Raw genomic sequence first — 52,975 nt, forward strand, 5'->3', positions numbered from 1 at the left:
GCCACCTCGTCCAGCAGCAGCGGGCTGAGCTCGTTGCCAAGGAAAATGTTGGCGACGACGTCGAGGTTCTCGCAGAGCGCGAGGTCCTGGAACACCGTGGCGATGCCGAGCGTCAGCGCCGCGCGCGGGTCGGGCAGCGTCACCGCCCTGCCGCGGAAATTGATCGTTCCCGAGCTCGGCTGATGCACGCCCGCGAGGATCTTGACCAGCGTCGACTTTCCGGCGCCGTTGTCGCCGACCAGCGCGACGACCTCGCCGGCATGGACATCGAAATCGATATCGGTCAGCGCCGAAACGGCGCCGAAATTCTTCGATATGCCGCGCAGGCTGAGCACCAGCTCGCCGACGGAAGCCGACCTTTCAGAACTCTCGCTCATGCGCCGCCTTTCGTGACTGTCGTTCCCTGGACATCCGGCCGCCGACGGGCGGCCGGATGTCCTATGATCAGTTGGTGATGCCGAGCTTCTTGCAACCCTCGGCATAGCGGTCGACGCACAGCTCGGCGGCCGTGTTGATCTTCTTGTCGATGATCTCGGCCTTGAGATTCTCCTGCGTCACCACCGCCGGCGTGAACAGCTGCGAGGGCGTGTCGTAAAGCGTCATCTCGGCCTTCGGCGTCTCGCCCGACAACAGCTTGACGGCAACGTTGGCCGCGGCCGCGGCAACAATCTCGCTCGGCTTGGAGATGGTGTTGTACTGGTCGCCCGCGATGATCAGCTGCAGCGCCGCGGTCGTCGCGTCGTTGCCGGTCACCGGCGGAACCGGATCGACGCCGGCCGCCTTGAAGGCGGCAATCGCGCCGCCGCCAGTGCCGTCATTGGCAGCGACGACGCCGAGAATCTTGGTGCCGAAGCGGGTGATCTGGCCGCTCGCCCATTGCTGTGCCTTGGGCGGCGCCCATTCCGGCGTGTCGAACTCGGCCAGGATCGGATAGCCGCTGTTGTCGAGGCCTTCGTGGATGCCCTTCTTGATCAGGCCGGCGGCAGCGTCGGTCGGCGAGCCGTTGATCTGCAGCAGGCCGCCGCCGGCCGGGTCGACCTTCAGAGCCTTGAGGTGCTCGACCAGCGAGTCGGCGATAGCCTTGCCGATGCCTTCATTGTTGAAGGAGACGTAGAAATCGGCGGGCGCCGTCGGGATCGGCCGGTCATAGGCGATCACCTTGACGCCCTGGCTCTGGGCGAGCTTCACCAGCGAGGCGGCGGCGGTCGAATCGACCGGGTCGAGCACGATCGCCTTGGCGCCCTGCGAGATCACCGAATTGAACTGCTGCTGCTGGCGCGCCGCATCGGCGTCAGCGTTCTGATAGATCACCTTGCACCCCGGGCAGAGCTTCTTCATCTCGGCGACGAAGCCGGGATAGTCGTGCTGCTCGTAGCGGGTCGACGCCTGGTCGGGCATCAGGAAGGCAACCGTAGCATCGGTTACCGTGTCGGCGAAGGCCGCGGTGCTGCCGAGCAGCGAGACCGCGAAAACGGCCGCGATCGTCGATTTAAAGGCAAACGGCGATTTCCAAGCATGTCTGGTCATTCGAATGTCTCCGTTTTCAAGCAATGGTTTCATGAGGACCTGCGCGATGGACCACGCGCCAGGCCTTGACTGCATGTCGAACTGTTGGAAGGAGTATGATCAGCGGCGGTCAAGGATCGATCCGATCCTCGGTAAGCCGCGCAAACATCCTCCTGAACGTGCTGGATTTCGGAACAAACGATCTCCAGCACAGGGTGCTCCGCACCCCGCGTCCTTCCTTCCCTGAATCTCTCTTGTTTGACGCAACTGCGGACGGAGGCTACGGCAAGGTCGCCGCGTCAACCGCTTCGCAATTGCTCTAAGCTCCTCCCGCTTCCTCCCTGTTAGGCGGCTATCTCCGCGTTGATGTTCTCAGCCAACAAGGCCCTGAAGCGCGAAGGCGACATGCCCTTCTGCGCCAGGAACTGACGGTTGAAATTCGAGATGTTGTTATAGCCGGCGGCGTAGCAGATTTCGGTGATCGACATCTGCGCCTCGCTCATCAGCAGCTGGCAGGCGAGGTTGATACGCAGCCGGTTGACATACTGCACCAGCGCCATTCCGGTGTGCCGGCGGAAGCTGCGCGAGAAGGCGCTCGGGCTGCGCCCGGCAATCTCGGCCAGCGTGCCTTCGCTGAAGGGCTCGGTCAGGTGGCAGTTGATATAGGCGAGCGCCTGATTGATTCCGGCCGACATGAAGCCGGACGGGTCGGGCAGATAGCCCGCGCTGGCCAACGTGCGGACGTCGCCGGCGCGGTTCAAGATATCGAGCACGGCCATGAACAGCGACAGGCGGCGCACGCCCTGCGCCTCGGTCAGCTCCGCCAGCAAGGGCGCCGCGAGCTCAGCCGTCGCCGCCGAGAACAGCGCGCCGCGGCGGCTGGTTTCGAGGATGCCGGCGCAGGCGGCAAGTTCGGGCAGCGCGGCGGAAGCCTCGGCGATGAATTCTTCCGAGAACTGGACAACGCGGCCGCGCAGCGGCACGGTCTCGCCCGGCGGCACGTCGCTGACCCAGTTGTGCGGCAGGTTGGGCCCGGTGAGCACCAGATTGCCCGGCTCGAACTCGCCGATGAAGTCGCCGACGAAATAGCGGCCGGTGGTGGCGACGACCAGATGCAGCTCGTATTCGGGATGGAAGTGCCAGCGCACGGTGCGGAAAGGATAGCCGTGGGCCCAGGCCTTGAACGACTCTCCTTGTCTGATCTGGACGACTTCCAGGTCCGGATTCATCTTCATTTCCTCCCCGCGCGGGTCCGGTCTTGTGACCGGTTGCTGCGCTTCGTTGGGCAACCCGTGTATTCCCACTGGCCGCCGCGATTGAAAGCTTAGGCGGCAATTGAAGCGCCTGCCACCACGGCTTGTCCACCCGACCGATACTTTTTTGACGTTTCGGAGCAAGTGGAGAACGGCTCACGAACATAAACAGCGACGGATGCGGTGCGCGGCGCGCACCGAGAAACACCCGCACTCAGACCGATCCCTGCTCCTCGCCACGCACCCGGAAAGCGTCGACGGCAATCGCCAGCAGGATCATCGCGCCGCCGATCATCTGAATGTAATAGGCGGACACGTTGATCAGCTGCAGCCCGGTCTGGATGACCGTGATGAGGAGCGTGCCGCCGAGCATACCGAGCACCCGTCCGCGCCCGCCAAGCAGGGATACGCCGCCGATGACAGGAGCCGCGACCGCGTAGAGCAGGGTCGTGCTGCCCACGGTGACGCTCACGCCGCCGAGATAGGACGCGTAGAGGAAGCCGGCGAGACCGGCAAGGAAGCCTGACGCGGCGAAAGCGCCGAGCCGAGCGCGCCGCACGTTGATGCCGGCCGCATGCGCGGCCCGCCGGTTGCCGCCGGTGGCGTAGAGATTGCGGCCCCAGGCCGAATAGGCAAGCACGATATGCGCCGCCAGATAGATAACGAACAGCGCGACCGGCATGATCGGCCATGTGCCGATCGTCGCGCTGCCGATATAGGCGTATCCTTCATCGGCTATGACCAGCGTGCGGGCCTGCGTGGCGCCGAGCACCGCGCCCTGCAGGAACAGCCCCATGGCCAGCGAGGCGATGAGCGAGTTCATCCGCATGTAGGAGACGAAATAGCCGTTGACGGCGCCAATAAACGTGCCCGTCAGCACGGTCACCGCGACGGCGACGGTCCAGTGCGCGCCGTATTCCTGCATGGCATAGGCGCCGATCATGCCGGAAAAGACGAGATTGCCGACGACCGACAGATCGATTTCGCCGATCAGCAGCGTGAAGGACACGGCCAGCACCAGCACGCCCAGCGTGGTGGCCTGCACCAGCACGTTCTGCAGGTTGCCTTCCGACAGGAAGAACGGATTGAGGACGCCGGCAAGGAGGCTGAAGACGATGATCAGTATCCACACCACATTGTCGAGAAGGAATTTCCTGCCGTTCATGTCGTCCTGCGTCCTGTCATGGTTTTTCCCTCAGGGACCTGGCGTCGGCGATGGCGCCGACCGTCAGGCCCTCGGCCGAAAGCGAGCGTTCGATGCGGCCCTTGGAAAAGACGACCACGCGGTCGACCAGCCGCTGCATCTCGTCGGGATCCTGCGCGATCAGCAGGACCGCGACGCCGCGTTTGGTGGCGTCATCGATGAGGCGATGGATGTGTTCCTTCGCCGCCACGTCGACGCCGATCGTCGGTTCGTCGAGCAGCAGGATCGCCGGGTTTCGCTCCAGCAGGCGGCCAAGCAGGATTTTCTGTTGGTTGCCGCCACTGAGCTTGCCGATTTCCTGATCCGGCCCGTCCATCACGACGTCCATTGCCGCGCGCGCCCGGCGCACGCGGCCGAGCATGCCGGAGCGGCTGATCGCCCATCCGGCCTGGCGAGGCCAGTTGCCGAGGCTGAGGTTTTCCGCGATGGACATCGAAGCGACATGCCCTTCGCCGATACGGTCATGCGTCAGATAGGCGATGCCGGCGGCAAGGCTGTGGGCCGGCGAACCGAGCCGGACCGGGCGGCCGTCGACCAGAACGCGGCCGGACATGACCGGGAGGAGCCCGCCGAGCGTGCGCAGCAGCTCTTGCGGGCCCTCGCCAAGCAGCCCGACAAGCCCGACGATTTCGCCGCGACCGATGGTGAGATCGACCGGGCCGCCGCCGGGGAAGCACAGATCGTCTATCTTGACGACCGGGGGCTTTGGTGCCGCCGACCTGGCGCGCCGGAATTCCTTCACATCGCTTCCGGTGATCAGCCGCGCCATGCCGTCGGCGGACAGCGATCCTGCGACGCCGCCTGCTGCGACCTTGCCGTCGCGCAGCACGGTGTATTCGCTGCAAAGCTGGCGGACCTCGTCATTGTGATGCGAGATATAGACGAAGGACGTGCCTTGGGCGGTCAGCGCCTCGACCCATTCCATGAGATGCTGGCGCTCGCGCGCCGCAAGCCCCGCCGTCGGTTCGTCGAGGATGATCAGCCTGGCATCGCCGGCCACGGCCTTGATGATGGCGAGCCGCCTGCGGTCGCTGGCATTGAGATCCCCCGCGCGCCGCCGCGAGGGGACGTGCATGGCGTGACTTTCCAGGAGAAGGGCGGCCTGCCGGTGCAGTTTGCCCCAGTCGACCAGGCCGCGGCGCCGCGGTAGGTTCGGCAAAAGCAGGTTCTCGCCGATCGACAGGTCCTCGAAAATTTCGGAGTGCTGCGACAGCAGATACAACCCACGCTTGTTGCGCGCGGTGAGCGACAGCGACGAGACATCCTCGCCGTCGAGCAGGATATTGCCCGCGTCGGCGCGCACGAAGCCGGCGACGACATTGGACAGCGTCGATTTGCCGGCGCCGTTCTTGCCGAGCAGGCCGTGGATCGCGCCCTTGCGTACAGACAGCGACACGCCGTCGAGCGCCGAAACCGGCCCGTATGCCTTGAAGACATTGTCGACGACCAGCACGGGCCGGCCGGACGGCGTCGCCGCGGCAAACGGCCCTTCGCGTGTCCGGCGTGCGCCGTCTGCCGGCTCGCGATCTGACTGCGTCATCGGCCGCCTCCCCATTCCAGGTCAAGGAGGGCGCGGCCGATACCGCGCGCCCTCGCCCGCCGGTTCTCAACCGGCGTTCTGTTCCATCTTCCAGACCTTGGTGACGACGTTGGCCCAGTGGCGCGGATCGTCGGCATTCTCCTTGGTCAGGAAGTAGGGTGGTATGGTCAGGAGCGGCCCGGACGGGCTGTCGGCGATCGTTCCCTTCTCCCAGAAGTACTTCTTGTTCTCATACGGGCCGGTCGGCACCCGCTGACCCTTGAGCGTGTACTGCTCCAGCAGATCCACGACGATCTCGACATAGGCGATCGGATCCTGGGCGATGTCGGCATCGATCTCGCCGGCCTTGACCCATTCGAGCGCGTTGGGCGAGGCGTCGATGCTGGTCAGGATGATGTGCTTCTCATGACCGACCGGGAAGAGCCGCTTCTGCGTCTCCATGGCCTTGCGGGCATCGACGACGAAGATGTCGGTGGGCATGTGGATGGCGTCGAGGTCGGGGCGCTCGCGCAGTGTGGCGGAGACGACGGCCAAAGCCTCTTCATGCTGGTTGTTCTGCGGCCGCGAGATGATCTCGATGTCCTTGTATTTGGACTGCAAGGTCTCCTCGAAACCCTCCTTGCGGTTGCGTAGGGCGACCGCCGTCAGCGAGCCGTAATTGTTCAGCACGCTGCCCTTGGGCGAACCATATTTCTTGGTCAGCAGTTCGGCCGTCTTTTCGGCCGCCATGACGCCCGACTGACGATTGTCGAAGGTGACCGAAGCGGCGACGGTGCCGCCGGTGAGCGGCGTGTCGACCATGCCGACCGGAACGCCAAGCGACTTGGCCTTCTTCGTAAGCGGGATGAGCAGTTCGGAATCGAGCGCGTCCGAGATGAGGTAGCGCGGCTTCTGCAGCAGCAGGCTGTTCCAGTCGTTCACCTGCGCGTTGGAATCGCCGTTGGCATCCTTGCCGACGAATTGCAGTCCCAGGCTTTCGGCCTTGCGCTTCAACGCCTCCTGCAGGACGACGAAAAAGAAAAAGCCGAGATAGGGCGTTTCCCAGGCCACCACTTTCGAGAGCTCCTGCGCGCCGGCGGAACCGCTTCGGGCCATTACGCCAGCGGCGGCGCCCGCCGCGGCGCTTGCAAGCAAAGCGCGGCGGTTCAGTCTGAAATTCATGATGTTCGACATGGTTATCCTCCCTTCCCAAAGGCAATTGACCGGTCGCGGGTGCGACACGCACCAGCCCGCGAAACCGCTCGCTGACCGGCAAAGGCTCCTCCACTGCCGGCCGCTACGACGGAAAAGCTAACCAAGCGAAAATGGCGATGCCACCACGCCCCTGACGCATGACCGATACTTTCTTGTGCTCTTGTGCTTCGAGCGCGACCGTGATGGCGGTCCTGCGCTGGATGCAGAGGCAAGCCGCGAGAGCAAGAAAGTACCAGGCAGGCATCGGATTTCTGGTGGTGAAGCCAACCGCGCGTTGCTAGCGTTGCCGCTGCTCGATCCACGAGGAGGCGACGGGATGACCGGACATTGGATGGGAACGTGGGCCGCCAGCCCGATGAATGTCTGGCCGGGCGATGCCGTTCTTTACGGCTTCCACAACCAGACGGTCAGGCAGGTTGTGCGCATCAGCAAGGGTGGCACGCGCTTTTGTGTGCGGCTTTCGAACGAGCATGGCAGCGACCCGATCGACATCGGCGCGGCATCCATCGCCAGGGCCGCCGACGGCGGCAGCATCGAGGGCGGGAGTTTGCGCCGGTTGACCTTCGGCGGCTCGCGCGCAGCCAGGATCTTGCCCGGCGCGCCGCTTTTGAGCGACCCGGTCGAGCTCGCGGCCGGCGACCTCTGTGACGTCGCCGTCAGCCTGTATTTCAGCGGTTTCGCGCCGATCCAGACCTATCACTACGAGGCCCAGCAGACCGCCTATATTTCCGATTACGGCGAGTTCGTTCACGCCGAGCGCATGCCCTTGCAGCAGACCTCCACCAGCCGCTATTTCCTGACCGCCGTTCTTGTCGAATGCGAGGCCGACAGCCGCTCGATCGTCTGCTTCGGCGATTCCATAACCGACGGCTTCGGATCGACGGTGGATGCGAACGCCAGATGGCCGGATCGCCTGGCCGAGCGGCTTTCGGCGGCCGGATTGCTTGGCCGTCTCGGCGTTCTCAACCATGGCATCGGCGGCAACCGGGTGACCGCGAGCCGGGCACGCGGCGCGAGCGCGCTCGCTCGTTTCGACCGCGATGTGCTCGGCCTGCCCAATGTCGGCCAGATGGTGCTTCTGGAAGGCATCAACGACATCGGCTGGCCGGGAACGATGCTGGCCGGGCCGGCCGAGGCCGTCTCGCTGGAGGATCTGGTCGGCAGCTACCGGCAACTGATCGCGCGCGCCCACATGCGCCGCATCAAAGTCATCCAGGGCACCCTCACGCCCTCTGCCGGCGCGTTCGCGGGCGAGGCCCTGCGCACGTTCCACTCGCCCGAGAAAGAACGGGTGCGCCGCTCCGTCAACGATTGGATAAGAGCCTCCAGTCCCGCCGATGCCGTCATCGATTTCGACCGGGCGCTGGCCGACCCGAAAGACAGCTCCCGCATTCGTCCGGAATTCGACTGCGGCGACGGCCTGCACCCGTCCGATGCCGGCTACAAGGCGATGGCCGATCTCTTCGACCTCGATCTTTTCGGCCCGCCGACGACACAGGCGATCGAAGCACTTCCTTAACCATAGCGGTTCAGGATCGATCCCTGGTCAGTGGGGACACCCTGATTGAAAAAGCCGGCGCGCCCTCTTCGCCGCCTGGCGCTTCTCGCGGTGGCGGTTGCGCTAGGCACGGCGGCACAGGCCTCGGATTTCTCCGAGCCGTGGAAGAATGCCGACCGCCCGTTGGTGATCGACGCCTACGAATACAATTCGATCGACTGGCAGCAGCTCGTCACCGACAAGCGCGTTGCCGGCTTCATCAACAAGGCGTCCGACGGGCTGCCGCCGCCCTATTTCTGCTTCGGCGCCGAGGCCGACGTCAAACTCTGCAAGGCGCAATGGAAACGCTATGCGGTGACGCGCGAATTGTTCCAGACGCGCAAGGTGGTGGCCAAGGCGCTCGGCTTGAAATGGGGCGCCTATCACCTCGCCCGCCCCGGCAACCCGGTCGAGCAGGCCAACAATTTCATCGATTTCGCCGAGCCGGCGCCGGATGAGCTGATGGCCCTCGACATCGAAGGCATCGACGCCACGCAATGGATGTCGCTGGAGGACGCCGAGGAATTCGTGCGCCAGGTGCATCGCCGCCTCGGCCGCTTCCCGGTGCTCTATGTCAACGGCAAGACCGCCCAGTACATCGCCGAAAATCGCTACCAGTATCGGCTCTTGTCGCGGCTGCCGCTGTGGTACGCGCGCTACAAGCCGGACATCGACGTGCATTTCCCGATGGGGAACTGGCAGGGCTACGCGCTGTGGCAATTCTCGGCGCAGGCCAATTGCGGCCGTTTCTCCTGCCCTTACCGCGTGCCGGGCACGCCCAACGACATCGATGTTTCCGTGGCGCCGATGAATGCACGCGAATTGCGCCAGCAGTGGGCTTTCGGCGGCCTGATCGACGTGCCGACCGATTACCTGGCTTCGATCCCGGTGCCGCTGTCGCGCCAGGCGGCGCTCGCCGGGAAAGTCACCATCACCTATGCCGATGTGGCGACGCCGCCGACCGTCGAGGAGATGGTCGCGGTGCTCGGCGCGCGCTGGGAGAAATTCCGCGACGGGTTCCGCATGCCGGTGGTGAAGACGGTGCCGACGCGGCCGGGTTTCGGCATCGTGCAATATGTCGCCTGGAAACGCTCCGGGCAGCGCACGCCCGAACAGATAGACGCGGCGTTTGCCGCGGCGGCCGACCCGGTGAGCACCGCCTCGACAACGCTCGAGGCCAAGCGCTGATATGCTTCAGCGATGGTTGCCCAGGCTGGCATACATGCCGGTGGTGCGGAACTGCGTCGGATTGATGCCGTAACAGCGGCGAAAGACCTTGGAGAAGTAGTTCGCGTCCTCGAAGCCGCACAGCACCGCGACTTCCTTGACCGGCAGGAAATCCGCCTTGGTCAGGAGTTTCGCCGCCCGCTGCAGTCGCTGCTGCAGGACGAATTCAGCCGGCGGCAGTCCTTCGCTCTCGGCGAAGCAGCGCGAGAAATGGGCGCGGCTGAGGCCGCTGATTTCGACCAGCTCCGCCACCGGCAGCGGCTTGTCGAGATTGGCGTTGATGTGGTCGATGACCGGCTGCATGGCGCTTTGTTTTTCGGCGAAGGCGTGCGAGCCGAAGACGTCGTCGTAAAGCGCCATCGCCGCCTCATAGGCGATCGCGGAGGCAGCGCCGGGCGAAGCGGCTCCCCTGATGAGGCGCAGGCTGCAATCGGCAAGATGATCGATGGTCGCCGGCTGCAGCCGGAACACCGGGCCCGAGACACTGAGGATCGACTTGTGGATGCGCAACGCCTCCTCGCCGTTCATCGAGATCCAGAAATATTCCCAGCGGTCGCCCTTGGCCAACCAATAGCGATGGTTGTGCGGCACCAGAACCAGCAGCGTGTCGTTCGCCTGCAGACGGTAGTTGCGGCTCTCGTAGCGCAATTGGCCGGTGCCGCTGATCGTATGCTGGAGGACCGTGAACGGGGTCTGGCCACGCTTTCTGCCGTCCCAGTCGTAGGTCTCGTCCTCGCGCAGTTCATAGCCCGTGCTGGTCGGCATGGCATGCAGGCGCTGGCGGCCGCGCGGCAGCGAGATCGTGCGCATCAGCTTTCCGTTGGCGATCAGGTCCTGCAGCACAAAATTACCCTCGAAAGCATAATCCTTCTCTGGCCGCGCCGGCGAATAAGCGCATAATCCGGCCCTCAAGACGCGAAAGACCCGCGGTCGAGGAGCGGGCGGGAGGAGAAAAGAGCCGGATTTCCGGCTTTGAGTGGCGGGCGCGCTGTTGCGTGCGGCCATATCCTCCCCTTGCTGCTCCTTGCCTAGCATTCGATTGGATCGAGGTGAAGGTGATGAGTTTCAAAATCGCTATTATCGGCGCCGGCAGCGTCGGATTCACCAAGAAGCTGTTCACCGACATCCTGTGCGTGCCGGAATTCAAGGACATCGAATTCGCGCTGACCGATGTCAGCGAGCACAATCTGGCGATGATCAAGGCGATCCTCGACCGGATCGTCGAGGCGAACAGATTGCCGACCAGGGTGACGGCGACCACGAACCGCCGCGTGGCGCTGGAGGGCGCGCGCTACATCATCAGCTGCGTGCGCGTCGGCGGGCTCGAAGCCTATGCCGACGACATTCGCATCCCGCTCAAATATGGCATCGACCAATGCGTCGGCGACACGATCTGCGCCGGCGGCATTCTCTACGGCCAGCGCAACATTCCGGTGATCCTCGACTTCTGCCGGGATATTCGCGAGGTCGCCGATACCAACGCCAAGTTCCTCAACTATGCCAACCCCATGGCCATGAACACATGGGCGGCGATCGAGTACGGCAAGGTCGACACGGTCGGGCTCTGCCACGGCGTCCAGCACGGCGCCGAGCAGATCGCCGAGGTGCTCGGCGCGAAATCGCCCAAGGAGCTCGACTATGTCTGCTCCGGCATCAACCACCAGACCTGGTTCATCGAGCTCAGGCTGAACGGCCGGCCGATCGGCAAGGACGAGCTGGTCGCCGCCTTCGAGGCGCATCCGGTCTATTCGAAGCAGGAAAAGCTGCGCATCGATGTGCTGAAGCGCTTCGGCGTCTACTCGACCGAAAGCAACGGGCATCTGTCGGAATATCTGCCCTGGTACCGCAAGCGCCCCGAGGAGATCACGCGCTGGATCGACATGTCCGACTGGATCCATGGCGAGACCGGCGGCTATCTGCGCTACTCGACGGAAACCCGCAACTGGTTCGAGACGGAGTATCCGCAGTTCCTCGAAGCGGCGTCGAAGCCGATCGACCCGGCCAAGCGCTCCAACGAACACGCCAGCCACATTCTGGAAGCGCTTGAGACCAATCGCGTCTATCGCGGCCATTTCAACGTCAAGAATAACGGCGTGATCACCAACCTGCCGCAGGACGCCATCATCGAGTCGCCCGGCTTCGTCGACCGTTTCGGCATCAACATGGCCGCCGGCATCACGCTGCCGGAGGCTTGTGCCGCCACCTGCATGGCTTCGATCAACGTGCAACGCATGTCGGTGCACGCGGCGATCGCTGGCGACATCGACCTGCTCAAGCTCGCCGTGCTGCACGATCCGCTGGTGGGTGCGGTATCGACGCCGGAAGAAGTCTGGCAGATGGTGGACGAGATGGTCGTCGCCCAGGCGCAGTGGCTGCCGCAATATGCCGATGCCATTCCGGCGGCAAAGGAGCGGCTCTCGAAATCCAAGGTCAAGACCCGCGAATGGGCGGGCGCGGCGCGCCGCAGCGTCCGCTCGATCGAGGAATTGCGCGCCGAAAAGGCGGCGCTCAAACAAGCCGGCTGAGATCCCCGGCAAGCAGGCGGACGCGCAGGAGGCGCGTCCGCCGGATCAGCCGTCCAGAAACAAGAGGCGGGCAGCAGCAGGCGTCCAAACAACTGGGAGGAGACGATGAGGACCTTACGCAGAATTGGCTTTGCCGCCGGACTGGTGATGAGCGTTGCCATTCCGGCATACGCCTTGGCATCCGAGCCGACGATCCCGCCCGAGCCGGCGACATTCCCGGCCGAGGGCAAGATCCACTATGTGGCGCGCGACTCCATCCTGGAGTTCAAGGCGCTGCCCGAATATCACGAGCCGGACTGGGTGACGGAGAGATACGTCAAGACCGGCAAGCTGCCGCCGGTCAAGGACCGGTTGCCCAAGGAGCCGCTGGTCTTCAAGACGGGCAACATGCCGGACGGCACCGGCGTCTATGGCGACACGATGCGCCATGTCATCGGCGGCCGGCCGGAAGGCTGGAACTACGGCGCAGGCCAGACGCAAGGCTGGGGCGGGATCGATATCGGCCTGTCCGAATGCCTGACGCGCACGGCGCCGCTGTTCCAGGTCGAAGCCAAGGACACCGAGCCGCTGCCCAACCTCGCCAAGAGCTGGGACTGGTCGAGCGACGGCCACAAGCTCACCATGCATCTGATCGAAGGCGCCAAGTGGTCCGACGGCGCGCCCTTCAACGCCGACGACGTCATGTTCTACTGGGATGACGAGGTCGTCGATCCCAACGTCTCGCCGCTGAACGGCGCCACGCCCGAAACCTTCGGCGTCGGCACGACGCTGAAGAAGGTCGACGACTACACCGTCGAGTGGACGTTCAAGGAGGCGTTCCCGCGGCAATATCTCTATGCGATGGCCTACGGCACTTTCTGTCCCGGCCCTTCGCATATCCTGAAGCCGCAGCATCCGAAATACTCGAAGAACACCTACGACCAGTTCAAGAATGCCTTCCCGCCGGACTATATGAATATGCCGGTGATGGGCGCCTGGGTGCCGGTCGAATACCGGCCGGACGATATCATCGTCATGCGGCGCAACCCCTATTATTGGAAGGTCGACGAAAAGGGCAACCAGCTGCCCTATCTCAACGAGCTGCAATACAAGCTGTCGACCTGGGCCGACCGCGACGTCCAGGCGGTGGCGGGCTCCAGCGACTTCTCCAATCTCGAGCAGCCGGAGAATTTCGTCGCCTCGCTGAAGCGCGCTGCCGACTCGAACGCGCCGGCCCGGCTTGCCTTCGGCCCGCGCCTCATCGGCTACAATCTGCGCATGAATTTTTCCGCCAATGGCTGGGGCAACCCGGACGAGCGCAGTCAGGCGGTGCGCGAATTGAACCGCAACGAGGACTTCCGCAAGGCGGTGACCATGGCGCTCGACCGCAAGGCGCTGGGCGACTCGCTGGTCAAGGGTCCATTCACCGCCATCTATCCGGGCGGCTTCTCGTCGGGCACCAGCTTCTATGACCGCAAATCGACGGTCTACTATCCGTTCGATCTCAAAGGCGCCAAGGCCGAGCTTGCCAAGGCCGGGCTGAAGGACACCGACGGCGACGGTATCGTGAACTTCCCGGCCGGCACCGCCGGCGGCAAGAATGTCGAGATCGTGATGCTGGTCAACAACGACTACACCACCGACAAGAGCCTTGCCGAAGGCGTGGTCGCGCAGATGGAGAAGCTCGGGCTGAGGGTCGTGCTCAACGGGGTTAACGGAACGCAGCGCGACGCCATCCAATATTCCGGCCGTTTCGACTGGCTGATCCGGCGCAACGAGACCGAGCTGACCTCGGTGGTGCAAAACACCGAGCAACTTGCTCCCGTCGGCCCGAAGACCAGCTGGAATCACCGCGCGCCGGAAAGCGGCGAGGTCGACCTGATGCCCTTCGAGAAGGACCTCGTCGACATCGTCAACAAGTTCGTGACGACGCAGGACAACGACCAGCGTGCCGACCTGATGCGAAAGTTCCAGAAGATATCGACCGAGCATGTCTACAATGTCGGGCTGACCGAGTATCCGGGCGCGCTCATCATCAACACGCGGTTCTCCAACATCCCGCAAGGCACACCGATCTACATGTTCAACTGGGCCGAGGATTCGATCGTCCGCGAACGTGTCTTCGTCGCCGCCGACAAGCAGGCGAAGCACGAATTGTATCCGGAGGAGCTTCCCGGCAAACCGGGTGACAAGGGTCCGATGTAAGGTTTACCTCCCCTGACGAGAGACGTCCGGCCGCGCCGCGGCGCGGCCGGACAACGAAACCTCCGAACGCGCCTCAGGGAGCGACCGGCCAGAAAGGAAGCTGACCCCCCATGCTGCGATTCCTGCTTATGCGCATAGCGTCGGCGCTTCCCGTCCTCGCCATTTTGAGCCTCGTCACCTTCGCCATCATCCAGGCGCCGCCCGGCGACTATGCGGATTATATCCGCTCGCAGCTGATCAACCAGGGCGGCGCTTCCTACGCCGAGGCTGAAGCGCAAGCCCAGGCCTACCGCGTCGAGCATGGCCTCGATAAGCCGCTGCCCGTCCAGTACCTCAACTGGATCGGCGGTATCGTCACCCGCGGCGATTTCGGCTACAGCCTCTACTACAACAAGCCGGTGGCCGACGTGGTGGGCGAGCGCCTGCCGCGCACCTTGCTTCTGGCGCTGGTCTGCCACCTGCTCGCCTCGGTGCTCGGCATCAGCTTCGGCATATGGGCGGCGACGCGGCAATATTCCTGGATCGACTCGACACTTTCGGCGATCTCGTTCCTCGGCATGACGGTGCCGCGTTTCCTGATGGCGCTGATCATCGTCTATCTGCTGGTCTTCCAGTTCAACGTCTCCGAGATCGGCTCGTTCTTCTCGCCGCAATATGGCGGCGCGCCGTGGTCGTGGGCGAAGCTCGTCGACCTGGTCAAGCATGTCTGGCCGGTGGTTGCGATCGCGACCTTCGGCGGCCTCGCCTACAACATGCGGGTCATGCGCGGCAACCTGCTCGACACGCTCAACGCGCAATATGTCGAGACGGCCAAGGCCAAGGGCCTGACCGGCGGCGCCGTCGTCATGCGCCATGCCGTGCCCAACGCGCTGCATCCGCTGGTGATGTATCAGGGCGTGGTGCTGCCCTATATGCTCACCGGCGAGATCGAGACGGCGATCATCTTCGCGCTGCCGACCGTCGGTCCGGCGATCGTCGGTTCCATGGCGGTCGGCGACGTCTATGTCACGGCCACCTTCATGATGGTGCTGTCGGCGACGCTGATCGTCGGCAACATCATCGCCGACATGCTGCTGGTCCTGCTCGACCCGCGCATCCGCCAGTTCGGGGAGCGCTAGATGCTGGCCCGCGATCCCTCACCCCCGCCCCCATCCCTTACGCCCTTGCCGGCCGAAGGCGTAACCAAAGCCGAAGCCGCGCATGGCAATGAGAGCTACATCGCGCTCGTCTGGCGCCGGCTGAAGCGCTCCTGGACCGGCATGGCCGGGCTTTGGCTGGTCGTCCTGCTGCTGGTCATGGCGGTGTTCGCCGAATTCCTGGCGCCGATGGACCCCAAGGCGACCGACGTCGCCTTCGCTCCGCCGCAGGCCCCTGTTTTCCACGACAAGGACGGCAATTTCGTCGCGCGGCCGCGGGTCTATGCGCTGGCCGATTCGGCCGATCTCGATCCGGTCACCTTCCAGCCGATCGTCGGCCCCGACTACGACCATCCAAGGCTGCTCGGTTTCTTCGTCGAAGGCGCGGCCTACAAGCTCTTCGGGCTCATCCCGATGAACCGGCACTTGTTTTCCTCGATGGACGGCCAGCCGGTGCATTTCCTCGGCACCGACAAGTTCGGCCGCGACGTGCTGTCGCGCGCCATCCACGGCTCGCGCGTGTCGCTGATGATCGCGCTGACGGTGGTCTTCATCATCACGGTCATCGGCACCAGCGTCGGCATGATCTCCGGCTATTTCGGCGGCCGGTTCGACGTCTGGATGCAGCGATTCGTCGAGCTTGTGCTCGCCTTCCCGCAACTGCCGCTCTATCTGGCCCTGACGACGCTGATCCCGGTCACAGCGCCGACGAATGTCTTCCTCGCTTTCGTCATCATCGTCATGTCGGCGCTGGGCTGGGCACAGATGTCGCGCGAGGTGCGCGGCAAGACGCTGGCGCTGGCGCGGATCGACTATGTGCGCGCCGCCATGGCGGTCGGCGCCACCGACCGGCGCATCATCATGCAGCACATCTTCCCCAATGTGATGAGCCATGTGATCGTCGCCGTGACGCTGGCGATCCCGACGGTGGTGCTGCTCGAATCCTTCCTCGGCTTCCTCGGCTTCGCGGTGAAGCCACCGCTGATCTCATGGGGCCTGATGCTGCAGGACACCGCGACCTATTCGGTCATCGGCACCTATCCATGGATCCTGTCGCCGGTCGGCTTCGTGCTGATCACCGTCTTTGCCTTCAACGCGCTGGGCGACGGCCTGCGCGATGCCGTCGATCCCTATTGAGGTGGCCGGATGACGACGATCGCGCTCGCAGACAATTTCGCGCCGGCCGTCCGGCATGATCATGGCGGTCGCTATGATCAGCCTGTGATCGACGCCCGCAACATCGAGGTCGCGTTCAAGGTCGAGCACGGCACCGTCGAGGCGGTGAAGGACGTCTCGTTCCAGCTCTATCGCGGCGAGACGATCGCGATCGTCGGCGAATCCGGCTCCGGCAAGTCGGTGACGGCGCGCACCGTCATGGGGCTGTTGTCGCGCCGCGCGACGGTCTCGCCGCGGTCGAGCGTCGACTATCTCGGCAGAACATCCTGAAGTTCCCGGAGAGTTCGCGGCGCAAGCTGCGCGGCAACCGCATCTCGATGATCTTCCAGGAGCCGATGAGCTCGCTCAACCCGATCTACACGGTCGGCAGCCAGATCGTCGAAGCGATCCGGGTGCACCGCAAGGTGAGCCGCAGGCAAGCCTGGGCGCGCGCGCTCGAACTCCTGCGGCATGTCCAGATCCCTGAGCCAGAGGCGCGGCTGAAGCAATATCCGCACCAGCTCTCGGGCGGCCAGCGCCAGCGCGTCATGATCGCCATGGCCTTGGCCAACGACCCCGACGTGCTGATCGCCGACGAGCCCACCACGGCGCTCGACGTCACCGTGCAGGCGCAGATCCTGAACCTGATCCGCAACCTGCAGAAAGAGCTGCGGATGGCGGTGATCCTGATCACGCACGATCTCACCGTGGTGCGCAAGTTCTCCGACTACGTCTATGTCATGCAGCATGGCGAGATGCGCGAGCACAACGTCACCGAGCGGCTCTTCGCCAATCCCCAACATCCCTACACGCAGCGGCTGCTCGCTTCCGAGCCACACGGACGGCCGAAGGTGCTGCCCGACAAGTCCCGCACGATCCTCGAGGCGAATGGCGTGCGCGTCTGCTTCATGCTGCGCCACGGCTCTTTCATGAAGCCGGACTGGCGCGAGCTGGTCGCCGTCGACGATCTCGGCCTGAAACTTTGCCGTCATGAGACGCTTGGTCTGGTCGGCGAATCCGGCTCCGGCAAGACCACTTTCGGCCAGGCGCTGCTCAGGCTGATCGACGCCAAGCGCGGCGAGATCGGCTTCGACGGCCAGCCGATCGAGAAGCTGACGCGCGCCGGAATGCGGCCGCTGCGCTCGCGCATGCAGATCGTCTTCCAGGATCCTTTCTCCTCGCTCAACCCGCGCATGACGATCGGCCAGATCATCGAGGAAGGGCTGGTCGTCAACCGGTTGGGCGCGACGCGGCGCGAGCGGAACGAGCGGGTGCGCGAGGCGCTGGCCAGCGCCGGCATGCCCGGCAACATCCTGTCGCGCTTCCCGCATGAATTCTCCGGCGGCCAGCGGCAGCGCATCGCGATCGCGCGGGCGATTGCGCTGGAGCCCGAATTCATCCTGCTCGACGAGCCGACTTCGGCGCTGGACCTTTCCGTGCAGGCGCAGATCATCGACCTGTTGCGAAAGCTGCAGGACGAGCGCGGCCTGAGCTATCTCTTCATCTCGCACGACCTCAAGGTGGTGCGGGCGCTGTGCCACCGCGTCATCGTCATGCAGCATGGCAAGATCGTCGAGCAGGGACCCGTCAACGAGGTCCTTTCCAATCCCAAGACCGCCTACACCGAACGGCTCGTCAGGGCCGCTTTCGACGTGGCTTAGAGAAGTGCCGGAGGCTTTAAAGTGACAAGAAATCCCAGGATCACGTTCATCGGCGCCGGCTCGACGGTGTTCATGAAGAACATCGTCGGCGACGTGCTGCAGCGGCCGGCGCTTTCGGGCGCGACGATCGCGCTGATGGACATCAACCCGCAGCGGCTGGAAGAGAGCGCCGTCGTCGTCAACAAGCTGATCGCGACGCTCGGCGTCAAGGCGAAGGCAGAGACCTATTCGGACCAGCGCCAGGCGCTGTCCGGCGCCGACTTCGTCGTCGTCGCCTTCCAGATCGGCGGCTACGAGCCCTGCACTGTCACCGACTTCGAGGTGCCGAAGAAATACGGCCTGCGCCAGACGATCGCCGACACGCTCGGCGTCGGCGGCATCATGCGGGGCTTAAGGACGGTGCCGCATCTATGGAAGATCTGCGAGGACATGCTCGCCGTCTGCCCGGAGGCGATCATGCTGCAATACGTCAACCCGATGGCGATCAACACCTGGGCGATCGCGGAGAAATATCCCGCGATCAAACAGGTCGGGCTCTGCCATTCGGTGCAGGGCACGGCGATGGAACTGGCGCACGACCTCGACCTTCCCTATGACGAGATCCGCTACCGCTCGGCCGGCATCAACCACATGGCCTTTTATCTCAAGTTCGAGCATCGCCAGCCGGACGGTTCTTACCGCGACCTTTATCCCGATCTCCTGCGCGCCTATCGCGAGGGCCGCGCGCCAAAACCCGGCTGGAACCCGCGCTGCCCGAACAAGGTGCGCTACGAGATGCTGGCCCGGCTCGGCTATTTCGTCACCGAAAGCTCGGAGCATTTCGCCGAATACACGCCCTATTTCATCAAGGACGGCCGCCCCGACCTGATCGAGAAATATGGCATCCCGCTCGACGAATATCCAAAACGCTGCATCGAGCAGATCGAGCGCTGGAAGGGCCAGGCGGAAGCCTACCGCTCGGCGGACCGGATCGAGGTCGAGCAGTCCAGGGAATATGCTTCCTCGATCATGAATTCGGTGTGGATCGGCGAGCCGTCGGTGATCTACGGCAATGTGCGCAACAATGGCTGCATCACCTCGCTGCCTTTCGATTGCGAGGCGGAAGTGCCGTGCCTGGTCGATGCTTCCGGAATCCAGCCCACTTACATTGGCGAATTGCCGCCGCAGCTCACGGCGCTGATCCGCACCAACATCAACGTCCAGGAACTGACGGTGCGAGCGCTGATCAGCGAGAACCGCGAGCACATCTACCATGCGGCGATGATGGACCCGCATACCGCGGCCGAGCTCGACCTCGACCAGATCTGGTCGCTGGTCGACGACCTGCTTGCCGCTCACGGCGACTGGCTGCCGGCCTGGGCACGCAAGGGCGGCAGGAGCCAGGCTGCCTGATCAGGCGGCGCCTTTCTCACGCTCGACAGCGCGCCAGCCGATGTCGTGGCGGTAAAAGCCTTGCGGCCAGTCGATACGATCGATCGCCGCGTAGGCCTTTGCCTGCGCCTCGCCGACGGTGGCGCCCAAAGCGGTGACGTTGAGCACACGCCCGCCATTGGCGACCAGCGCGCCGCCATTGATGGCAGTGCCGGCATGGAAGACCTGGACGCCTTCCACCTTGTCGAGACCGCGGATGACGGAGCCCTTTTCCGGCGTGCCCGGATAGCCCCTCGCCGCCATCACCACGGTCAACGCCGTCTCGTCGCTCCAGCGCACCGACATATGCGCGAGTTGGCCGTCGACGGCGGCGTTGAGCAGGACGAGCAGATCGTCCTTCAGCCGCATCATCAGCACCTGGCATTCGGGATCGCCGAAGCGGGTGTTGTACTCGATCAGCTTGGGGCCGCTGTCGGTGATCATCAGGCCGGCGAAGAGGATGCCGGCGAAGGGCGCGCCGATATTGGCCATGCCGCGCATGGTCGGCTCGATGATCTCGCGCATGGTGCGCTCGGTCATTTCCGGCGTCATCACCGGCGCCGGCGAATAGGCGCCCATGCCGCCGGTGTTCGGCCCGGTATCGCCGTCGCCGACGCGCTTATGGTCCTGCGCGGTGCCGAAGGGCAGCGCCGTGGCGCCGTCGCACAGGCAGAAGAAGCTCGCCTCCTCGCCGGTCAGATACTCCTCGACCACCACCTCGGCTCCAGCGGCACCGAAAGCGCCGTCGAAACAGGCTTCGAGCGCGGCGTTCGCCTCCTCCAGCGTCATGGCGATGGTGACGCCCTTGCCGGCGGCAAGGCCGTCGGCCTTGATGACGATCGGCGCGCCGGTCTGCTCGACATAGGCCTTTGCCGAGGCAAGGTCGCTGAAGCGGCCATAGGCGGCGGTCGGGATGTTGAACTTCGCGCAAAGATCCTTGGTGAAGCCCTTCGAACCCTCGAGCCGCGCCGCCGCCTTGGAGGGACCGAAGACGCGGATGCCCCAGGCGCGCAGGTCGTCGGCGATGCCGGCCACCAGCGGACCTTCCGGACCGACCACGACCAGGTCGATCTTCTTCTCCTGGCAGAAGGAGGCGACGGCGGAGTGGTCGGCGACGTCGAGCTTGACCAGCTCGGCGACACGGCCGATGCCCGGATTGCCTGGCGAGGCGTAGAGCTTCGTCACCAGCGGCGAGGCGGCCATCTTCCAGGCGAGCGCATGTTCGCGGCCACCCGAGCCGAGAAGAAGAACATTCATGGCCACCTCTTGCTGCCGATCGTCCTCGTCGAGAGAACCCGCTATTGGTCCGCGGGCGATGGGTCAAGGCATCTTGGCATTTTGGCGGCAATTGCGCACGGGAACATGGCCCGCATCGAGGGGAATGAGGCAAGTCCCGTCGCCGGCCGGGCCGAAAAAACGACTCAAGCCCGGAAGACGACTCTAGCTCTGGAAAACGACAGGGAACCAGTCCTCACGCAGTTTCTGGCCGGGCTTCATGTCGTGGCCGGTATAAGGCGGCGAGGTGCGGCCGGGACGCTCGACATAACGCGCGTCGTCGCCGACCCAGCGCAGCGACAGCGCCCGGCGGCGTGCAGAGGTCAGATTGCCGCGCGCGCCGTGCGCCGTGCGGAAGTCGAACAGGATGGCGTCGCCAGGCTCCATCTCCCATTCCAGCACCTTCATCGAGGGGTCGTTGTCGGGGTCGGGCACCGGCCGGTAGTCGCCCTCGCCGGCATAGAAGTTGTCGTCGTTCAGCCAGCGCACCGGCAACACCATCTTTTCCCATTTGTGCGAGCCGGCGATCACCCTCAGCGTCGCTTCCTTCACCGGATCGATCGGGATCCAGAAGCTCACCGTCTGGCTGCCGTCGACGAAGTAATAGGGAATGTCCTGGTGCCACGGCGTCGGCTTCTGCGTGCCGGGTTCCTTGACCAGGACGTGATCGTGGAAGAACTGGGCAGTGCGCGACTGCATGACCGCGGCCGCGAGCTCGGCGGCCGGCGATTCCCTGACGATCCTGACGAATTCCGGAATGCGCTCCCAGTTGCAGTAGTCGTCGAAGAAGCTGCCCTTGCCGCCGGCAATATCGGAAGCCGTGGCGCTGCGGTTCTCAATGTTGCGCTCGATGCCGTCGGCGATGACATCGACCCAGTCCTTGAAGGCACCACGGATGCAGACAGCGCCGTCGCGCTGATAGTCGGCAATCGTCGAAGCATCGATCTTTGGGCTGGCCATGGCGCTCTCCTTGATTAGGCGAGCGACTATCGCAAGCGCTGGACATCGCGTAAAATAATAACTTATCATCTAGTTTATAGTTTTTACCTATGAGACCGACCCTCGCCCAGTTGCGCTATGTCGTTGCCGTGGCCCGCTATGGCAGCGTGACCGCGGCCGCCTCGGCGCTCAATGTTTCGCAGCCTTCGATTTCGGTGGCGATCGACAATGTCGAGGACGCGCTTGGCCAGAAGCTGTTCGTGCGCCAGCGCGGAAGCGGCGTTGCGCTGACATCCTTCGGCCGCAGGGCCGTCGCCAAGGCAAGGCAGGTGCTGGGCGAAGCGGACGAACTGGCGGCGCTCGGATCGCGCGATGCCGATGTCGGCGGCGAATTGGTGCTCGGCTGCTTCGAGGACCTGGCGCCCTATTTCGCGCCGGCGCTGATGCGCGCCTTCGCCGAACGCTGCCCGGCCGTCACGGTCGTCATCGGCGACGAAACCTTCGACACGCTGGGGCGTCGCCTGGCCGACAGCGCCGTCGATCTCGGCCTCACCTACGATCTCGGCCTGCCCGGGCATTTCAAGCGCATTCTCCTGCATGAGCTGCGGCCGCACGCGCTTTTGCCGGCGGGCCATGAGCTTTCGGACAAGCACGCCGTCAGCCTGGCGGAACTGGCGCAGCATCCGCTGATCACCACTGACCAGCCGCACAGCTGGCAGCACATGCTGGACCTTTTCCTTAGCCGCGGCCTCTCGCCGATCGCCCGGGCGGCGACGAGCTCGTTCGAATTGCAGCGCTCCATGGTGGCCAACGGCTTCGGCGTCGCGGTCAGCTATACGAGGCCGTATGGCGACCGCAGCTATGACGGGCTGCCGCTGGTCTGCAAGCCGCTTTCCGATCCGCTGCCCATGCAGCGCATCATCCTGACCCATGACACGCGCCAGCGCCTGTCGAAGGCGGCCGTGACCTTCATCGACGTCGCCAAGGCATGGTTTGCCAGTCACGATGTTTTCACCGCCTAGGGCTTCAACGCCCAAGTTTTCAACACTTGAGCGACAACGCGGCCGCTTGACGGCGCTGCTTGCTGCTGCCACTCCAGCGTGATGGAAACCGTCCAGTCGAAAGCAGCACAGGGCCGGGTCGCCGACGCGCCGAGCGGCCATTGGGTCTACCGGGTGCTGCCGCGCTGGCTCTGGCCCTACGCGCAGCTAGCGCGCTGGGACCGGCCTATCGGCTGGCAGCTCTTGTTGTGGCCGTGCTGGTGGTCGGCGGCACTTGCCGCGGGCGCCTATCCGCGCCCGACCGACCCGCTGCTGACGCTGCTTCCGGCGCCGTGGTACCTGTTCCTGTTTTTCGTCGGCGCCGTGGCCATGCGCGGCGCCGGCTGCGCCTACAACGACCTCGCCGATGTGGACATCGACAACCAGGTCGAGCGGACCCGCTCGCGGCCGTTGCCGGCCGGCAAGGTCACGCGCCGCCAGGCCTGGGCTTTCGTCGTCATCCAGGCGCTTATCGGGCTTGCCGTGCTGTTGCAGTTCAACAGCTTCGCCATTCCGCTCGGCATCGCCTCGCTGGCGATCGTGGCCGTCTATCCCTTCATGAAGCGCATCACCAACTGGCCGCAATTCGTGCTTGGGCTCGCCTTCTCCTGGGGCGCGCTGATGGGCTGGGCGGTCGAGTTCGGCGACATCGATGATCCGGCCATCATGCTCTATATCGGCTCGATCCTGTGGGTGATCGGCTACGACACGATCTATGCGCATCAGGACAAGGAAGACGACGCCATCGTCGGCGTGCGCTCGACGGCGCGGCTGTTCGGCGACAACACCAAGACCTGGCTGGTCGGGCTCTATGGCGGCGCGCTGGTCTGCTTCGCCATCGCCTTCGCCTCGGCGCAAGTGCCGGTGGTGGCGCTGGCCGGGCTGATCGCCGCCGGCGCGCATATGGCGCGCCAGATCATCCAGCTCGACATCGACAATCCGGACCAGTGCCTGAAGCTGTTCAAGTCGAACAACCAGGTCGGCTGGCTGATCTTCCTCGGCCTGATCGGCGGTTCGGTGTGGATATGGCTAAAGCCGCTGGTTTAGTTCTCCCTTCTCCCCGTTCAACGGGGAGAAGGTGGCGGCAGCCGGATGAGGGGCAGCGCCAACCTTGAAGGTTAGATGAAATATGCGGCGGCGCTGTCGCGAGTGATCGGGTTTTGAGGTCGCCAAACACCTAGGTCGGCGCTGCCCCTCATCGCCCTGCCGGGCACTTCTCTCCGTATAGTGACGGGGAGAAGACTGTCACCGGCGGCTACTCCCTTGCGATAATCTCCTGGCCGTCGATGACCAGTCTCAGGCCAAGGTTGCCGGACTTGCGGCGGGCAAGGAAGCGCGGGCGGCGCATGTTGGAGACGCGGCCCTTGCGGCGCTCCTGCGGCGGCAGCGACTTGATGGCGGCGCCGAGCGATTCTTCCAGCGTGCGGGCTATGCCGTCGGCCTCGATCAGAAGCATCGGCAGGCGGTAGGCATCGGCCCAGGCGCGCCAGTCGGCGGCGACGTCGTCGAGGTCGTCGGCGACCAGAAGCGGCACCGACAGCATCGGATCATTGTGCAGCAGTTCCAGCGTCACCGTGACGTTGCCGTCCGGATCCTCCATGGCGCGGGCGGCGACGCCGCGGAACGCATTGGGGGGCAGTGCGATGATCGCCGGCACGCCGCTCATCTCCAGCACACGGCGGATGACCGCGCCGCGCTGGTCGATGGTGAAGGTAACATCGCCATAGTCGTCGCGCGTGGCGTAGCTCACCATTTGCGGCAGGCGAAACGGATCGAGACGCATGTTGCGCCCGGCCCAGACTGGCTTCAGCCCAGTGTTCATCGATGTCTTCCCTGTTATTCCTGAGGGCCGTTTTTCCGGTTCTCTCAGGGCCGGTTTTTCCGGCCTCGTTATGGGAAGAAACATTAGCGCTCGCTTCTTACCGGCGCGCTTAAGAAAGTCGGTTAAATTTTGCTGATCTGAGCCGATGGTTATCGGAATGCGACCAGCGCCCGATGTGGTGAGGATCAGATAACCTTACCGGGATTCATGATGCCGGCCGGATCGAAGGCCGCCTTCACCCGCCGCATCAGGTCGATCGCCATCGGCGGCGCCGTGGCGATCAGCTCGTCGCGCTTCAGTTGGCCGATGCCGTGCTCGGCCGAGATCGAGCCATGGAAGGAGCGCACGACATCGTGCACCGCCTTGTTCATGGGATGGTAGAGCTCGAGGAACGCCTCGTCCGCCCAATCCACCGGACGCGAGATGTTGTAGTGAAGATTGCCGTCGCCCATGTGGCCGAAGCAGACGACGCGCGCGCCGGGGCAAACCCGCTCAACCACGCCGGCCGCTTTTTCGATGAATTGCGGGATCGAGGCGATGGGCACCGAGATGTCGTGCTTGATCGAGGCGCCCTCCGGCTTCTGGCATTCGGGGAGCGTCTCGCGGAAATTCCAGAAAGCGTCGCCCTGGGCAAGGCTTGCCGACACCACCGCGTCGCCGACGATGCCTTGCTCAAGGCCGGCTGAAAGAATCTCTTCGATCAGCGCCCTGCCGTCTTCTTCGGAACGGCCGGAAGAGACCTGCATCAGCACATACCATGGCCAGTCGTCGGCCAGCGGCCGGGCGATGCCTTGCCCGTGTTTGAGCGTGAAGTCGTAGGGTCTTTTGCCGATCAGCTCGAAAGCGGTGAGCGAGGCGCCGGCGCGATCCATCGCCAGCGTGAACAGCGAAAGCGCGTCGTGCGGGGACGACGGCAGGCCGGTAAAGGCGACCTCCCTGCCTTTCGGCTTCGGGAAAAGCTTCAGCACCGCGGCGGTGATGATGCCGAGCGTGCCTTCGGCGCCGACGAAAAGGTTCTTCAGATCGTAGCCGGTGTTGTCCTTCTTCAATTTGCGCAGGTCGTCGAACACCTCGCCGGTCGGCAGCACGACCTCGACGCCGAGGCAGAGCTCGCGCGCATTGCCGTAAGCAAGCACGCCGGTGCCGCCGGCATTGGAGGACAGATTGCCGCCGATCTGGCAGGACCCTTGGGCGGCGAGCGACAGCGGAAACAGCAGGCCAGCGGCGTCAGCCGCTTCCTGCAGGGTCTGCAGGATGACGCCGGTCTCGGCGGTCACCGTATTCGACAGGACATCGATCTCGCGGATGCGGTTCAGCCTGGACAGCGACAGCACGATGTCGTGTCCGGATTTGTCCGGCACCTGGGCGCCGACCAGCCCGGTGTTGCCGCTCTGCGGCACGATCGGCGTTCCGGTCTCGGTTGCCAGCCGCATGATGCGGCTCACTTCCTCGACGCTGCCGGGGCGCAGCACCAGCGATGTCCGGCCATGCCAAAGGCCACGCCGCTCGGTGATGTAAGGCGCGATGTCGGCCTGGTCGCGCAAGGCATATTTGTGGCCGACGATGGCCGTGAAGCGGTCGATGACGGCGGGATCGAGATCGAAGGGCTGGTCGTTCATGAAACAAACCCTAGGGCGCTCAGGCAAGCTTGTCACGCGGCGCGGCGGCGCGGGCAAGCCGGTCGTTGATCGCCTCGCCCAGGCCCTCCAACGGGATCGGCTCGACGGCGATGGTCGCGGCGCCGACACGATCGAGCGCCTGCATGAAGGCGAACAGATTGCTGGCTGCCTCGCGCAGGTCGCCCGTTTCGGAGAGGTTGCGCAACGCAGCGGCCCGTTCCCAGCCCTCGGCGCGATTGCGGCCGAACGCAAGCAAAGCCTCGCCTTCGGCAACGTCCCCGACATTAAGCCGCATCGCGGCGCCCGGCGCGTAATGCGAGGCAAGCATGCCCGGCGCCTCGATGCCGCTCGCGCCGCGCGATAGTTTCGCGCCGGCCACCGCCTCGATCTCCTCGGCGCCGATGCCGCCGGGCCGCAGCAGCCGCAGCCTGCCGTCCTCGACCTTGAGAATAGTCGATTCCAGTCCGACAGGCGTCGCGCCACCATCGACGACCAGCCTGATCCTGTCACCGAGATCGGCGGCGACCGCGCCTGCCGTCGTGCCGCTGATCTTTCCGGAGGAATTGGCGCTGGGGGCCGCGAGCGGCCGGCCGAGCCGCGCGATCAGCCCGCCGCCGAACCCGCGCGGCATGCGCAGCGCGATCGTGTCCAGCCCCGCGGTGACCAGCGGATGGATGCCGCTGTCCGCCCTGTGCGGCAGCACCAGCGTCAGCGGGCCGGGCCAGAAGGCTTCGGCCAATCTTGCCGACAGCGGATCGAAGCCGGCGATACGGTCCGCCATGGCGCGATCCGCGACATGGGCGATCAGCGGGTTGAAGCGCGGCCGGCCCTTGGCCTCGAAAATGCGCGCCACGGCAACGCCATTGGTGGCATCGCCGGCCAGGCCGTAAACCGTCTCGGTCGGAATGGCGACGACGTCGCCGCCTTCGAGCAGCGCCAAAGCCCGCTCCAGAGCCTCGCCGATCGCCAGTATCTCAGCCAAATTCGCCACCAGTCCTGCACATGCCGGTCCCGTAATACGGCCGCTTGCATCGGGCAAGTGCGGGCATTGGCGATTTATCAATCCCTAAAATGTTAAGTTTCCAAGCAAGCCGGCTTCAATGTGCCGGTCCTAAGGTGCGGGTTTGATGCGGTTGCGGGCTTGGGAGTTCTTGTGATGCGTTTGCTTGGAGCGTTCGGTATCAGCCTTTTGGCGATGAACGGCGCCGCATATGCCTCGTCGATCGTCGTGGTCGGACCCTCGACCTCGACGCCTTCCGTCGTCAGGCTGAATGCGATCGAGCCGACCAAGCTGTCCGCGGCCTCGACGCCGTCGATGATAGCGCTTGGCGACCCTATGCCCGCCGTCACCGATGAAAAGGTCGCGGCAATCCCCGAGAAATCCGAGCACCAGCAGGCCCCGATGATCATCCGGGGCGGTATTGTCGGCGGCGCTTTCGCAGCGCCGGCGGCGACCGCGTCGACCAAGCCTGCAACAGCCACAACCACACCCGCCACCACCGCGCCGGCAAACGGCACTTCGCCGGCAATGCCCGCGAACGGCACCGCGTCCGCTTCGAACGGCAGCGGCAAGACCGCCGCCCAGCCAGGCGCGACAGCCGATGCGCAGCCCCAGGCGCAACCGCAAACTGCCCAGCCACTGCCGCGCGTCGGCAAGGCGATGTAGATCACACTGAATACCACCTCGATATGCTAGGCGCTTGAACTTTGTCCGATCTCCGTCATGCGGATCCGGCACGATGGCGCTGGCGTTTCAAAAAGGGGAATTTCATGACTGTTTCGAAAGCAATCGCTGTCGCCGGCCTGATGGCGGCAACCGCGCTGGGCGCGGGCACGGCGAGTGCCGATGATATGCTTGGCTCTTACACGGCGCGGATTTCCGACCGCGATCACCGCGCCAGCGACGGCTATCCGCTCGGCAGCGCGGCGCAGATGGTGCGGCAGGACCGCGCCAACTGGCACAAGTTCCACCGGCGCGACGGCGACGACCAGGGCGATCCCTGGTTCCGCAGCGACGGCTCGCGCGCCGACCTGCAGCGCATGCTGGGACGCGGCGGCGCCATGAGCAACTCGACCCGGCGCGCGATCGTCAATGGCGAGCCGTTGATCGAGGTCGACGTCTATCCGGACAGCGTGCGGGTCAGCATCGTGGAAGACTGACTAGGTCAGCTTCTGAAGATTGACGGGTCAATCTTCCTGGAAGATTGACGAGCCTGACGAAAAAGGGCGACGCGTAACGCGCCGCCCCTCATGCTTCACACGACAGGAGACGGCTCAGGCCGCTTCTTCCTTGTCGTCATCGTCGGACTCGTCGGCGTCGTCTTCATCGTCGTCGCCATCTTCATCCTCGTCGTCGGACTCATCGTCGCCCGAGGCTTTGGCTTCTTCGTCGGCGTCATCGTCTTCGTCGTCGCCGTCTTCGTCGTCATCTTCATCCTCGTCTTCCGACTCGTCGTGGGCCGAGGCAGTGGCCTCCTCGCCGTCTTCGTCATCTTCCTCATCGTCCTCGGACGGATCGGCAGATTCGACTGCCGCGGCAGCGGCGTGGTCGAGGAGGTTTTCGGAAGCGGATTCGATGGCCTCGGCGGCGGCCGGGGTCTCTTCAATCAGGTCGATATCGTCAACGGAATTCATGGCATGCCTCCGTGTTTGGGAACGTCTTACGGCGCGCGCCGGGAAACGATCTCGGGGAACGCGCCTTAACTCTTTGGTTGATGCATGTCGTTGCCCCAGAACCGCTCAGCGCTTCTGGGCGACATGGATCACTTCTCCCATGCGGAGGTCATCGCCGTATGACTGTAAGCCGGCTCCGGCGCATTAAATTTCGAGCGCCGAATTGTCGAGGAATGCTCGCATCCTAGCGAATGCGGGCAAGTTGAAAGGCGCGATTTTTGCGCTGTCAGCCGACGATTTTTGAAAAATCCGCGACGTGGTCGGTGGCGGCGCGGATGCGGGCGAGCAACGCCAGACGGTTGGCGCGCACGGCCTGGTCCTCATCATTCACGAGAACGCCCTCAAAGAATGAATCAACCGGTTCGCGCAACACGCTAAGCGCCAGCATGGCGGCGGAAAAATCTTCGTTCTGAATCGCTTGGCCGGCTTCCTTCTCAGCCTGATTCACCGCGGCATAGAGCTTATTTTCCGCTTCCTCGCGGAACAATGCCGGCTCAACAGTCTCGGCGACCAGCGTTTTCTTCTTCTCCTCGGCGGCGAGAATGTTGGCCGCGCGCTTGGTGCCGGCTAGCAGGTTCTTGCCTTCGTCGGTGTCGAGCAAGGAACCCAGCGCCTCGACGCGGCGGACGATCTGCAGCAGGTCATCGGACTGCGGCGTGATGACGGCATCGATCAGATCGTGCCGCGCGCCTTGGTCGCGGAGATAGACTTTCAGGCGGTCGTGGAAGAAGGCAAGGAGATCGGACGACTGATCCGCGCCGCCTTTGAAGTTTGCAAAGGCCTTGGCGAAAACACACGCAAGCGCCAGCCGGATACGGTTCTCGATGAGGATCCTGACCATACCAAGCGCTGCCCTTCTGAGGGCAAACGGGTCCTTCGAGCCCGTGGGCTTTTCATCGATCGCCCAGAAGCCGGTCAGTGTGTCGAGCTTGTCGGCGAGCGCCACCGCAACCGAGACCGGATCGGTCGGCACGCGGTCGGACGGGCCCTGTGGCTTGTAGTGCTCCTCGGCGGCTGCGGCCACGGACGGATGCTCGCCCTGCAGCAGCGCGTATTTGCGGCCCATGGCGCCTTGCAATTCCGGGAACTCGCCGACCACTTCGGTCTGCAGATCGGCCTTGGCGAGCACCGACGCGCGGGCGACGAGCGCGCTGTCGGCGCCGACGACCAAGGCAAGCTCCTCAGCCAGCCGCTTGATGCGCGCGACCCTCTCCCCTTGCGTGCCGAGCTTGGCATGGAAGGTCACGTTCAGATGATCGAGCCGCGCCATGCGCTGGTCGAGCGGCTTCTTCAAATCCAGGTCGAATTTCGCCGCCGATTCCCCGAGTTGATCGAGGTCCGGCAGGTCGCCCTGATCGGTCTTCCAGAAATAGAGCGCGTCGGACAGACGCGCGCGCACCACCTTGCCGTTGCCGTAGGCGATCTCCTTGCCGCCATCCTTCGCCTCGATGTTGGCGACAAGAATGAAGCGGTTGGACAGATCGTCGGCCGCGCCCTGCGGCCGGGTGACAAAACACTTCTGGTTGGCGCGGATGGTGAGGCGGATGACTTCGCCCGGAATGGCGAGGAAATCCTGCTCGAACTCGCCCATCAGCACGACCGGCCATTCGACCAGGCCGGAGACTTCTTCCAGCAGGCCCTCGTCCTCGACCAGATCGAGGCCGTTGGCGAAGGCGATGTTGCGGGCGTCTGCCAGAATGATCTCCTTGCGCCGGTCGGCGTCGAGCACCACCTTGGCCGCCTCCAACTTCGCCACATAGTCGTCGAAGCGGCGCACGGTGATCGGGCCCGGCGCGTGGAAGCGATGGCCAAAGGTGACGTTGCCGGCGCGAATGCCGTCGATCTCGAAATCGACCACCACCGGCTCCTCGGTCTCCGGGCCGAAGGTGCAGACGATCGACTGCAGCGGGCGCACCCAGCGTAGCGAGCCGGGCTTGGCCGAGGCCGGCCCCCAGCGCATCGATTTGGGCCAGGGGAAGTTCCTGATGATGGCCGGCACCAGCTCGGCGATGATTTCTTCCGCCGCCCTGCCCGGCTTCGCGATATGGGCGACGTAGAAGTCGCCCTTCTTCGGGTCGGAATGGACATGCGCCTCGGCAATCGATGACAGGCCGGCCTTGCGCAGGAAGCCCTGCACCGCCTGCTCGGGCGCCGTGGTCGACGGCCCCTTGATCTCCTCGCGGATGTCCTTCGAACGCGCGGTCAGGCCCCTTATGTCGAGCGTCAGGCGCCGCGGCGTCCAATATTCACGCGCCGCCTCATAGGTCAGACCCGCCTCGACCAGACCGTCGGCCAGCATCTTCCTGAGGTCGCCGGCCGCCTTACGCTGCATGCGGGCGGGGATTTCCTCGGAGCGAAGTTCGAGCAGCAAGTCGGGCATTGGTTGGCTCCATACCCTCCCCTCGATGGGGACGGTCGGCGCGTGGCGCCGGTGTCACGAATGGGGCGGGAAATAGCAACTCGGCCGGCCGCTGTCACCCCGCAAGCAGACCGCCTCTTCAATCGATTTCGCGGAATTTTGCCACCCACTGTCGGGTTGGCGCCGGCCCACCCGTCCTTGGAGCAGAACTTCCCATGAACCGAACGCTGCGCTGAAGCGACAAACGCTCAGGCAGAGACCTATTGGCTGAACGACGATGAAGACGGCATCGAGAACCCTGCAGATCCTGGCGCTCAGCGCCTGCTTCGCCGCCCAGGCGCATGGCACGATCACGATGCCGGGGGTCAGGCAGGCCATGCGTACGATCGACGGCGCAACGGCGCAGATCGCATTGCCGAGCGCCGCCGCCGCCGAGACCGTGAAAGCCGTGTCGGCTTAAGCCGCCGCCAGCCCGCCCGCCCGCGTCTTCAGGAACGCCTCGCCGCACGCCTTGGCCAGATTGCGCACGCGCAGGATGTAGCTTTGCCGCTCAGTGACCGAGATCACGCCGCGCGCGTCGAGCAGGTTGAAGACGTGGCTCGCCTTGATGCATTGGTCGTAGGCCGGAAAGACCATGCGGTGCATCGCCAGATTGTCGCTCGGCTTGGGCGTGCCGGCATCGAGCAGCGCCTTGCACTCGGCCTCGGCGTCCTCGAAGTGTCTCAGCAGCATCGCGGTGTTGGCGAATTCGAAATTGTGGCGCGAATACTCCTGCTCGGCCTGCAGGAAGACGTCGCCGTAAGTGACCTTCTCGGCGCCTTCGCGGCCGTTGAAGTTCAGGTCGTAGACATTGTCGACGCCCTGGACATACATGGCGAGCCGCTCCAGGCCGTAAGTCAACTCGCCCGCCACCGGCGCGCATTCGATGCCGCAGACCTGCTGGAAATAGGTGAACTGCGAGACTTCCATGCCGTCGCACCAGCATTCCCAGCCGAGCCCCCAGGCGCCCAGCGTCGGGCTTTCCCAGTCGTCCTCGACGAAGCGGATGTCATGCAGCAGCGGATCGACGCCGATCGCCTCGAGCGAGCCGAGATAGAGTTCCTGCAGGTTCGGTGGATTGGGTTTCAGGATCACCTGATACTGGTAATAATGCTGCAGGCGGTTCGGGTTTTCGCCATAGCGGCCGTCCTTCGGCCGGCGCGAGGGTTGCACGTAAGCGGCGTTCCAGCGCAAGGGACCCAGCGCGCGCAAGGTGGTTGCCGGGTGGAAGGTGCCGGCGCCGACTTCCATGTCGTAGGGCTGCAGGATGAGGCAACCATAGTCCGCCCAGTAATTGTGCAAGGTCAGGATCAGCCCCTGGAAGGAGCGGCTGGGATGCATATGGGCGGGGATCTCGATGGTCACGGCGGCCTCGGAAAGCGCAGGATGACGCTTCCCTAGTTGCCGGGCCGGCAAGCGTCAAGGCGGCGGCTCGCGTCCCGCAAGTGGAAAGCATTGCGGCGGGCTGGCCCATTGCTGTCGAGCAGCGGCCACTGTTTGCTCCGTTGGTTCAACGACAAAGGTTTCGCCATGTCCGGTCAACTCACCGTGCGCCCCGTCACGAGCCAGGATTACGAGCAGTGGCTGCCGCTGTGGGATGGCTACAACGCGTTTTACGGGCGCTCCGGCCCGACGGCGCTAGCCGGCGAGATCACGCAGATGACCTGGTCGCGTTTCTTCGACGCCTATGAGCCGGTGCATGCGCTGGTGGCCGAGCGCGAGGGGAACCTGCTCGGTCTCGTGCACTATCTCTATCATCGCTCGACGACATCGATCGCGCCGAGCTGCTATTTGCAGGATCTCTTCACCACGCAAGCCGCGCGCGGCCAAGGCGTCGGCCGGGCGCTGATCGAGGGCGTCTACGAACGCGCCAGGCAGGCGGGCGCGAACCGCGTCTACTGGCTGACGCATGAGACGAACCACACGGCGATGCAACTCTACGACAAGGTCGGCGAGAAGTCCGGATTCGTCGTCTACAGAAAGATGTTCTAGTTTCTCGACACAGGGATTTGAAAGTCGCCATTTGTCGACGGGCAAGATTTTGGCCGGTCACTGCCGTGAAATCGGCACAAACGCTGAGGATTGGCTGGAGCCTCCCAACCTCGTCATTCCAGGGCGGAGCAGCCGCGAAGCGGCTTCGCGGAGACCCTGGAATGACGACGGGTGGGCATTTCGACCGATCTCCAACGCATGCCGCCTGCCAACGCCTAAGCTCGGCAGACGCCGAGCTAAACGAAAACGGGGCTCGACGAGCCCCGTTTTCTTGAACGCTGGCGAGCGGGCTAGCCTTTCGGCGCGGGCGTCGGCTCCGGCTTCACCTTCGGGGTTTCCTGCGCGGTGTTGGATTCGATCGGCGGCAGGCCCTTGAGCAGCTTCTGCTGCAAGGTGGCAAGGACATCCGGGTCCGGCTTCAGGTCACGCGCCTGGGTCCACTGATAGGTGGCCTCGAGCTTGCGGCCGACGCGCCAGTAAGCGTCGCCGAGATGGTCGTTGAGGACCGGATCCTCCGGCTTCAGCGAGACGGCGCGCTCCATCTCGCGCACGGCGTCGTCGAAGCGACCCATGCGGAAATAGGCCCAACCAAGCGAATCGACGATGTAGCCGTCGTTCGGCCGCAGATCCACGGCCTTCTGGATCATCGCCAGGCCTTCCTTGAGGTTCATGTTCATGTCGACCCAGGAATAGCCGAGATAGTTCATGACCTGCGGCTGGTCGGGCTGCAGTTCCAGCGCCTTGCGGAAATTCGGTTCCGCCTTCGGCCATTCCTTCAGCCGCTCATAAGCGATGCCGCGCTGGTAGAAGATGTTCCAGTTGGCGGCGGTCGGCGTCTTCAACTGCTCGACGGCCTTGTCGTAGAGATTGGCGGCCGAGCGGAAATCTTCCTTCGAGCCATAGACGCCGCCCAGCGCCAGATAGGCGCGCATGTCCTCCGGATGCTTGTCGAGATAGGCCTTGAGGTGGGAAATCGCTTCGTCGTGCTTGTCAAGATCGGCAAGGTTGAGGCCGATCTGCAGGTCGGAGAGCTCTTTGAGCGGCGATGACGCCGGAATACGGCGGTATAGCGCGACCGCGCCTTCGCCGTCCTTGAGCTGCTCGGCAACGGCGGCAAGCTGCACCAGGGCCGCGTCGCTGTCGGGCTTCAGCGCCAGCGCATATTGCAGGTAAAGGCGCACGAAAGGCTCGCCGCCGCCGCGGTTGAGCGCGGTGGCAAGGTCGAGCAGGATTTCGGACGCGCCGTCGGCCGGGCCGGCCACCAGCGGCTCGATCTTGTCGCCCTTGGCTATGCGGTCGCGCAGCGTAGTGATTTCGAGCTTGCCCGGCGCGAAGGCCTCGGCCTGGTTCAACACCGCCAGCGCCTTCGACTTGTCGCCCTTGCGGACGAGGAAGGAGGCATAGGCCTGCGCATTGCGCATCCAGGTTTCGGGCGCGGAGCCGCCGGCCGTGGTATCGGCCAGGGTGGCGGCGTAGAGTTCATCGGCCTTGTCGTTCAGGCCGGCAGCGTCAGCGATCAGCGCGCGGTGGAACGATTTGAACAGGCCGAACCAGTCCGGGCCCTTGAGCTTGTCGACGGAATCCATGGCCTCGGACGCGTTGCCGGCGCCTTCCTTGGCCCAGCCGTCCATCACGCCGGAAAGCAGCCGGTCGAGATCGGATTCGAGCGAGAGCTTCAACCAGTACTGCGCCTTGGCGTAGTCCTTCTTGTGGAAGGAATCGATGGCCAACGCGAGGCGCGAGAAGCGCTCGACATCCGGCACTTCCTTCAGCTTGTCTGCGTAGACCAGCGATTCCTCGAAGCGGCCTTGCGCGACCAGAGCCAGCATCAAGCTCTGCTGCAGATCCTTGTCGTCCGGGGCAAAGGCCAGCGCCTGCTTGTAATAAGCGATCGCGTCGTCGAGGTCGTTGTCGCTTTCTGCGATATGAGCCGCGAGATACGCGCCCGAGAAAGACGTGATCTGGAGCGGTTGGGCATCTTCCTTGGCTTGGACCGGCAGCACCCAAAGCGCCACACCGGTCAAAAATGCCAGCCTCGTCAGCCAGCGCGCACGTCCTTGCCGCATCGTATCCCTTTCAGCCAGATGCGATCCCGCCCTTGGAGGACCGCCCACAGACTCGATCTTTTCGGGTCAAAGCATGGCCTTTTTGGGGTCGGGCTTCAATCGCCAAGCGAATCACAATGCAATCATCCGGCTTAAAAAACGATGCCGCGCCACCGAAAAATCCCGCGCGGAGGCCCGGGATGCCCATATGCCGGCATCGGGCTGCCTGGATCAGGATGACGTTGCGTTGAATCGCCATCCTGATCCAGTTCTTTTGTTGGAGCATGATCTTTTCCGAAAACCGCGGCCCACTTTTCGGGATCATGCTCTAAAGACGCGTGTCGCTGAATCCGCCGGCGGCAACCGCGTCGCACAGGCCGGACCATTCGCAGCCCGAGCACGCCTGGCGCGTCAGGCCGCCGGAAAAAGCCTTGCGCATCCCTGCCAGCCTGGAAGCATCCAGCACCAACCGGTCGCCGTCCTCGATCGGCTGGCCGAGGAAAGCCCCCACGTCGCGCGCGGCGAGCCCGTCCCGCTCAGCGGCGCTTTGGCGCAGGCAATGCGGCTCCGGTTCGCCGAGCAGCGGTGCGCAGATGTCGTCCGGACCGGAAACGATCACCACCCCCTCGCCCTCGCCCAGCCGCTTCACCACCTTGTCGTAGTTGGCGGTGAAGGCCTGCGAGTAGCCCTTGCCGACATAGGTCAGCAGGCAGAGCAGGTGATGGGCGCGCAGCCTGACGGTCATCGCGTCCCGGACGAGCGGTCGCGCTGTTCCGCCCGATAGGTGGAAAAGAGCTTCAGCGTCGCCGCGCCCAGCGCCGACTTGAGCAGGCCGCCGACAATGAAGGGCAGGAAGCCGAAGGTGATGGCCTTCTCGGCGCCGATCATGACGGCGAGCCAGGCGGTGCCGAGAACCAGGCAAAGCAAGTTGCCGATGAGCATGGCGGCGAAGGCGAGCATGACGCGGTTGCCGTTCCAGCCGCGTTCGGCCAGCCAACCGACAAAGGCGCCGACGACCGGGAAGGCGAAGAGATAGCCGCCGGTCGGACCGACGAAATGCTGAATGCCGGCCGCCCCGCCCGCCAGCACGGGAAACCCTGCCGCGCCTTCGACCAGCCAGGCGGCAATGGTGAGCGCGCCGAAGCGCCAGCCGTAGAGCGCGCCGACCAGGGTGACGGCGAAAGTCTGCATGGTCACCGGCACCGGCACCATCGGCACCTCGATATAGGAGGACAGCGCCAGGAACAGCGAGCCAAGAATGACGGCGCCGATCTGCCAGGCGAGCGAACGGCTGTGCAGCCGCAGTGGGCTGAAGGAGGGTTTTTGGGCCGAAACGGCTGCGTTGGTCACGATGTCTTCCTTGGCTTGTGTGAAATTATAGATAATTTTTGAACTTCATCTATTATTGAATCCATATTTTGAAACGAATGGCAAGCGCCTGCCCTCGAACTCGTCATTCCAGGGCGGAGCAAGGGAGCGAAGCGACGCGCGCAGACCCCGGAATGACGAAGCTGAGCGGCCTCGGCCCATCGCCAATCACCGAACCTACCCCACGATGGCGAAGGCGTCTCGCGTTCTGCCGGAGGCGGTCTTGACCGGCTTCTGGCCGATCCATTGCACGTGCCGCCCGAGGGTCGCTGCGGCCGATTCGGTGTTGCCTTGTCTCAGCGCGCTCAGGATCGCGCGGTGATCCTGGTCGGTGCGGATTTCCCATTCCGAGCGCCAGGCCGCGAACAGGAAGCGCGCGCTCGCCGCATGCAGGTCGTCGATGGTGGAGAGCAGGCGCGGCATGTTGCAGGGCGCCAGGATCAGCCGGTGGAAGGTGCGATTGGCCTCTTCCCAGGAGCGCACGTCGCCGGACTTGTCGCCGGCCTTGGTCGCCTCCTCGGCCAGGTCGAGGATCGACGCCGTCAGATGCGGCGCGGCATGGCGCAGCGCCAGCACTTCGAGCGCGGCCCGCATCTCGGCCACTTCCCTGACCTCGCCGAGATCGAAAGAAGCCACGCGCACGCCGCGGCGCGGCTCGCTGATCGCCAAACCTTGCGCCTCGAGGCGGCGAAAAGCCTCGCGCACCGGCACATGGCTGGTGTTGAATTCCTCCGCGACATGGTCCTGGCGCAGCCGCGAGCCGGGCTCGATGGCGCCCGAAATGATGCGGTCCGCCAGTTCCTTGCTGATGCGGACGGCGATTGTGTCTTCTGTGCTGGCCATATTTTATAGATAATTTGCCGGACCGCCCTTTGTCGAGACGGCCGGCGCGCGATTCACAGGCGCCCTGCCCGGCGGATGCCAGGCAAGTCCCGAGAAGACAGACCGGCTCAGTTGACGCGGCTGATGCAGAAGTCGATGACGTCGATCAAAGCCGACTTCTGCGGCGTCGCTTCCAGCGGCGCCAGCGCGTCGCGGGCGATCTCGCCGAAATGGCGGGCGCGGCCGATCGTGTCGGCGATGGCGCCGTGGCGGGTCATCAGGCCGATCGCCTTTTCGAGCCCGGCATCGTCGGCGACATTGTCCTCGATGGCGCGCTTCCAGAAGGTGCGCTCGGCCTTGGTGCCGCGCCGGTAGGCGAGGATCACCGGCAGCGTCACCTTGCCCTCGCGGAAATCGTCGCCGACATTCTTGCCGAGATCCTTGCTCGAGCCGCCATAATCCAGCGCGTCGTCGATGAGCTGGAAGGCCAGGCCGAGATTCATGCCGTAAGAGCGAAGCGCGGCGCGATCGGTGCGCGAGGCCTGGGCGATGACCGGCCCGACTTCCGCGGCGGCCGAAAACAGCGCCGCGGTCTTGGCCTTGATGACGGCGAAATGCTCATCCTCGGTGGTCTCGAGGTTCTTCGCGGCGGCAAGCTGCATGACCTCGCCCTCGGCGATGATGGAGGCCGCGGCCGACAGGATGTCCAGCGCCTCCAGCGAACCGACCTCGACCATCATGCGAAACGCCTGGCCGAGCAGGAAATCGCCGACGAGCACGCTCGCCTGGTTGCCCCAGATCATGCGCGCCGTCTTCTTGCCGCGGCGCAGCGCGCTCTCGTCGACCACGTCGTCATGCAGAAGCGTCGCGGTGTGCATGAACTCGACCGCCGTGGCGAGCTTGACATGGCCTTCGCCGGAATAGCCGAACATCTGCGCGGCGGCGAGCGTGAGCATGGGCCGCAGCCGCTTGCCGCCGGACGAGATCAGGTGGTTGGCGATCTCCGGGATCATCTCGACGTCGGAGCCGGCCTTGGACAGGATCAGCTCGTTGACCCGCCCCATGTCGGCCGCCGTCAGATCGATCAAATCCTTGATGGAAGCGGGTTCCCGCTTGCCTTCGATGTTGAGAACGACACCCACCACGACAACTCCCGTCTCTTCAACGCGCACGAGTTAACGCGCACGACGGCACCCTTAATCCCGCTCCGACTCTAGGGCGGCACAACCGGGCACGGCAAGAGGCGAATTGGCGCGGCTTCGCCGACGGTGTGTCTATCCGCACGTTTACAGGAACGCCGCAACCTGCGACTTTCGTTCCATGATCGAGCTTGTCCGCACCAACGACGCCGTCGTGATCTCCTTTGTCGAATCGCTGATGCGCGACGCCGGCATCGCCTGTTTCGTCGCCGACCAGAATATGAGCGTGCTCGACGGCTCGCTCGGCATCCTGCCGCGGCGGGTGATGGTCGATGCCGAGAAGGTCGATGCGGCGCGCCGCATCCTCAAGGATGCCGGCATCGAGAACGAGATCCGCAAAAAATAATGGCAGCCAGCACCGCCCCCGTCCCGGATACGCCGGCGCACACAGTCGATGCCTTCCATCGCGGGCGCTTCTGGCTGGTGCAGCCGAGCCGGGGCGGTCATCGCGCCGGCATGGACGCCATGATGCTGGCGGCCGCCGTGCCGTCCGGCTTTTCCGGCCGGCTCGCCGATTTCGGCGCGGGCGCCGGCGCGGCGGCCCTTGCCGTGCTGTCGCGCTGCCCGGCGGCGCAGGCAGTGCTCGTCGAACGCTCGGCCGAAATGGCCGGGTTCGCCGCCGCCACGCTTTCGCATCCCGGCAATGCCTATCTCGGCGACCGCGCTTCGGTGCTGGCGGCCGACGTCACGCTGGCCGGCCGGGCGCGTGTGGAAGCCGGCCTTGCCGACAACCAGTTCGATTTCGTCATCATGAACCCGCCGTTCAACGCCGCCGAGGATCGTGCCACCCCCAATGCGCTGCGCAGGGAGGCGCATGTCGTCGAGGACGGGCTGTTCGAGCGCTGGATCAGGAGCGCCGCCGCCGTCGCCAGGCCGCGCGGCGGCCTGGCCGTCATCGCCCGGCCCGAGCAATTGGTCGCCATCCTCGATGCGATCGAGGGGCGCTTCGGCGACGCCGAGATGCTGTGCGTGCATCCGCGGCCGGACGCGGCGGCGATCCGCATCGTCGTCAGGGCGGTGCTCGGCGCGCGTGGAAAACTGTCGATCCGCCCGCCGCTCACCTTGCACGGACCATCGGGCAACGCGCCGGCGGAGCGGACGGAAATGATCAATAACGGCCTGGCATCGCTGTTCGGCGATTGATCCTTGAAGCGCGTCGCGTTGAAATGGATTCTAGCGACGCGCTTCAAGTTTTTGTTTTATGCATGTCTTTTTCGCAAAACCGCTGCACACTTTTGCGCGACATGCACTGGCTGGCGATGCGGCATTGCCGTTGGCCAGCGAATTCCTACATGCCCAAAGCAAGCTGACGCCCGTGAAACAGACCAACCGACCTGATCTCATCTTGCTGCTTTGCAAATCGACCGGAGACATTCCTTCGTGAAACGCCTCTTCAACCGCCTGCTGCCGAAATCCTGGCGCTCGACAGCCGTCACCATTCCGGTCATCCGGCTGCAAGGCGCCATCATGGCGGGCGGCGGCCAATTCCGGCCGAGCCTGTCCCTCGCCTCGACGGCCGGCGTCATCGAAAAGGCATTCAGCTTCGATGCGCCGGCGGTTGCCATCTCGATCAATTCGCCGGGCGGCTCACCGGTGCAGTCGCGGCTGATCTTCAAGCGCATCCGCGACCTGGCGGTGGAAAAGGACAAGAAGGTGCTGGTCTTCGTCGAGGACGTGGCGGCTTCCGGCGGCTACATGATCGCGATTGCCGGCGACGAGATCTTCGCCGACCCGTCGTCGATCGTCGGCTCGATCGGCGTGGTCTCGGCCTCGTTCGGTTTCCCCGAGTTGATGAAGAAGATCGGCGTCGAGCGGCGTGTCCACACCGCCGGGCAGAACAAGGCCGTGCTCGATCCGTTCAAGCCTGAGAAAAAGGAAGACGTCGAGCGGCTGAAGGCACTGCAGCTCGACGTGCACGAGACCTTCATCGACCTCGTCAAGGAGCGGCGCGGCAGCAAGCTCAAGGACGACCCGGATCTGTTCACCGGCCTGTTCTGGACCGCCAAACGAGGCCTCGAGCTCGGCCTTGTCGATGCGCTGGGCGATATGCGCGGTGTGCTCAGGACGCGTTTCGGCGACAAGACGCAGCTCAAGCTGATCACCGCGCCGCGCGGGCTTTTCGGTCGATTTGGCCTGTTTGGCTCGCGTGTTTCGGCGCCGGATATCGCGGCGGCCGCCGCCAGCGGCGTCCTCGATGCGGCGGAAGAGCGCGCGCTATGGGCGCGCTTCGGGCTTTGAAAAAGCCATGAATGCGGCTAGCATGGCTGCTTGACCGACCCATTCGACCGGCCTTGCCGCGAGGACGCGGGAGGAGTTTTAGAGATGCCGCAGATCATTTTCTTCGCCGTTGTCGGCGCCGCCGCTTACTTTGGTTACCGCGCTTTCGTGCGCGAAGCCGAGCGCGTGACGGCAAAAATCCGGCGGACCGAGAAACAGGCGGCGAACGGCACGATGGGCACACTGGTCAAGGATCCCAAGACCGGCGAATACCGTCTCGCCAAGGACTGATCCCATCTCGCCAGCAGCCAACATTCTCGAGCCCGGCGCAGAGGTCCGGACATGGCTTGCGCCGGCCAAGATCAACCTGGCGCTGCATGTCACCGGACGGCGCGCCGACGGCTACCATCTCATCGACAGCCTTGCCGTCTTCACCCGCTTCGGCGACCGGCTCGAGATCGAGCCGGCGGAGCACGACGAGTTCTCGGTATCCGGCCGTTATGCCGCCGGCCTGCCGCTCGACGGCGACAATCTGGTGGTGAAGGCGCGCGATGCCTTGCGCCGGGAAGCCGGTGCGCAGCATGCGCCGCCGGTTGCCATCAAGCTGGAGAAGAACCTGCCGATCGCGTCCGGCGTCGGCGGCGGCTCCAGCGACGCGGCGGCGGCGCTCAACGGCCTTGCGCGGCTCTGGAAGCTCGATATCGACGACATTTCGCTGGCGCGGATCGGGCTTTCGCTCGGCGCCGACCTGCCGATGTGCCTGACGTCAAAACCGCTGGTCGCGCGCGGCATCGGCGATGAGGTGTCACCGCTCTCCGCATTTCCGGCGCTTGGCCTGGTCCTGGTCAATCCGGGCGTCGCCGTCTTGACGCCCGACGTGTTCAAGGCGCTGTCCAGCCGCGACAACGAGGCGCTGCCGCCGCTGCCGAAGCGCCTCGACTTCCACGCCATCCGCAACTGGCTGGAGACGACGCGCAACGATCTCGAGGCACCTGCCCGCTCGATCCAGCCGGCGATCGGCGAGGCGCTGAAGGCGCTCAAGCGCGCCGACGCAGCTTTCGTGCGCATGTCCGGCTCGGGCGCCACGTGTTTCGGCCTGTTCGAGACCGGCAATGTCGCCAAGCGCGCGGCGATCGAGATCCGCGCGCGCCATCCCGACTGGTTCGTCGCCGCGACGCGCAGCATGGAGGTGACCGATGGCGAAGCTTGACGAGAGCCGGTCCTTCATCCCGCTGCGCATTGCGGTGCTGACCGTGTCCGATACCCGCAGCCTTGCCGACGACAAGTCCGGCCAGACGCTGGCCGACCGCATCACGGAGGCCGGCCATACGCTTGCCGCCCGCGACATCGTCACCGACGACCGCAAGAATATCCGCGACAAGGTTCTCGGCTGGTCGAAGGACGAAAACATCGATGTCGTCATCACCACCGGAGGCACCGGCTTCACCGGCCGCGACGTGACGCCGGAAGCGCTGGAGCCGATTTTCGAAAAGCGCATGGACGGCTTTTCGGAAGTCTTTCACCGCATCTCCTATGACAAGATCGGCACCTCGACGATCCAGAGCCGGGCGACAGGCGGCGTCGTCAACGCCACCTTCGTCTTCGTGCTGCCGGGCTCGCCCGGCGCCTGCAAGGACGCCTGGGACGGCATCATCAAGGCGCAGCTCGACTACCGGCACATGCCCTGCAACTTCGTCGAGATCATGCCGCGGCTGGACGAGCATCTCAGGCGTGGCGGCAAGACCTAAAGGCAAAACATCCCGACCGGCATCCGGTTTGCAGGCGGAATGGCGCTCTCGCCTACGAGCAGCCATTCCGAAGCCGCGACCGGCAAAGTACCTTGTGCTGCGAACAAGGGACAATCTGCCATGACCGTTCACAGCGGCGGATGCCATTGCGGCAACATCCGCCTCAGCTTCTCCACCACGCTCGGCCCGGCCGGACTGGAAATTCGCGCCTGCCAGTGCTCGTTCTGCACCCGGCATGGCTCGCGCGCGGCCGCCGATCCGAACGGACGCCTGAGCATCTCAGTCGAAGACAGGGCACGGCTGCAGGTCTACCGCTTCGGCCTGCGCACCGCCGACTATCTCGTCTGCCGCGAGTGCGGCGTCTATGTCGCGGCAATCGCCGGAGACGGTGACGACGCCACGGCGGTCGTCATTGTCAACGCGCTTGACGATCACGAGTTGTTCTCCCGCCAGCCGGTCGCCGTTCGGTTCGATGCCGAAACGCGCGAGCAGCGTGTCGCCAGGCGCCGCAGGGCCTGGATGCCCGTCGAAATCAGAGGGACCTGACTGGGCAGGGACAGCGCTTCTTCCTTCTCCCACAAGGGGGAGCCTGCATCACTTCGGCGGCGCCACCCAGATTTCGGCGTTCAGCCTTCTGGTGGCAAGACCACGCGCCAGGGCCTCGGCGCCGCGCGCGCTCTTTGCCAGGGCCGAGGCCTGACGCTTGCTGATGACAAGACCCTCGGCCAACGCGCGGTTGCCCGAAAAGACGCGGGCCAGGAAAGGCGCACGGTCGGCCCGGGCGCGTGAAAACCGCGCCGGCATGGTTTGCTTCGCCGTGTGCGCCACCACCTCGTCGATCCATCCCTCGGCAAGCCGCGCGCCGGGTTCCAGAAAAAGCAGCCAATCGCCCTTGGCCTTGCCGATGCCGGCGCCGATGCCGCCGGTCACATAATGGCAGCCGGCATGTTCGGCCACCCGATGCGTCTGGTCGGTCGAGCCCTGATCGCAGACGATCACGTCGCGCACCACACCCTCGACCGCGCCGCCGACCAGCGAGGCGAGCGTACGGGCAAGACCCTCTTCGTCGTTGCGGGTTTCGATGAGAACGCTGAGCATCCTTAGCCGAATAGCGGAAAGCCGCGACTTGCGCCAGCTACGGCTTTTCGCCGAAAAAGTTCTTGCTTTGTTCTCTTCGGTAAAATAGGAATAGTTTCATGAACAGAGCGATTCGACAGCCTGCCGACAGTCCCTGGGAGAGGGCGAAAATGGAACAGATCGTGCGTGCCGACATTGCTGCTTTCGGAGCAGGCAGAGCCGAGATGGCCAATGCAATGATCGAACAGAGCGGCATGCGCGTGCGGCCCGATCGCAATCGCGGCCGCTCGGCCGGCATTAACCCGTCCGGCCGGTTCGAGCCGGTCAGCCGCCATGTGTTCGACGACGGCTGGAACTCGCTGGAGGAACTGCCGCCGTTCAAGACGGAAGTGCAGGTCGAGAAGCCGCGCACGATCATCACCCGCAACGAGTCGCCGGACATCTCCTTCGACCGTTCGATCAACCCCTATCGCGGCTGCGAGCATGGCTGCGTCTACTGCTTCGCCAGGCCGACGCATGCCTTCATGGGCCTGTCACCGGGGCTCGATTTCGAATCGAAACTTTTCGCCAAGCCGGATGCCGCGCGCATGCTGGACAGGGAATTGTCGAAACCGGGCTACCAGCCGCGCACGATCGCCATCGGCACCAATACCGATCCCTACCAGCCGATCGAGAAGCAATACCGCATCATGCGCGAGATTCTGGAAGTGCTGGAGGCGCGCGGCCATCCGGTCGGCATCGTCACCAAGTCGGCGCTGGTGACGCGCGACATCGACATCCTGTCGCGCATGGCCGAGCGCGGCCTTGCCAAGGTGGCGCTGTCGGTGACGACGCTTGACCGCATGCTGGCGAGAACTATGGAGCCCCGCGCGTCGACGCCGACGAAACGGCTGGAGGCGATCAGGCAGCTTTCGGATGCTGGCATTCCGGCATCGGTGATGGTGGCGCCGATCGTTCCGGGCCTCAACGATCCGGAGATGGAACGCATCCTCGATTCGGCCAGGGCCGCCGGTGCAAGGGAGGCGGGATACGTCATCCTGCGCCTGCCGCTTGAAGTGGCGCCGATCTTCAAGGATTGGCTGCTGCGCCACTATCCCGACCGCTACCGGCATGTGATGTCGCTGATCCGCTCGATGCGCGACGGCAAGGACTACGATTCCGAATGGGGCAAGCGCATGAAGGGCGCCGGTCCCTATGCCTGGCAGATCGGCCGGCGCTTCGAGATCGCCGCCAAGCGGCTCGGCCTCAATGTCGAGCGGCGGCAGCTTCGCACCGACCAATTCGTCGCAGGTTCGGGCGCCGGCGAACAACTGATGCTGCTTTAACCTCAGTGCCGGCCATGACGGGCCGGCGCTAAGCAATTCCAGGCCAAGCGATTTTCCGTCTGGAATTGTCATCCTTTTCAAGAATCCCGTCCGGCCACTGTCCCCCGGCCGCGAGACGGTGCCTTCCCGGTCCGACGCCCCATCCGACCCGGAAGGACTTGCGGAGAATCGGAGCCGATGCGAACCTCGCCGCACCATGGCTCGCGCGCGTTCCGATTCTCCGCTTCTCTTTGAAATGGTCGAGAAGCCCGACTTCTCGATCGAGACGAAGGCGATGGCCGACGGGCTGTGGCCAGTCGCCGGCATGGACGAGGCAGGGCGCGGTCCGCTCGCCGGACCGGTGGTGGCCGCCGCGGTGGTGCTCAACCCCGCCAATATCCCGGAAGGCCTCGACGATTCCAAACGCCTCACCCATTTGCAGCGCGAGGCGCTGTTCCTCAAGATTCTGGGGTCGGCGCTCAGCGTCTCGATGGCCTCGATCAGCGCCGAAGGCATCGACAACAGCAACATCCTGAAAGCCAGCCTCGAAGCGATGCGTCGCGCCGCCGCCGGCCTGTCGTTGCAGCCGAAGCTCGCTTTGGCCGACGGCCGCGACATTCCGCCGGGTCTCGGCTGCGAAGGCCGGGCGCTCATCAAGGGCGACCAGCGCTCGCAATCGATCGCTGCAGCCTCGATCGTCGCCAAGGTGATGCGCGACCGCATGATGTGCGGCTGCGGCGGACACCACGAACATTACGGCTTCGAGGTGCATATGGGCTACGCGACGGTCCGGCACCGGACCGCGATCGAGATGCATGGGCCGGTGGCAAGGCTGCACCGGGCCTCGTTCGCGCCGTTCAGGCTGGGTGGCGCGGAAATGGTGGAAGAGGAAGAGGGCTTCGCCGGGTTGGAGTGAGCGGGAGCGATGGTGACGGCCAATCTCCCCACAAGGGGGAAGAGCGGCAGCGTCGCCGTCCCGCTTTTCTCTCGAACAAAAAAGCCGCCAGGTTGCCCGGGCGGCTTCATGTCGGCGGTCTAAATCCGCTCAGTTCAGCTTGGCCTTGACGTCATCCAGCGCCGACTTGAACAGGTCCGCGCCTGCCTTGACGTCGACCTTGGCGGCGAGCAGCGCGCGGGCGGCCTCGACGGCGATGTCGACGGCCGAGGCGCGCACTTCGCTGACGGCCTCGCGCTCGGCCTGGCTGATCTTCTGCTCGGCAAGCGCGGTGCGCCGGGCGACATAGTCCTCGGTCTTCTTGGCCGCTTCGGAAGCAAGCAGCTCAGCCTCGCGCTTGGCGGCGGCGACGATGTCGGCGGCCTCCTTCTCGGCTTCCCTGCGCTTCTGCTGATACTGGCCGAGCAACTGCTGGGCCTCTTCACGAAGCTTGCGCGCTTCCTCGAGCTCGCCGCTGATCTTGGCCGCGCGGGCGTCGAGCGACTTGGCGAGCATGCCCGGCACCCTCAGGTAGACGACAGCGCCTAAGAAGATGAGCATCGCAATGGTTGCCCAGAGCGTGGCGAGTGATGTGGCGTCCATGATCCTCGCTCCTCACCGGCTCGCGGATTTGACCGCAGCCGCGATCTCGGCCTTGTCAGTCTTGCCGCCGACAAGCGCCTCGACGATGGCCGACGTGGTGTCCTCGGCGATCGTGCCGACTTCCTTCATCGCCTTGGCCTTGATCGAGGCGATGCTCGCCTCGGCCTCGCCAAGCTTCTTCTCGAGCTCGGCCTCGAGCTTCTTGCGCGTACCCTCGGCTTGCGCCTTGGCGGCGTCGTTCGCCTGCTGGCCGATCTTGTTGGCATTGGCCTTGGCCTCCGCCAGTTCCTGCTCATAGGCGGCAACCGCGGCGTCCGCCTCGCCCTTCAGCCTTGCGGCATGGTCGAGATCCTGGGTGATGCGGTCGTTGCGGACATCGATGATGCCGCCAAGACGCGGCATCACAACCCGCTTCAGGAACAGGTAGAAGAGCCCGAAGGTGATGACCAGCCACAGGATCTGCGACGGGAAGGTCTTGGCATCGAACGGCGGGAACGTTTCATGCTCCGCGGCAGGCACGGCGGTGCCTGCATGCGTATCGCCCTCGGCCGCGGCCGGCGCTGCTTCTTGCGCATAGGCAGATGTCACGAACATCTCATTCCCCTGTCCCTAGAACGGGGCCGCACCATGCGGCCCCTTTCGTCAGCTCTGGCTCTTACTTGAAGACCAGGAGCAGAGCGATCAGGAGCGAGAAGATGCCCAGAGCTTCGGTCACGGCGAAGCCGAAGATCAGGCGGCCGAACTGGCCGTCGGCAGCCGACGGGTTGCGGAGCGCACCCGAGAGGTAGCTGCCGAAGATGTTGCCGAGGCCGATGCCCGCGCCGCCCATGCCGATGCAGGCGATACCAGCGCCGATAGCAGCTGCTGCAGTTGCGTCCATTTCAAAACTCCTGTGGTTTCTCTATTCGTTGCAGTTGGTACGTTGGGTAAGCTGGCGCCGGGGCGCCGGTGAAAATCAGTGGCTCGGGTGCAGGGCGTCGTTCAGATACATGCAGGTCAGCACCGCGAACACATAGGCCTGCAGGAAGGCGACCAGCAGTTCGAGCGCGGAGAGTGCAACGGCCATGGCAAGGGGCAGCACCGAGCCAGCGATACCGACGGCGCCGAACGCGCTCAGGCTGACGACGAAGCCCGAGAACACTTTGAGCGTGATGTGGCCGGCCAGCATGTTGGCGAAAAGACGAACCGAGAGGCTGACCGGCCGCGAAACGAAGGAGATGATTTCGATCGCCACCACCAGCGGCAGAAGGTAGCCCGGCACGCCCTGCGGCACGAACAGCTTGAGGAAGCCGAAGCCGTGCTTGGCGAAGCCGTAGACGAGGACCGTGCCGATGACCAGGATTGCCAGCGTGAAGGTGACGATGATGTGGCTGGTCACGGTGAAGAAATAGGGGAACAGGCCGATCAGGTTGGCGACCAGCACGAACATGAACAGCGAGAACACCAGCGGGAAGAACTGCATGCCCTGCTTGCCGGCGGCGTCGCGCAGCATGTTGCCGACGAATTCGTAAGCCATCTCGGACACCGACTGCAGGCGGCCCGGAATGAGCGCGCGGCTGGCCGTGCTCATGTAGAGGAAGGCCGACGCCAGCACGATCGTCACGACCATGAACAGGGAGGAGTTGGTGAAAGAGACGTCGTAGCCGCCGATATGCAGCGGGATGATCGGATGGATCTGGAACTGGTGGATCGGATCGACCTTGTCAGCAGCAGCCACTTTAAATCCCCGTCAAAGCCACAACCGGCTTTTTAAGTTCACTTCGGCGCCCTGCGGCGCCCCACTTCATTCTTTCGGCTCGCGCGGCTTGCCGCCCTGGCCGAATTCGGATGCAAGTCCCGCCGAGCGCAGGACATTGAGTATACCAGCGCCAAAGCCCAGCAACAGGCCGACGATCAGACCCCAGGGCGCTGTTCCCGCCAGGCGGTCGATGATCCAGCCCAAGCCGACACCAACCACCACTCCGGCGATGAACTCGCTGGACAGTTTCAGCGCCTGACCGTAACCGGTCGCAGCTCTCGCTTCGTCTTTCCCCTCGAACCGGTCCGTGCGTCTCGTCGCAAGCGATGCTTCGAGACTACGCCGGCGGCGCTCAAGTTCGTCGTCGCGGATGGTGGCTTCTGGCTGCCTGCCGCGGCCGGTTTCTCCGGTTCCGTCTGGCCCGGTTTTGTCGGCCATCGCAACCCCCCTGCCCGGGCAGACGATTGCCGTCCGTCCGCTTCTAAAGTCGCCGGCAACATAGTTAGAGGGTCCGCCCCCGTCAAGCCACGGACCGAACTTCCAAGCGATGTATTTTTTGTAGTTAAATCAATGATTTATCGAGGTGCGACATCGTGCCCTTCACGGCCGCGTGAGGACTCGGCGCGAATCCGCGCAACAAGGCGCGTCCGCCGAGGCATTGCCGGGTGTCGAAGGAAGGATAGCCGGGGCGGTGGTTTAGGCGGCTCAGCTCGAGCCGCCAGCCGGCTCAGCTCCAGCCGCCGCCATAGGTGCGGTAGAAGATATGCAGGCCGATCCTGGTCATCTTGTGCATGGCTCGCGCCCAGCCCGGATGGACGTAATTGGCGTAGTAATGCGTCGATGAGCCGACCTCGGGAATGAAGATCTTGCCGGCGGTCACCGCCATGGCGACCTCCTGGGCGGTCTTGTAGGAAGCCTGGTCGGTGATGGTCTTCTTCCTGCCGTCGCAGGCAAAGGAGAACTGGCAGCGGTTGAACCAGTTGTCGTTCTGGTAGACGACGCCGCAGATCGTCTTGGGATAGGCGGGATTGCGGACGCGGTTGAGGATCACCTGGGCGACCGCCGCCTGGCCGCGCACGGGCTCGCTGCGCGCTTCGAAATAGATGCCCTTGGCGAGGCACGCCTGTTCTGGCTGGGAGAAGACGCTTGCCGGCAGCGGGTTCTGGATCCACGAATGGTCGCCCTTGCCCATCGGCGGGATGAAGCGGCCATCGTTCGGATCGTCCTGCAGCAGCGCCTCGAAGGGCGAGGCCTTGGCATAGTCGGGCGCGGACTGGGCATAGGCGGTGGCGAGGATATCCGGCTTGTCGTTGTTGACGAGGGCGACAAGCGCCGCCGGCAGCGCCGGATCCGGCTTCTTGTCCTCGCGAAGATGGAAGGCCTGGGCGATCTGGACTTCCTTGCCCTTGATGCCAGGCTTGGCGAAGGTGAGCTTCAGCCCGCTGTCCATGCTCGGGCGAAGCAGCGAGGAGGTGCGCTCGAAGATCGAGCCGGCGCTGAAATTCTTGGGCGGCGCGACCGGTGCCACCTTGACCAAACGGCCCTTCTTGTCGGCGCGCATGACGCGGTCTTCGTCGGGCGTGGCGCCTGCGACATTGCCCTTGCCGCGAAAGGCCACCGTGCCGACGCCCGGCAGATCGACGCCGGAACCGGAGAGCGAGCCGGTGGTGAGGGAATCGACAAACGGCATTTCGGCGGCATGCACCGAGCCGGCGGCGGATTTCTCGATATAGGCGTTCCAGCGGGTGTCGGACGATTCCAGGCCGGAGATCAGGCTTGCCATATCCTGATAGGCGACGGCCGACGGAAAGCCGATCCAAATGCCGAGCCCGAGCACCAAAGGAGGAAGAAAAGAACGTTTTTTCGCAACGGCGGCGGCGGCAAGCCGCAATGAAACGCGTCGATGCACGGAACTCTCCAGAACGCTACTGACCCCGGAGAGTCAAAATGAAGCATTAACCTTGATGCGGGGTTAACGACATCGATCGTGTTCTTTTCATGTTTGAGCGAAGCCGGCTTGCCGTTTCCGCGGCAAGCCGGCGAGGAATCAGACTGGTGAATCAGGCCGGGCGCAGGAAGATCGGCCAGGCGGCCGCCGCGCAGATCGCGGCCGCGAACCACACGCCCGGCCATGCGAAGAACACCAACAGCCAAGGAATGGCGATCGGCACAACGCAGAAGCCAACGAACACAAAGCTGTTGGCCAGGCTGAGCGCGGTGCCGACATGGCCGGCACCGGCAAGCGTGGCAAGTTCGGTATAGGCGACGCCATGCCAGGCGGAGACGGATATGCCGGCAACGACGACCATCAGCGGGAGCAGCGGCACCAGCGACGGTGCTCCGGCGGCGCCGATCACCAACAGCCAAAGCACCAGGAATGCCAGCGTGCTCAACGCGCTGCAGAGTTTCAGGAACGGCCGGCGGTTGCCATGCCGGTCGGTGAAGCGCCCACTCCAGATACGCATCACCATTGCGCCGGTCTGCACGGCGGCGAGGCTGGCGCTGGTCACAAAGGTGGCCATGCCGGCGAAGTCGTGCAGGAAGACCGAGGCGAAGGTCAGCACCGCGACCTGCGGGAAGCAGAGCAGGCCGATGGCGGTCGAGATGCGCCACACCTCGATGTTGCGCAAGGGTGCCGGGCCGCTTGTCGCGGCGGCGGCGCGGCCGCCGCTTGCCACCGGCGGCTCGTGCAGCCAGCGCCAGGCAAACCAGGCTGACAGAGCGGAGACGGCCGCAAGCAGGCCGAAGACCGCGGTGAAGCCTAGGGCCAGCGCCAGGGACGGCAGGACGAGAGCGCCCAGCCCGCCGCCAAGCGGCACCGCCGTCTGCCGGATGCTCATGGCGAAGCCGCGCTCGCCCTCGCCGAACCAGCCCATGATGGCGCGGCCGCTGGAGCCGTTGACGCTGCCGCCGAGCAGGCCGGCGACGAGCAGGCTTGCCGACAGCGGCGCGACGCCGGGAATGGCCGTTTTTGTCGGCACGACAAGCATGGCCATGATGAGAAGCCACGCGGCTGTCGCGCCAAGTCCGGTCAGGAGCACGCGGCGGTCGCCCCAGCGATCGGTGAGCACGCCCCAGGGCAACTCGCTGAGCGCCACGCCGAGGCCGAGCAGCCCAAGCGCCAAACCCAGCGCGGCATTGTCGAGGTGAAAGCCCTGGCGCATAGCCACCGCGGTCGCCGGGATGCCGGAGAAGGTGGCGGAGAAGCCGGCATTGGCGGCGACGCCGATGCCCAGCACCTTCCAGCGATGATTGGGACCGAAGGCGCGGCGAGCAGGGTTGCCGGCACTTTCTCCCGCGGGCGGCTGGCAGTCGTTTCGTGTGACGATGGCGGACATGGTTCCATTCCCGAGACGGCCGGCTGACGGCTTGACGGACGGGATGTAGCGCCATAGCTTTATCCATAAAATCAGGAAGTTTTTGATCAACAATCCTGAAAATCAGGACAATCTCATGCGCCGCGTCACTTTTGACCTCGACGTCCTCAGGACCTTCGTCACCGGCATGGAGCTGGGCAGCTTCGCCAAGGCGGCCGAGCGGCTGGGACGCTCGACGTCCGCGGTCAGCGCGCAATTGAAAAAGCTCGAAGAACAGGCGGACACGCCGGTCTTCCGCAAGGCGGGGCGCGGCCTGGCGCTCACCGAGGCCGGCGAGACGATGCTTGGCTATGCGCGGCGGCTGATCGAGCTCAACGACGAGGCGGCCTCCGCCATCCGAGACATCGAACTGGAAGGCTGGGTGCGGCTCGGCCTGCAGGAGGATTTCGGCGAGGCCGTGCTGCCGGACGTGCTCGGCCGCTTCGCCCGCGCCCATCCCAAGGTCCGCATCGAAGCGCGGATCGGGCGCAGCCACGACCTGGCCGAGCGCGTCCTGTCAGGCAATCTCGACATCGCGCTCGCCTGGCATGACGGCATGACGCTGCCCTACAGCCGCCATGTCGCCGACGTGCAGGCGCGCTGGATCGGTCCGGCAAAGCCGATCGAGGCCGGTCCGCGCAAGGGTGAGCCGCTGCCGCTGGTGGTGTTCGAGGCGCCGTGCCTCTTGCGCACCGTGGCGACCGAAACGCTCGACCGCGCGGGCATGCCCTGGCGCATGGCCTTCTCGAGCCCCAGCCTTGGAGGCATCTGGGCGGCGGTGGCGGCAGGCCTCGGCCTGACGATCCGCACCGATATCGGCTTGCCGGCCAATGTCAGGGCGATCGCACCGGGAATTCTGGAACTTCCCGCCCTGCCCACGATGGCGCTGCATCTGCACCAGAAGGACGCCGAGCTCGATCCGGTGGCGGCGCGGCTGGCCGAGATATTGCTGCAGGCGGCGATGGAGACGTTGCCTGAGGGAGCGCGAACCCGCGATGGGTTGCGAGAGGTCGCTTAGCTTTTTCGGACAGGTAGTGCTGCGGATCGAAGTACCCGGCGTCGCGTTCCGTCACACCCCCCTCTGTCCTGCCGGACATCTGCCCCGCAAGGGGGGAGATCAGACGTCACGCAGACTTTCGCTACTCTCCCACGTTGCAGGATCGGCGGCGCGCCGAAGCTGCCAATCTCCCCCCTTGCGGGCAGGGCTATCGCATATGAGTGATCGCATTGATGAGATAGTCGTCGTTCCAGGCGCATTTCTTGATGCGATGGCT

Annotated in this window: 52 protein-coding genes and 1 pseudogene (1 of these 53 running past the window's edge); 24 read left to right on the forward strand and 29 right to left on the reverse strand. The window is 64.7% G+C overall.

The genetic code is table 11. From position 1 onward, the window contains the following. From FJ418_RS24490 to FJ418_RS24515, 6 genes are all read right to left on the reverse strand, one after another. A protein-coding gene (locus FJ418_RS24490) for an ATP-binding cassette domain-containing protein (protein ID WP_140870010.1) crosses the window boundary here: on the reverse strand, positions 1–377 show its beginning. It extends 460 nt beyond the left edge of the window; only the first 377 of its 837 coding nucleotides appear in the window; it begins with the start codon at positions 375–377; its stop codon lies beyond the left edge, outside the window. A gap of 67 nt (positions 378–444) precedes the next feature. Continuing rightward, positions 445–1,527 (reverse strand): sugar ABC transporter substrate-binding protein, encoded by a 1,083-nt coding sequence (locus tag FJ418_RS24495; RefSeq protein ID WP_140870012.1) that lies wholly within the window; start codon positions 1,525–1,527, stop codon positions 445–447. 323 nt (positions 1,528–1,850) lie between these two features. Beyond that, positions 1,851–2,735, reverse strand: a complete 885-nt coding sequence (locus FJ418_RS24500; protein WP_140705267.1) for an AraC family transcriptional regulator — start codon at positions 2,733–2,735, stop codon at positions 1,851–1,853. Positions 2,736–2,973: 238 nt separating this feature from the next. Then, positions 2,974–3,924: an ABC transporter permease gene (locus tag FJ418_RS24505; RefSeq protein WP_140659550.1), complete on the reverse strand. Its 951-nt coding sequence runs from the start codon at positions 3,922–3,924 to the stop codon at positions 2,974–2,976. A 16-nt stretch (positions 3,925–3,940) separates the two neighbouring features. Next, a complete protein-coding gene (locus tag FJ418_RS24510) occupies positions 3,941–5,503 on the reverse strand; it encodes a sugar ABC transporter ATP-binding protein (RefSeq protein WP_181167077.1) in 1,563 nt (520 codons plus the stop codon). Between the two features lie 66 nt (positions 5,504–5,569). Then, positions 5,570–6,676, reverse strand: coding sequence for a sugar ABC transporter substrate-binding protein (locus tag FJ418_RS24515; protein WP_140870017.1), 1,107 nt, complete (start codon positions 6,674–6,676; stop codon positions 5,570–5,572). Between the two features lie 337 nt (positions 6,677–7,013). Here FJ418_RS24515 and FJ418_RS24520 point away from each other — a divergent pair, with 337 nt between their 5' ends. After that, positions 7,014–8,216, forward strand: coding sequence for an SGNH/GDSL hydrolase family protein (locus tag FJ418_RS24520; RefSeq protein ID WP_140659548.1), 1,203 nt, complete (start codon positions 7,014–7,016; stop codon positions 8,214–8,216). Positions 8,217–8,261: 45 nt separating this feature from the next. Then, positions 8,262–9,422, forward strand: a complete 1,161-nt coding sequence (locus FJ418_RS24525) for a glycoside hydrolase family 25 protein (RefSeq protein ID WP_140870020.1) — start codon at positions 8,262–8,264, stop codon at positions 9,420–9,422. 6 nt (positions 9,423–9,428) lie between these two features. On the opposite strand, the gene FJ418_RS24530 is transcribed toward FJ418_RS24525, so the two are convergent. Further along, positions 9,429–10,271 (reverse strand): AraC family transcriptional regulator, encoded by an 843-nt coding sequence (locus tag FJ418_RS24530; protein WP_140870082.1) that lies wholly within the window; start codon positions 10,269–10,271, stop codon positions 9,429–9,431. Between the two features lie 248 nt (positions 10,272–10,519). On the opposite strand from FJ418_RS24530, the gene FJ418_RS24535 reads away from it, so the two are divergent. The 6 genes and pseudogenes from FJ418_RS24535 to FJ418_RS24560 all read left to right on the forward strand — a co-directional run bounded on the left by FJ418_RS24535 (position 10,520) and on the right by FJ418_RS24560 (position 19,514). Next, positions 10,520–11,986 carry an alpha-glucosidase/alpha-galactosidase gene (locus tag FJ418_RS24535; protein WP_140870023.1) on the forward strand — a complete coding sequence of 489 codons (1,467 nt, stop codon included), beginning with the start codon at positions 10,520–10,522 and terminating at the stop codon, positions 11,984–11,986. Positions 11,987–12,091: 105 nt separating this feature from the next. Beyond that, the gene (locus FJ418_RS24540; RefSeq protein WP_140870025.1) at positions 12,092–14,170 is read left to right on the forward strand and encodes an ABC transporter substrate-binding protein; all 2,079 of its coding nucleotides are present in this window, start codon (positions 12,092–12,094) and stop codon (positions 14,168–14,170) included. Positions 14,171–14,280: 110 nt separating this feature from the next. Further along, positions 14,281–15,288, forward strand: a complete 1,008-nt coding sequence (locus FJ418_RS24545) for an ABC transporter permease (protein ID WP_140645033.1) — start codon at positions 14,281–14,283, stop codon at positions 15,286–15,288. Beyond that, positions 15,289–16,443: an ABC transporter permease gene (locus FJ418_RS24550; protein WP_140870028.1), complete on the forward strand. Its 1,155-nt coding sequence runs from the start codon at positions 15,289–15,291 to the stop codon at positions 16,441–16,443. It begins immediately after the preceding gene. A 9-nt stretch (positions 16,444–16,452) separates the two neighbouring features. Then, a pseudogene (locus FJ418_RS24555) lies at positions 16,453–18,122 on the forward strand (ABC transporter ATP-binding protein). Positions 18,123–18,143: 21 nt separating this feature from the next. Beyond that, positions 18,144–19,514, forward strand: a complete 1,371-nt coding sequence (locus FJ418_RS24560; protein ID WP_140870031.1) for an alpha-glucosidase/alpha-galactosidase — start codon at positions 18,144–18,146, stop codon at positions 19,512–19,514. Here the strand turns inward: FJ418_RS24560 and purD are convergent, their stop codons facing one another. Together purD and FJ418_RS24570 are read right to left on the reverse strand one after the other, a co-directional pair. Beyond that, entirely contained in the window at positions 19,515–20,789 is a 1,275-nt protein-coding gene (purD, locus tag FJ418_RS24565; protein WP_140870033.1) for a phosphoribosylamine--glycine ligase, read from the reverse strand. It abuts the gene before it with no gap. Positions 20,790–20,972: 183 nt separating this feature from the next. Beyond that, on the reverse strand, positions 20,973–21,767 hold the full coding sequence (locus FJ418_RS24570; RefSeq protein ID WP_140870036.1) for a phytanoyl-CoA dioxygenase family protein: 795 nt from the start codon (positions 21,765–21,767) through the stop codon (positions 20,973–20,975). 89 nt (positions 21,768–21,856) lie between these two features. Between FJ418_RS24570 and FJ418_RS24575 the strand changes: the two genes are divergently transcribed. Beyond that, on the forward strand, positions 21,857–22,768 hold the full coding sequence (locus FJ418_RS24575; protein ID WP_140870038.1) for a LysR family transcriptional regulator: 912 nt from the start codon (positions 21,857–21,859) through the stop codon (positions 22,766–22,768). 81 nt (positions 22,769–22,849) lie between these two features. Then, the gene (ubiA, locus tag FJ418_RS24580; protein ID WP_140870085.1) at positions 22,850–23,833 is read left to right on the forward strand and encodes a 4-hydroxybenzoate octaprenyltransferase; all 984 of its coding nucleotides are present in this window, start codon (positions 22,850–22,852) and stop codon (positions 23,831–23,833) included. Positions 23,834–24,041: 208 nt separating this feature from the next. Here ubiA and FJ418_RS24585 read toward each other — a convergent pair whose 3' ends face one another. The 3 genes from FJ418_RS24585 to FJ418_RS24595 form a co-directional block, all read right to left on the reverse strand. Continuing rightward, positions 24,042–24,608, reverse strand: a complete 567-nt coding sequence (locus tag FJ418_RS24585; protein ID WP_140870041.1) for a DUF6101 family protein — start codon at positions 24,606–24,608, stop codon at positions 24,042–24,044. Positions 24,609–24,793: 185 nt separating this feature from the next. Next, positions 24,794–26,227, reverse strand: coding sequence for an FAD-binding oxidoreductase (locus FJ418_RS24590; RefSeq protein WP_140870044.1), 1,434 nt, complete (start codon positions 26,225–26,227; stop codon positions 24,794–24,796). 19 nt (positions 26,228–26,246) lie between these two features. Then, positions 26,247–27,209 (reverse strand): L-threonylcarbamoyladenylate synthase, encoded by a 963-nt coding sequence (locus tag FJ418_RS24595; protein ID WP_181167081.1) that lies wholly within the window; start codon positions 27,207–27,209, stop codon positions 26,247–26,249. A gap of 174 nt (positions 27,210–27,383) precedes the next feature. Between FJ418_RS24595 and FJ418_RS24600 the strand changes: the two genes are divergently transcribed. Together FJ418_RS24600 and FJ418_RS24605 are read left to right on the forward strand one after the other, a co-directional pair. Beyond that, entirely contained in the window at positions 27,384–27,893 is a 510-nt protein-coding gene (locus tag FJ418_RS24600; RefSeq protein ID WP_181167079.1) for a hypothetical protein, read from the forward strand. Positions 27,894–27,997: 104 nt separating this feature from the next. Continuing rightward, positions 27,998–28,387, forward strand: a complete 390-nt coding sequence (locus FJ418_RS24605) for a hypothetical protein (protein WP_140870050.1) — start codon at positions 27,998–28,000, stop codon at positions 28,385–28,387. Between the two features lie 114 nt (positions 28,388–28,501). On the opposite strand, the gene FJ418_RS24610 is transcribed toward FJ418_RS24605, so the two are convergent. Both FJ418_RS24610 and glyS read right to left on the reverse strand, forming a co-directional pair. Next, positions 28,502–28,861, reverse strand: a complete 360-nt coding sequence (locus tag FJ418_RS24610; protein WP_140870053.1) for an ATPase — start codon at positions 28,859–28,861, stop codon at positions 28,502–28,504. Positions 28,862–29,126: 265 nt separating this feature from the next. Next, entirely contained in the window at positions 29,127–31,280 is a 2,154-nt protein-coding gene (glyS, locus tag FJ418_RS24615) for a glycine--tRNA ligase subunit beta (RefSeq protein ID WP_140870056.1), read from the reverse strand. Between the two features lie 256 nt (positions 31,281–31,536). Here glyS and FJ418_RS24620 point away from each other — a divergent pair, with 256 nt between their 5' ends. Then, entirely contained in the window at positions 31,537–31,719 is a 183-nt protein-coding gene (locus tag FJ418_RS24620; RefSeq protein ID WP_140645047.1) for a hypothetical protein, read from the forward strand. Here the strand turns inward: FJ418_RS24620 and FJ418_RS24625 are convergent. Next, a complete protein-coding gene (locus FJ418_RS24625; RefSeq protein WP_176480037.1) occupies positions 31,716–32,639 on the reverse strand; it encodes a glycine--tRNA ligase subunit alpha in 924 nt (307 codons plus the stop codon). The genes FJ418_RS24620 and FJ418_RS24625 overlap by 4 nt on opposite strands. 189 nt (positions 32,640–32,828) lie before the next feature. Between FJ418_RS24625 and FJ418_RS24630 the strand changes: the two genes are divergently transcribed. Further along, positions 32,829–33,290 carry a GNAT family N-acetyltransferase gene (locus tag FJ418_RS24630; RefSeq protein ID WP_140785989.1) on the forward strand — a complete coding sequence of 154 codons (462 nt, stop codon included), beginning with the start codon at positions 32,829–32,831 and terminating at the stop codon, positions 33,288–33,290. 290 nt (positions 33,291–33,580) lie between these two features. Here FJ418_RS24630 and FJ418_RS24635 read toward each other — a convergent pair whose 3' ends face one another. From FJ418_RS24635 to FJ418_RS24660, 6 genes are all read right to left on the reverse strand, one after another. Next, entirely contained in the window at positions 33,581–35,356 is a 1,776-nt protein-coding gene (locus FJ418_RS24635) for a tetratricopeptide repeat protein (protein ID WP_140645049.1), read from the reverse strand. A gap of 10 nt (positions 35,357–35,366) precedes the next feature. Further along, on the reverse strand, positions 35,367–35,621 hold the full coding sequence (locus tag FJ418_RS24640) for a hypothetical protein (RefSeq protein ID WP_140659456.1): 255 nt from the start codon (positions 35,619–35,621) through the stop codon (positions 35,367–35,369). A 42-nt stretch (positions 35,622–35,663) separates the two neighbouring features. Next, positions 35,664–36,080, reverse strand: a complete 417-nt coding sequence (locus FJ418_RS24645; RefSeq protein ID WP_140870058.1) for a DUF1284 domain-containing protein — start codon at positions 36,078–36,080, stop codon at positions 35,664–35,666. After that, the gene (locus FJ418_RS24650; RefSeq protein WP_140786332.1) at positions 36,077–36,685 is read right to left on the reverse strand and encodes a biotin transporter BioY; all 609 of its coding nucleotides are present in this window, start codon (positions 36,683–36,685) and stop codon (positions 36,077–36,079) included. The genes FJ418_RS24645 and FJ418_RS24650 overlap by 4 nt, the downstream gene beginning before the upstream one ends. Positions 36,686–36,880: 195 nt before the next feature. Continuing rightward, entirely contained in the window at positions 36,881–37,546 is a 666-nt protein-coding gene (locus FJ418_RS24655) for a GntR family transcriptional regulator (protein WP_140659459.1), read from the reverse strand. 107 nt (positions 37,547–37,653) lie between these two features. Next, complete coding sequence (locus tag FJ418_RS24660) at positions 37,654–38,667, reverse strand: polyprenyl synthetase family protein (RefSeq protein WP_140645054.1); 1,014 nt, start codon at positions 38,665–38,667, stop codon at positions 37,654–37,656. 178 nt (positions 38,668–38,845) lie between these two features. Here FJ418_RS24660 and FJ418_RS24665 point away from each other — a divergent pair, with 178 nt between their 5' ends. The 7 genes from FJ418_RS24665 to FJ418_RS24695 all read left to right on the forward strand — a co-directional run bounded on the left by FJ418_RS24665 (position 38,846) and on the right by FJ418_RS24695 (position 43,235). Beyond that, positions 38,846–39,070 (forward strand): DUF2007 domain-containing protein, encoded by a 225-nt coding sequence (locus FJ418_RS24665; protein ID WP_027164594.1) that lies wholly within the window; start codon positions 38,846–38,848, stop codon positions 39,068–39,070. Further along, the gene (locus FJ418_RS24670; protein WP_181167080.1) at positions 39,070–39,867 is read left to right on the forward strand and encodes a methyltransferase; all 798 of its coding nucleotides are present in this window, start codon (positions 39,070–39,072) and stop codon (positions 39,865–39,867) included. Before FJ418_RS24665 ends, FJ418_RS24670 begins: the two co-directional genes overlap by 1 nt. Before the next feature lie 237 nt (positions 39,868–40,104). Further along, positions 40,105–40,962: a S49 family peptidase gene (locus FJ418_RS24675; RefSeq protein ID WP_140659461.1), complete on the forward strand. Its 858-nt coding sequence runs from the start codon at positions 40,105–40,107 to the stop codon at positions 40,960–40,962. Positions 40,963–41,046: 84 nt separating this feature from the next. Beyond that, the gene (locus tag FJ418_RS24680; RefSeq protein ID WP_027164591.1) at positions 41,047–41,232 is read left to right on the forward strand and encodes a membrane protein; all 186 of its coding nucleotides are present in this window, start codon (positions 41,047–41,049) and stop codon (positions 41,230–41,232) included. Positions 41,233–41,254: 22 nt separating this feature from the next. Next, positions 41,255–42,151 carry a 4-(cytidine 5'-diphospho)-2-C-methyl-D-erythritol kinase gene (locus tag FJ418_RS24685; RefSeq protein ID WP_140870061.1) on the forward strand — a complete coding sequence of 299 codons (897 nt, stop codon included), beginning with the start codon at positions 41,255–41,257 and terminating at the stop codon, positions 42,149–42,151. Next, positions 42,138–42,689, forward strand: coding sequence for a molybdenum cofactor biosynthesis protein B (gene moaB, locus FJ418_RS24690; RefSeq protein WP_140870063.1), 552 nt, complete (start codon positions 42,138–42,140; stop codon positions 42,687–42,689). The genes FJ418_RS24685 and moaB overlap by 14 nt, the downstream gene beginning before the upstream one ends. 120 nt (positions 42,690–42,809) lie before the next feature. Then, positions 42,810–43,235, forward strand: coding sequence for an aldehyde-activating protein (locus tag FJ418_RS24695; RefSeq protein WP_140857390.1), 426 nt, complete (start codon positions 42,810–42,812; stop codon positions 43,233–43,235). 48 nt (positions 43,236–43,283) lie between these two features. On the opposite strand, the gene FJ418_RS24700 is transcribed toward FJ418_RS24695, so the two are convergent. Continuing rightward, on the reverse strand, positions 43,284–43,787 hold the full coding sequence (locus tag FJ418_RS24700; RefSeq protein ID WP_140857392.1) for a glycosyltransferase: 504 nt from the start codon (positions 43,785–43,787) through the stop codon (positions 43,284–43,286). Positions 43,788–43,936: 149 nt separating this feature from the next. Between FJ418_RS24700 and FJ418_RS24705 the strand changes: the two genes are divergently transcribed. Further along, a complete protein-coding gene (locus tag FJ418_RS24705; protein WP_140645060.1) occupies positions 43,937–45,091 on the forward strand; it encodes a PA0069 family radical SAM protein in 1,155 nt (384 codons plus the stop codon). A gap of 196 nt (positions 45,092–45,287) precedes the next feature. Then, complete coding sequence (locus FJ418_RS24710; protein WP_140870066.1) at positions 45,288–45,986, forward strand: ribonuclease HII; 699 nt, start codon at positions 45,288–45,290, stop codon at positions 45,984–45,986. Positions 45,987–46,115: 129 nt separating this feature from the next. Here FJ418_RS24710 and FJ418_RS24715 read toward each other — a convergent pair whose 3' ends face one another. The 7 genes from FJ418_RS24715 to FJ418_RS24745 form a co-directional block, all read right to left on the reverse strand. Continuing rightward, the gene (locus tag FJ418_RS24715; protein WP_140659467.1) at positions 46,116–46,607 is read right to left on the reverse strand and encodes a F0F1 ATP synthase subunit B; all 492 of its coding nucleotides are present in this window, start codon (positions 46,605–46,607) and stop codon (positions 46,116–46,118) included. A 12-nt stretch (positions 46,608–46,619) separates the two neighbouring features. After that, positions 46,620–47,201 carry a F0F1 ATP synthase subunit B gene (locus FJ418_RS24720; RefSeq protein ID WP_140645063.1) on the reverse strand — a complete coding sequence of 194 codons (582 nt, stop codon included), beginning with the start codon at positions 47,199–47,201 and terminating at the stop codon, positions 46,620–46,622. A gap of 61 nt (positions 47,202–47,262) precedes the next feature. Next, the gene (locus tag FJ418_RS24725; RefSeq protein WP_027164582.1) at positions 47,263–47,487 is read right to left on the reverse strand and encodes a F0F1 ATP synthase subunit C; all 225 of its coding nucleotides are present in this window, start codon (positions 47,485–47,487) and stop codon (positions 47,263–47,265) included. Positions 47,488–47,562: 75 nt separating this feature from the next. After that, positions 47,563–48,324 (reverse strand): F0F1 ATP synthase subunit A, encoded by a 762-nt coding sequence (locus tag FJ418_RS24730; RefSeq protein ID WP_140645064.1) that lies wholly within the window; start codon positions 48,322–48,324, stop codon positions 47,563–47,565. Between the two features lie 66 nt (positions 48,325–48,390). After that, a complete protein-coding gene (locus FJ418_RS24735) occupies positions 48,391–48,783 on the reverse strand; it encodes an AtpZ/AtpI family protein (RefSeq protein WP_140645065.1) in 393 nt (130 codons plus the stop codon). A 289-nt stretch (positions 48,784–49,072) separates the two neighbouring features. After that, complete coding sequence (locus FJ418_RS24740; protein ID WP_140705202.1) at positions 49,073–50,254, reverse strand: cell wall hydrolase; 1,182 nt, start codon at positions 50,252–50,254, stop codon at positions 49,073–49,075. 151 nt (positions 50,255–50,405) lie between these two features. Further along, a complete protein-coding gene (locus FJ418_RS24745; RefSeq protein WP_140870069.1) occupies positions 50,406–51,683 on the reverse strand; it encodes an MFS transporter in 1,278 nt (425 codons plus the stop codon). 115 nt (positions 51,684–51,798) lie between these two features. Between FJ418_RS24745 and FJ418_RS24750 the strand changes: the two genes are divergently transcribed. Further along, a complete protein-coding gene (locus FJ418_RS24750) occupies positions 51,799–52,719 on the forward strand; it encodes a LysR substrate-binding domain-containing protein (protein WP_140870072.1) in 921 nt (306 codons plus the stop codon). Positions 52,720–52,975: the final 256 nt, after the last annotated feature.

It is taken from the genome of Mesorhizobium sp. B2-8-3, assembly GCF_006440815.1.
Taxonomy (GTDB): Bacteria; Pseudomonadota; Alphaproteobacteria; order Rhizobiales; family Rhizobiaceae; genus Mesorhizobium.

Coding starts and splice junctions, on each gene's coding strand:
- FJ418_RS24495 (WP_140870012.1), bottom strand. CDS start 1,527: ATGACCAGACATGCTTGGAAATCGCCGTTTGCCTTTAAATCGACGATC.
- FJ418_RS24500 (WP_140705267.1), bottom strand. CDS start 2,735: ATGAATCCGGACCTGGAAGTCGTCCAGATCAGACAAGGAGAGTCGTTC.
- FJ418_RS24505 (WP_140659550.1), bottom strand. CDS start 3,924: ATGAACGGCAGGAAATTCCTTCTCGACAATGTGGTGTGGATACTGATC.
- FJ418_RS24510 (WP_181167077.1), bottom strand. CDS start 5,503: ATGACGCAGTCAGATCGCGAGCCGGCAGACGGCGCACGCCGGACACGC.
- FJ418_RS24515 (WP_140870017.1), bottom strand. CDS start 6,676: ATGTCGAACATCATGAATTTCAGACTGAACCGCCGCGCTTTGCTTGCA.
- FJ418_RS24520 (WP_140659548.1), top strand. CDS start 7,014: ATGACCGGACATTGGATGGGAACGTGGGCCGCCAGCCCGATGAATGTC.
- FJ418_RS24530 (WP_140870082.1), bottom strand. CDS start 10,271: ATGCGCACGATCTCGCTGCCGCGCGGCCGCCAGCGCCTGCATGCCATG.
- FJ418_RS24535 (WP_140870023.1), top strand. CDS start 10,520: ATGAGTTTCAAAATCGCTATTATCGGCGCCGGCAGCGTCGGATTCACC.
- FJ418_RS24540 (WP_140870025.1), top strand. CDS start 12,092: ATGAGGACCTTACGCAGAATTGGCTTTGCCGCCGGACTGGTGATGAGC.
- FJ418_RS24545 (WP_140645033.1), top strand. CDS start 14,281: ATGCTGCGATTCCTGCTTATGCGCATAGCGTCGGCGCTTCCCGTCCTC.
- FJ418_RS24550 (WP_140870028.1), top strand. CDS start 15,289: ATGCTGGCCCGCGATCCCTCACCCCCGCCCCCATCCCTTACGCCCTTG.
- purD (WP_140870033.1), bottom strand. CDS start 20,789: ATGAATGTTCTTCTTCTCGGCTCGGGTGGCCGCGAACATGCGCTCGCC.
- FJ418_RS24570 (WP_140870036.1), bottom strand. CDS start 21,767: ATGGCCAGCCCAAAGATCGATGCTTCGACGATTGCCGACTATCAGCGC.
- FJ418_RS24575 (WP_140870038.1), top strand. CDS start 21,857: ATGAGACCGACCCTCGCCCAGTTGCGCTATGTCGTTGCCGTGGCCCGC.
- ubiA (WP_140870085.1), top strand. CDS start 22,850: ATGGAAACCGTCCAGTCGAAAGCAGCACAGGGCCGGGTCGCCGACGCG.
- FJ418_RS24585 (WP_140870041.1), bottom strand. CDS start 24,608: ATGAACACTGGGCTGAAGCCAGTCTGGGCCGGGCGCAACATGCGTCTC.
- FJ418_RS24590 (WP_140870044.1), bottom strand. CDS start 26,227: ATGAACGACCAGCCCTTCGATCTCGATCCCGCCGTCATCGACCGCTTC.
- FJ418_RS24600 (WP_181167079.1), top strand. CDS start 27,384: ATGCGTTTGCTTGGAGCGTTCGGTATCAGCCTTTTGGCGATGAACGGC.
- FJ418_RS24605 (WP_140870050.1), top strand. CDS start 27,998: ATGACTGTTTCGAAAGCAATCGCTGTCGCCGGCCTGATGGCGGCAACC.
- FJ418_RS24610 (WP_140870053.1), bottom strand. CDS start 28,861: ATGAATTCCGTTGACGATATCGACCTGATTGAAGAGACCCCGGCCGCC.
- glyS (WP_140870056.1), bottom strand. CDS start 31,280: ATGCCCGACTTGCTGCTCGAACTTCGCTCCGAGGAAATCCCCGCCCGC.
- FJ418_RS24620 (WP_140645047.1), top strand. CDS start 31,537: ATGAAGACGGCATCGAGAACCCTGCAGATCCTGGCGCTCAGCGCCTGC.
- FJ418_RS24625 (WP_176480037.1), bottom strand. CDS start 32,639: ATGCATCCCAGCCGCTCCTTCCAGGGGCTGATCCTGACCTTGCACAAT.
- FJ418_RS24630 (WP_140785989.1), top strand. CDS start 32,829: ATGTCCGGTCAACTCACCGTGCGCCCCGTCACGAGCCAGGATTACGAG.
- FJ418_RS24635 (WP_140645049.1), bottom strand. CDS start 35,356: ATGCGGCAAGGACGTGCGCGCTGGCTGACGAGGCTGGCATTTTTGACC.
- FJ418_RS24640 (WP_140659456.1), bottom strand. CDS start 35,621: ATGCTCCAACAAAAGAACTGGATCAGGATGGCGATTCAACGCAACGTC.
- FJ418_RS24645 (WP_140870058.1), bottom strand. CDS start 36,080: ATGACCGTCAGGCTGCGCGCCCATCACCTGCTCTGCCTGCTGACCTAT.
- FJ418_RS24655 (WP_140659459.1), bottom strand. CDS start 37,546: ATGGCCAGCACAGAAGACACAATCGCCGTCCGCATCAGCAAGGAACTG.
- FJ418_RS24665 (WP_027164594.1), top strand. CDS start 38,846: ATGATCGAGCTTGTCCGCACCAACGACGCCGTCGTGATCTCCTTTGTC.
- FJ418_RS24670 (WP_181167080.1), top strand. CDS start 39,070: ATGGCAGCCAGCACCGCCCCCGTCCCGGATACGCCGGCGCACACAGTC.
- FJ418_RS24680 (WP_027164591.1), top strand. CDS start 41,047: ATGCCGCAGATCATTTTCTTCGCCGTTGTCGGCGCCGCCGCTTACTTT.
- moaB (WP_140870063.1), top strand. CDS start 42,138: ATGGCGAAGCTTGACGAGAGCCGGTCCTTCATCCCGCTGCGCATTGCG.
- FJ418_RS24695 (WP_140857390.1), top strand. CDS start 42,810: ATGACCGTTCACAGCGGCGGATGCCATTGCGGCAACATCCGCCTCAGC.
- FJ418_RS24700 (WP_140857392.1), bottom strand. CDS start 43,787: ATGCTCAGCGTTCTCATCGAAACCCGCAACGACGAAGAGGGTCTTGCC.
- FJ418_RS24705 (WP_140645060.1), top strand. CDS start 43,937: ATGGAACAGATCGTGCGTGCCGACATTGCTGCTTTCGGAGCAGGCAGA.
- FJ418_RS24710 (WP_140870066.1), top strand. CDS start 45,288: ATGGCTCGCGCGCGTTCCGATTCTCCGCTTCTCTTTGAAATGGTCGAG.
- FJ418_RS24715 (WP_140659467.1), bottom strand. CDS start 46,607: ATGGACGCCACATCACTCGCCACGCTCTGGGCAACCATTGCGATGCTC.
- FJ418_RS24720 (WP_140645063.1), bottom strand. CDS start 47,201: ATGTTCGTGACATCTGCCTATGCGCAAGAAGCAGCGCCGGCCGCGGCC.
- FJ418_RS24725 (WP_027164582.1), bottom strand. CDS start 47,487: ATGGACGCAACTGCAGCAGCTGCTATCGGCGCTGGTATCGCCTGCATC.
- FJ418_RS24735 (WP_140645065.1), bottom strand. CDS start 48,783: ATGGCCGACAAAACCGGGCCAGACGGAACCGGAGAAACCGGCCGCGGC.
- FJ418_RS24745 (WP_140870069.1), bottom strand. CDS start 51,683: ATGTCCGCCATCGTCACACGAAACGACTGCCAGCCGCCCGCGGGAGAA.
- FJ418_RS24750 (WP_140870072.1), top strand. CDS start 51,799: ATGCGCCGCGTCACTTTTGACCTCGACGTCCTCAGGACCTTCGTCACC.